The organism is Gordonia aurantiaca (assembly GCF_039939235.1).
Taxonomy (GTDB): Bacteria; Actinomycetota; Actinomycetes; order Mycobacteriales; family Mycobacteriaceae; genus Gordonia.
In genome coordinates, this window is record NZ_JBDUUF010000010.1 from 1 (window position 1) to 57,671 (window position 57,671).

Below are 57,671 nucleotides of genomic sequence, written 5' to 3' on the forward strand. Positions count from 1 at the left end.
GGAACTGGTCTATATCGGGCGTACCGATTTCCAGGTGAAGTTGCGTGGTCTGCGGATCGAGCTCGGTGAGATCGAGGCTGCGTTGTTGGACCAGCCGGAGGTGGCGCAGGCCGTCGTCGTGGTGCGCGAGGACGTGCCGGGTGCCCAGCAGCTCGTCGGTTATGTCGTCGCCACGCCGGGGGAGTCGGTGGACATCGACGCTGTCACGTCGGCGTTGGCGGCGCGGTTGCCGGAGTACATGGTGCCGTCGGTGATCCTGGCGCTCGATGCGCTGCCGCTCAACGCGTCGGGCAAGTTGGATCGCAGGGCGTTGCCGGCTCCGGAGCGGCAGGATCGTGCTGCCGGGTATCGGGCTCCGTCGACGCATGCGGAGTCGGTGTTGGCCGGTATCGTTGCCGAGTTGTTGGGTGTGGAGCGGGTCGGTGTGGACGATTCGTTCTTCGCCTTGGGCGGTGACAGCATCATGTCGATCCAGCTCGTCGCCCGCGCCAAGGCTGCCGGACTCGTCCTCACTCCGCGAATGGTGTTCGAGCACAAGACGATCGCCGCCCTGGCCCGCGTCGCCGAGGCCGGCGCGCAGATCCCGGTGCTGGAGGAACTGCCCGGCGGCGGCGTCGGCGAGGCACCGCTCACGCCGATCATGCACTGGATGATCGAGCACGGGCGCAACTACGACCGGTTCTCGCAGGCGACGGTGCTCGACCTCCCGCGCGACGTCGACCGGGCCCACCTCGTCGGCGCCGTCCAGGCGGTCCTCGACCACCACGACGCACTCCGGACCCGGCTCGTCTCCGACGCTGCCGAGGGCCCGCGCCTCGAGATCCTCGAGCCGGGCACGATCGACGCCGCCGGACTCGTCCACCGCGTCGACCACACCGGGGACTTCACCTCGACCGCACGCGCCGAACTCGACGCGGCGGCCGACCGGCTGGACCCGGCAAACGGCGTGCTGTTGCAGGCGGTCTGGATGGTGTCCGAGGACACCGAGCAGTCCGGCCGGCTGGTGCTGGTGGTCCACCACCTCGCCGTCGACGGTGTCTCGTGGCCTGTCCTCACCGGCGACCTCGTCACCGCCTGGGGACAACTCGCCAGTGGTCAGACCGTCGCCCTCGCCCCGGTCGGAACCTCCTTCCGCCGTTGGGTTCACGGGCTCGCCGACGAGGCCCGCGGCGAACATCGGACCGCGGAACTCGACACCTGGCGCGACGTTCTGCGCGACGGCGATCCGCTCCTCGGAGCGCGTCCGGTCGACCCGGCGCGCGATGTCGTGAGCACGGTGGAGAACCTCCACGTCGAGGTTCCCGCCGAGGTCACCGAGGCCGTGCTGACCAGGCTGCCCGAGGCGTTCCACGGCACCGTCGACGACGGCCTGCTCGCCGCGCTCGCGCTCGCGACCGCGGTGTGGCGCGCCGAGCGCGGCGTCGAGGCCGACAGCGTCCTGGTCACACTCGAGGGCCACGGACGCGAGGAACAGGTGCTGCCCGGCGCGGACCTGTCCCGCACCGTCGGCTGGTTCACCACGCAGTACCCGGTTCGCCTCGACGTCACGGGCACGGATCCCGCCGCCGCACTGTCCGGCGGCGGAGACCTCGCCCGCGCGGTCAAGGCCGTCAAGGAACAGCTGCGCGCCCTGCCCGACCGCGGCATCGGCTACGGACTGCTCCGGTACCTGAACCCGGACACCGCCGCCGAGCTGCGTGAGTTCGACGCCCCGCAGATCGGCTTCAACTACCTCGGCCGTCGCGGCGCACCCGAAGGGGCCGACACCGCGACGGGTACCGAGCCGGTCGATCTCGCCGGTGCACGAGATGCGGACATGGTCGTGCCCGCGGTCCTCGACATCAACGCCTCGGCCGTCGGCGCCCTCGGTTCGGCGAAGCTCATCGCGACCTTGTCCTACGCGACCGGCATCCTCGGCCGCGACGAGGTCCAGCGGTTCGCCGAGCTGTGGGTCACCGCCCTCGAGGCGCTCGCCGACCACGTTCGGCAGCCGGGGGCGGGCGGCTTCACGCCGTCCGACTTCGACCTCGTCGAGGTCGACCAGCACCAGATCGACACCTGGGAGTCGCGCTACCCGGCGATCGCCGACGTCTGGTCGCTCTCGCCGCTCCAGGAAGGCCTGCTCTACCAGGCACGACTGGCCGGCGACCTCGCCGACGAGGCCACCGGGGTGACCGACTTCTACCAGGTCCAGCTGATGCTGAGCCTGGAGGGGGCGGTGGATGCCGACCGTATGCGGGCCGCCGCGTCGGCCCTGCTCGACAGGTACCCGAACCTGCGCGTCGCCTTCGACCAGACGGGCGGTGCCGGGGTCCAGATCGTCCACGAACGCGTCGAGGTCCCGTGGCGCGTCGTCGATCTGACGCACCTCTCCGAGTCCGAGCAGCAGGCCGACCTCGAGTCGATGCTCGTCGCCGACCGCGTCGAGGGCTTCGACCTGACGACGGCGCCGCTGATCCGGTTCACGTTCGTCCGGCTCGCCGAGGACCGGTTCCGGCTCATCGTGCTCAACCACCACGTGCTGCTCGACGGCTGGTCGATGCCGTTGATGCTGCGAGAGCTGTTCACGCTCTACGCGACCCGCGGCGACACCACTCATCTGCCGCGTCCGCGTGCCTACCGCGACTACCTCGTGTGGCTGTCGCAGCAGGATTCGCAGCGGTCCCTGGACGCGTGGCGTGAGGCCTTCGAGGGCAGCGCCGAGCCGACGATCGTCGTCGGCGAAGACGGTGACGAACCCGGCGAGTCCCGGGAACTGCAGGTGCACCTCGATCCCGAGGTCACCGAGTCCCTGGTGGCACTGGGCCGTGACCACGGGTTCACCATGAACACCGTCGTCCAGGCGGCCTGGGCGCTGACGGTGGCCGCGCTCGCGGGCCGCGACGACGTCACCTTCGGCGCCACGGTCTCCGGCCGCCCGCCGCAGATCGACGGCGTCGAGGAGATGCTCGGCCTGTTCATCAACACCCTGCCCGTGCGGGTCCGGCTCGAACCGGGCGAGACGGTGACCGACCTGCTGCGCCGCATCCAGCGGGAGCAGGCCGCGCTGCTCGACCACCACTACGTCGGGCTGCCCGAGATCCGGGCCGCGGCCGGCGAGGGCACCGTCTTCGACACCCTCGCGGTGTTCGAGTCGTACCCGAGCTCGGGCGCCGAGGGCGGCACCGACATCGACGGCATGCGCGTCACCGGGTTGTCCGGCAACGACGCGGTGCACTACCCGCTCGCACTCGTCGCGGAACAGAACAGCACGCTGTCGCTGCGTCTGAAGTTCCTCGACGGCGTGGTCGGCGCCGAGCGCGCCGACGGCGTGCTGGCGACGGTCGTCCGGGTGATCGAGGGCTTCGCCCGCGCACCGCAGACCGCGGTGTCGGGCATCGATCTCCTCGATCCGCAGACCCGTCGGGAGCTCGTCCCGGCCCGCGGCGCGGCGGACCTCGGCAGCCGGACGCTGCCCGAGTTGCTCGCCGACGCGGTCGCGGTCGACCCGGACGCGCTCGCGCTGATCTCCGGCGAGGTCGGGGTGACCTATCGCGAGCTCGACGAACGGTCCAACCGCCTCGCCCGGCTGTTGCTGGCGCGCGGCGCCGGACCCGAGCAGGTCGTCGCCGTCGCGGTGCCGCGCTCGATCGAGTCGGTCACCGCGGTGTGGGCGGTCGCCAAGTCCGGTGCGACCTTCCTGCCGGTCGACCCCGGCTACCCGGTCGAGCGGATCGCGCACATGCTGACCGACTCCGGCGCTGTGCTGGGCCTGACCGTCGACGCCCACCGCTCCGAACTCGACTCCGGTCTCCGGTGGCTCGTCCTCGACGGCGCCGAACTCGAGGCGGAGTCTGCGGCCATGTCGTCGGACCCGGTCACCGACGCCGACCGTCCGCACCCGCTGCGGCCGGAGTCGGCGGCGTACATGATCTACACGTCCGGTTCGACCGGCCTGCCCAAGGGCGTCGTGGTGACCCAGCGAGACCTGCGCAACACCGCGGCCGCGACGCGGGAGCGGTTCCGCCTCGCACCAGGGGACCGGACGACCCACGTGTCGTCGCCGAGCTTCGACGCGTCGGTGCTCGAGTTCCTGATGGCCTTCGGGTCGGCCGCGACGATGGTGATCGTCCCGCCGACCGTGTTCGGCGGCGACGAGATGGCCGAGTTGCTGCGCGACCATCGCGTCACGCACACCTTCATGACGCCCGGCGCGTTGTCGTCGGTGCCGTCCGAGGGACTCGACGACCTGCGGGTCGTGGTGGTCGGCGGCGAGGCGTGCTCGGCCGACCTGGTGGCCCGGTGGGCCCCGGGACGGACGTTCGTCAACGCCTACGGCCCGACCGAGGCGACGATCTTCGTCACCGCGACCGGCGACCTGCAGCCGGGCGATCCGGTCGACATCGGCGGTCTCGTCACCGGCGTGGAGGCGCTCGTGCTCGACGCACATCTGCGCCCGGTGCCCGCCGGAGTGGCCGGCGAGTTGTACGTGGCCGGTCCGTCGCTTGCCCGCGGCTACCACCGGCGGCCGGAGCTCACCGCCGAACGGTTCGTCCCGAACCCGTACGGCGCGCCGGGCGAGCGGATGTACCGCACCGGTGACATCGCGGCGTGGCGGCGCACGGACGACGGCTGGGTGCTCGACTACCTCGGCCGGTCGGACTTCCAGGTGAAGGTCCGCGGCTTCCGCATCGAGCTCGGTGAGATCGAGTCGGCGCTGCTGGCGCATCCCGACGTCGACTTCGCGCACGTCCTCGGCACCAGCGGCCCCGGCGGGGCGACGGCACTGGCCGCGTACGTGAAGCCGGTCGACGGCGCCGATCCGGACCCGTCGGCACTCGCGGCCTTCGTGGGTGAGACGCTGCCGGCCCACATGGTCCCGGCGGCGATCGTGCCCATCGCCGAGATCCCGCTGACCGGCGCCGGCAAGATCGACCGGTCGGCGCTGCCCGAACCGGAGTTCGGCGGCCGTGCGGAGTACGTCGCGCCGTCCACTCCGCTCGAACGGGTGGTCGTCGACGTCTTCGAGGAGTTGCTCGAAACCGAGCGCGTCGGTGTCGACGACAACTTCTTCGACCTCGGCGGACAGTCGCTCATCGCCGCCCGACTGGTGTCGGTGCTGACCGAACGCACCGGACGGCGGTTGCCGCTGCAGACGCTCTTCGCCGACGCCACCCCGCGGGCGATCGCGGCCCGACTGGCGGAATCCGCCGGGGGCGAGGGCACGGCAGACGACGGTCTCGGCGTCCTCCTGCCGCTGCGGACCGAAGGAGAGCGCAAGCCGCTGTTCTGCGTGCACCCGTTCACGGGTCTCGCATGGTCGTACCGCGAACTCCTGGACCACCTGCCCGAGGATCGGCCGGTGTACGGCATCCAGTCGCCCGTGCTGTCGGGCGGCGAGCTGCCGGCCACCATCCGGGAGATCGCCGCGACCTACGTCGAGCACATCCGACAGGTGCAGGCCGACGGTCCGTACCACCTGCTCGGCTGGTCGCTCGGCGGTCTGATCGCCCACGAGATCGCGGCACAGCTGCAGCAGGCCGGACACGAGGTCGGTTCGCTGGTCCTCCTCGACAGCCACCTGCAGCTGGTCGAGGTCGGCGAGGACGAGGTCGTCGCCAACCTCGGCGAGGTTCTCGCCGGGATGGGGATCGAGGTCGACCTCGGCGACGAGGAGTTCGCGACCGACCCGGTCGCGGCGCTGGCCTCGATGCCCGGATTCCCGGCCGAGCTCACGTCGCGCCTGGAGGCGATCATCGCGAGTGCCGCTCGGTCCGGCACCCTGGTCCGGACCCACACGCCGAGTCGCTACGACGGGCGCCTCGTCTACTTCGCGGCCCGTCTCGGACGCCACGTCCGCGAGGACCCGACGGCGGACTGGCGCGAGGTTGCCGGCGACGTCGAGGTGTTCGACGTGTGGTCGTCACACGACAACATGACGACCACTCGGGCGTGGGCGCAGATCGGTCCGGTGGTGGCGAAGATGCTCACCGGAGAGAACTGACGACCGCCGGAGGACGGCGAGAGGGGTGTCCCGGCCGCGGGCGGCGGCCGGGACACCCCTTTCCACATCTCACTCCGATATCGATCGCGTCTCGACGGAATGGGGCGACAACCGTTTGTCCGGGCGGGATGTCGGATGCGTTCGGTTCTGTGGCGTCCATTCATCACACGGTTATCCGATCGCAACAGCAGCCACACCAGTAACACCCGAATCGGCTGGTAGCGTCGCAGACGGGTGGCTGAGCAGCAGCTACTCGGGCTGAACCCGATCGACTGTGAGTAGCGGCACAGGGTGTTTACACACAAAGTCCCCTCTACCACTTTCCGAAAGGCGGCAGATAAGGAATCATCTCAACCAACGTCGTCTGATCAGATGATGTTGCTCGCAAGGGGGGGAAGGGACGGGCATGGATATGGATGCTTTATTGGCAGACATCGAGTATCGAGGCCTGATGACGCCTCGTATGGTGGCGGTGCGCCTCGCCGGTCACCCGATCACGTACGGCGCGCTCGCCGAACGGGTCGCGGAGATCGGTGAACAGGTGGACGCCTCGGCGTTGCTGTACACCGCACTGATGTCGTTGTTGCCGTACGACCTGCGTACGGTGTCGCCGGCCGAGGACATGCGCGTCATCAGCGGCGCCATCGCATGGTTGGGTCGCCATGTGGAGGCCGAGGCGGGAGCGGAGCAGATCGCACCGGTCCGCCACCTCCGTCCCGCAGGCTGACCTGCGTCATTGCCGCTGGAGTCCGCTGTCGGTTGTTCGACCCATCTGCACCCATCGGTTAGCGTGCGGCGCAACGTGCGCGGTATGGTGAAGTGTGACCGTGGCCATCGCGCCGACGTGTCACGGTTCCGAGACAATGGAGAGAACAGTCGACTATGACGAACCCTTTCGATGACGAGAACGGCGAGTTCTACGTACTGGTCAACGACGAGAACCAGCACTCGCTGTGGCCGACCTTCGCCGACATCCCGGCCGGGTGGAAGCAGGTGTTCGGTCCCGGAAGTCGGCAAGAAGCGGTGGACTACGTGAACGAGAACTGGACCGATCTGCGTCCGGCCAGTCTCATCAAGGCCATGGAAGAGGATCAGGCCGCCGGCTAGATCCCACAAACCACAACAGCTCGGACCCAGTGCCCGCGCCGGTCATCGGCGCGGGCATTGTGCTGTGTACGGGATTGTGCTGTGTACGGGATTGTGCTGTGTGCGGCACTGTGCCGTGTGGGTCACTGTGCTGTGTGCGGCACACCGTGCAGTCCGGGCACCGTGGTTCGGGGCATGGTGCTGCCCGGGCGCCGTGAGTGTCGGGGTGTGGGACGACCCACCGCCCTGCTCCATCGCAGCGGCTGCTTGATCGCAGCGGCGCAGCCGGAATGCGGCTCGGTTGTCGACCGGGCCCGGGGTCGGGGGGCGACGCCGGTGTGCCCGGCCTGCGTGCCCGGTCGGACGGGGTCTCAGTGTCCGGCGAGATCGCGTTCGATCATCGGCCAGGTCTTGCGCAGGTCGTCCTGCCAGTAGCCCCACGAGTGCGTGCCGGTGGGACGCAGGATCGTCGTGTGCTCGATGCCGAGCTGGTCGAGCCGCTTGGCCATCTGTCGCGTGCAGCTGTCGACCGCGGCCTCGACGACACCGCCGACGACGGCCTGATCGCCGAGCTTGAGTGCGTCCCCGCCGATCATCTCGTCGTCGAGGCGGTCGTGGGAACCCATCCGGCCGGTGCCGGTGGTCATGTAGACCTTGGTGCTGCGCAGTTTGTGCGCGTTCAGGTAGGGGTCGTTGGAACGCCATCCCGGGCCGTCGAGCGGCCCCCACATGTTCGTCGCGTCTGCGCCGCCGCGGCCCTCGACCACGATGCGCACATAGCGCTGGCCGAGCGGGTCGCTGGTGCGCGCGCAGCCGCTGTACGCGCCGATCGCGCGGTACAGGCCGGGTTTGGCAATCGCGAGATTGAAGACCGAGGTACCCGACATCGAGATGCCCGCGGCGGCGTTGGCGCCGGTCGTGTTGAACTCCTCGTCGATGAGTGGCGGGAGCTCCTCGGTCAGGAACGTCTGCCACTTGTTGCGGCCGAGGGTGGGATCGTCGCGGAGCCAGTCCGTGTAGTACGAATGGGCGCCGTCCAGCGGGATCACGACGAACACCTTGCGGTCGTCGAAGTAGGAGTTGTACCTCGCGCGGGCCTTTGTCGTCGGTGAATCCTCGCCGGCGGCCCCGTTGAGCAGATACAGGGTCGGACTCGGCGTGGACGTGTCCCGCGGCACGCGGACGGAGACCTCGATGTCGCGGCCCATCGACGCCGAGTGCACGGTGAGGTGCACCTGGCGGGAATCGTTGACGGACACGGATTTCGACGTGATCGACGACCCTGCGCGGGGTTCTGCGGAAGCCGCGGACGGCCCTGCGAGCGCGGCGACGGTGGCGAATGCCAATGCCAGTGCGATCCGGACGGTCCTACTGCTGCAGATCGTGGTCACGCACACCGCTTCTCGTCGTCGTGGTCGTCGAAGGTGAACTCTCGCAGCAGTGTACGGCCCCGAACCAGACCGCGCAGGCGGGGCGCGACGAAGTGTGGTCCGTACGGTTGAGTGAAATTGTGACAAATATCGGTGCCTGCCGTCAGAGGGTGACGAGAACGGCCAGGAACAGCAGGATCGGGCCACCGACGAGCACGCTGCCCGCGCCGCAGACGATGCCCGTGACCGCGCGGCCGGTGCCCTTGGTGCTCGCCGGAGACCTGTTGACCTTCCGGATGCCGACGACGCCGGCGACGATCGCGATCATGCCGAGGACCGCGCCGAGGCCGAGGGCCAGGGTCAGCGGAATCGACACCAGCCCGGTGGCGAGTGCGATCGACGCCGCCGGCGCCACCGTGCGGTCCGTCCGCGGCGGGACATAGGGCGTCGGCGGGGCATGGGGCGTCGGCGCCGGGCGTCGGACCGCATGAGGGAAAGCGAGCGCGACGCCGGTGTTCCGGCCTCTCTCCGGCCGCGCGGCCGGAGAGAGGCCGTCGGTCCCGGGATTCTCGAGGTCCCAGAAATCGCCCACCGGCGGGAGTGGGGCGTGCTCCACCGGGGCGCGGCGGGATGACAAGAGCGATCCGCGTGATTCCACACGGGTCCGCGCCCTCGGGCCGGCCGGCGGAGCCGGTGTGTCGGCGGGCCGGGACGTCTCGTCGAGATCGTTCACCGCGGGCCACCGCTCGTATCGGTCGGTGACGGCCGGTGGGAACGGTTGGGTGGAATTGTCGGCGCCCACGGCTCCTCCTCGCTCGCCGGCCACTCGCGCAGGCCGATGTGCGCGAGTGTACCGACGGGCACGAGGTGCGGTGGGCGTCGCAGTTCGCCTCGGGTGCGGCTACCGGCCCTGTCCCTGGCTGGCGAGCTGGGTGACGGCGTCGCCGCTGAGCTTCCATCCGTCGGCGTCGACGTAGGTGAGGTTGATGTCGACCGGCGCGGGAGCGTGCGGACTCTTCACCTCCACCGTGGCGACGGCCTTGTCGCCGTCCTTCTTCACTTCCTTCACCGTGTAGATGTCGGGGGTGTAGCCGGCGGCCGAGGACCCCTTGGCGAACGCGATGATCGCGGCCTTGGTCGCGGGATCCGAGGTGTCGACGACGGAGTCGATCTCCTCGGCGGGGGTGGCCGGGTCGACGGCCTTGCGCAGGATCTCCTGGGCCTTGCTCGTGCTCAGCCCGGTGACCTCGTCGACGGCGTCCTCGACGGCGGTGGAGACCTCCGAGGCGGCCGACGCGACGGCCGTCGAGACCTTGCTGGTGGCCTCGTCGACGCTGTCCGAGGAGTCGGAGCAGGCGGCGGTGGCGAACAGAGCGGCTCCGGCCAGCGCGACGACGGCGGCGGACTTCCGGATCTTCAATTGACTTCCCTTCGCTCGGCTTACTACCTATGGATTGGCCCGTTTGGCAGTGAGCCGAGACTAACCTGCCCGGCGGTGTCCACGGGTCGACCCCGGGATCGGGTGTGGTGTGGCCGGTCGCGGGTTTGCCATGCCATCTGATGGGTACGGCCCATAGTCGATGCCGGGTCCCTGGTCCCGGCCATGTCCGAAACACGGTCGAAAGGTCTGGATTGGTACGTCTCAGTGTGGTGATCCCTGTGCTGAACGAGGAGGAAACGATCGGGGGATGCCTGGAGTCCCTTGCGGGGCTGGAGCGTCCGGTCGACGAATGCATCGTGGTCGACAACAACTGCACCGACCGCACCCTGGAGATCGTGCGATCGTACGCCGACCGGCTGCCGGTGAGGGTGGTGACCGAGCCGAGGCCTGGGCTCATCTGGGCGCGTGAGCGCGGCTTCGAGGAGGCGCGCGGTGACCTGCTCGGACGAATCGACGCCGACACCCGCGTGGATCCCGAGTGGTCGCGCGAGGTCATCGAATTCATGGACGCCCACCCGGAGATCGCGGGGGTGTCCGGCCCGACGTACCCGTACGACGTCCCGCTCGGGGATCGGCTCGAACGGTCGCTGCGCAAGCGGGCGGCCGACCCGCGGGCGCGACGGGGTCGCGAGCGTCCGAATCTCTACGGGGCCAACATGGCCGTCCGGAAGAGTGCCTGGCAGGCGGCGCGGGACCTGCAGGTGCGCGCCACGAACGTCCTCGAGGACGTCGACCTGTATCTCGCGCTCAAGAAGAAGGGCTTCACCGCGTGGTACCTCCCGACGATGCTCGCCGCGCAGTCGTACCGACGCGCCAAAGCGACCCCCGTGTCGAACCTCGGCTACACCATGGCCGGGCCGCGAACCTACCGGCTGCACGGCGAGTACGCGATGGTCGTGAGGCTGTGGCTGATGATCCCGATGTGGCTGGTGACCGGCTGGCTGATCTGGGCGGTCCTGCTGCCCTACGACCTCGAGACCCGCACCTGGGGCCGGCGGCACATCCGCAACGGCCTGCGGGGCCGGGTCTCCCCGGTGCACTAGCTCTCCCCGGTGCACCAGGAAGAAGGTCGTCACGCACGCCCCGGCGTGTTCCGCCGGGGACGCAGCTGCGAATGCGGCAGCGCGGGTGCGGGCAGGTGCTGGATCGTGCCCTGGTAGCCCTCCACCTGCCCGAACCTCTCGCTGTGCGCCATCCACTCCTCGCGGAACGCGACGATCTCGTCGTGGTTGCGCCCGATGAAGTTCCACCACATCACGATGTCCTCGCCGAGCGGGGCGCCGCCGAGCAGGAGGATGCGCGCCGGCCCGTCGCCGACGTTGCGGAGCGTGAGATGCGACGCCCCGAGACCGAGGTAGCCGAGTTCGGTCCGCTCCAGCGCCGGGGCGTCGGTGCCGTCGACGCCGACCGTGCCGGTGTCGACGAGGATGCCGTGCTCGAACGCGGGGTCGACGTCGATCTCCACCAAGGCGCCGGGTTCGAAGTCGAGCTGCGCGCCGAGCAGGGGAGTGAAGGTGTGCACCGGCGAACGCACGCCGAGGAGGTCCCCGAGGAATACCGTGGGCGGACCCCGCCCACGACGACGTCGTCGGGTCGGTGATGGGCGAAATCCCGTGGCGTGTCGGCGGCCTCGGCGGGCAACGCGATCCACAGCTGCACCCCGTGCAGGATGGTCGTGTCCGGTGTCGACACCTCGGTGTGGGCGATGCCGTGCCCGGCGGTCATCAGGTTGAGCTCACCCGGCCGGACCATGGCGTGGTTGCCCATCGTGTCGCGGTGCTCGACCTCTCCGGTGAACAGCCAGCTGGCGGTCTGCAATCCGGTGTGCGGGTGGGGCGGCACGTCCATGCCGCCGGTCAGCGACACGTCGTCGGGACCGTAGTGGTCGACGAAGCACCACGCGCCGATGAGCGTCCGCGACCGCTGCGGCAGGGTCCGGTGGACCGTCATCGCGCGCGGGCCCCCGAGCGGGACGTCGCGCGCGGCGAGGACCTCGAGGTGCAGCGAGCCCGTGGCGGTCGCCACCCCGGCGTAACCGTGACAGTCGAGTTCGGCCGGTTCGGTCTCCAGGTTGCTCATCCCGCCATTGTCCCCGGCGCACGGCCGGCGTGGGTGGGCGTCGGCGGACCCGGGTCCCGCGACCGCGGCTCAGACGACGACGGGGTCCTCGAACCGCATGGTGATGCGGTCCACCGAGCTGGTCATGAGTGCATGCCTGCCGAGTCGCAGGGATCGGAGCTCGGTGGCGATCGGATGATCGCCGAGGACGAGGCTCGCGCCGCCGATGCGGGTTCGGGTGCCGGTCACCGAGGTCAGGCGCCACGGCGTGAGCCGCGTGACACCGTCGAGCTGGGAGTACGCGTGGAGCACCGTGTCGGCGGTCGTGTCGGGGACCTTGAGACCGGGCTTCAGCCGCAGGTCCGCGATGAGCTGTCCGTCGGCCTCGACGCGTCCGCGCCGGCCCGGCGAGGCGTGGTCGACGTCGAAGTCGGCGAGCGTCTTCGGGAAACCCCAGATGCCGCGCCCGGCGGCGAGGGTGAAGTCGCCATCGACCGGCAGTCGGTGCACGAGTGCGCGCGCGTCGCCTCGGACGAGCGAGCGGAGCGCCGCGATCGGGGAGGCGGGTGGCTGCGCCGGGTCCTCCACCAGGAAGCAGACCCCGAACTCGTTGTACGGCCCGAGATCGCCGTCGATGTAGTCGACGAACACGATCATGCACATCGACCGGCCGGGGCGGATGCGCAGCGGACGCAGCGTTCCGGGCCGGGCGGACTCGCTGTCGATGGCGCGCTGCACAGCGGCGGTGTCGGCGGTGAACGCGGCGACGAAGCACCTGGCTTGACGGATCTCCACGGGCATGGTCACCGTGGTGCCCAGGATGTCGTGCGTCGAAGGTGCGCTCACCGGTTCTCCTCGCTTGTCGATCGGTTTGTCCCCGCATTCTTAGAACGTGTTCCAGTTTCGCATGAGGCCTGCGTGAAGAGGGCTGAATCGCCCGATGTCCCCCATCTCGGGGACCACATCTGTGACAAAAAGAGACCAGTTGTTGCAGGTATGGCATCTGACTGACTTTCTTGTCGGAATGGTCCGATAGGTTCGCCGGTACGAGGGCGGACGAAGCTGTGTAATTGCTGAGAGGCCGGAAACGGCATCTCAGCGAGAAAGGGGGGCGTCGTCGATGACCGACGCGGGGTCCGGTGGCAGACGCGTGATACGCGTGGGTATGGTCGACGACCACCGCTCGCCGATCTGGGGGATCGAGCGGGTGCTCGACACCGTCGACGACATCTCCCTGGTGTGCTCGGCGTCGACGGTCGCCGGGGTGCTCGCCGGGATGCCTCTCGACGTGGTGCTGCTGGATCTGCGTCTCGACGACGGGACCACGCCGCGGGAGAACGTGAACGCCCTCACCGACGCGGGGGTCGCCACCGTGGTGTACACCTCGGGCGAGCATCCGGCGTTGCTCCGGTCGGCGGCGCGGGCGGGCGCCCTGGGCGTCGTGCTCAAGTCGGCCGACGAGTCGGTGATCATCGACTCCATCCGGGCCGCCGCCGAGGGGCGTGCGGTCCTCACGACGGAATGGGCCGCCGCCATCGACGGCGACCCCGAGCTCGCGGCGGTCGACCTGTCGCCCCAACTCCAGAAGGTGCTGGCGCTCTACGCGTCGGGGGAGACCTCGGCACGCGTGGGCGAGGCACTCGGGGTGTCGGCGGAGACCGTCAACGAGTACTTGAAGCGCATCCGGCAGAAGTACGCCGACGCCGGCCGCCCGACCAGGACGAAGGTCGATCTCTTCAAGCGGGCGGTCGAGGACGGGTGGCTCCCGGTTCCCCAGCGGCACCGGGGCCGGCGGGCGGTGAACCGTCCGGATTGAGGGATTTCGGTCGATCCAGGGGCAGCGATTCACTGCGGAATCAGTGAAGGGGGAGGCGTGATCATGCGGGAATCAGTCGATGAACCGCTTGACGACGACAGAAGTCCCCATTTCTGGGTCTACCGGGCAGGGGACCGGAGCTCTAGTTTTGGAGCATCGGGAATGGCGCGTAGAGCATGCGGAGTCGGGGACGCGGGCGATACGCCGGACACACAAGGGGATGGACCAGTGACGGCCACTACAGGAGTTTTTCGCACCGTACCTCCGCGAGGGGGGGCGGATCCGCGTCGCGTCGGGTCGCCGGAGGCAGCCGGGGTCTCACGGCTCTCCGACTATCGGACCGTGGGCGAGCCCAAGCCGGCGAGCCTGCCGCGGCCGAGTCTCTCCGACCGCGAGGTGGAGGTGCTCCTGGCATGGCTGGCCGCCGAGTCGAAGGAGGAGGCGGCCGCACGCCTGTTCATCTCGGCCTCGACGGTGAGCACCCACCTCGCACGTATCCGCGCCAAGTACACCGCGGTCGGGCGCCCCGCACCCACCAAGACGCACCTGTTCGCACGGGCGCTCCAGGACGGCTTCACCAGCCTCGACCGCTGGTGAGCCGGCGCCCGGGCCTCCCGGGCGCCCGCTCGCGCGGGTTGTTCCTTGTGTCAGATCGCCCGTGGTCGGCCCGGCCGCGGGCGATCTCTCGTGTTCCCGGGAGCCCTCGGGCCCGATCGTCGAGCGGGTGTGGAACCTGCGCGGGGCGTGACGGAACCGCTTCCCGCGCAGAGCGCTTCGACGATGGGGGTCCGAATGGTCCTCGCCCCGGGGAGGCGGGCCCGCTCAGCCGGCGGCGGTGAGGTCGCGCTCGATCTTCGGCCAGGTCGCGTACAGGTCGTCCTGCCAGTAGCCCCATGAGTGGGTGCCGTTCGGCCGCAGGTTCACATGCACCGGCAGGCCGAGCTGGTGCATTCGATGGACCATCTGGCGGGTGCAGATGTCGATGGCGACCTCGATGGCGCCACCCACGATGGCCTGGTTGGCCAGGGCGAACCCGTCACCCTCGACGCCCCGTGCTCCGAGGTGTTCGTGGGTGCCCGGCGCGCCGGTCCCGCTGGTCATGTAAACCCTTGTGCCACGCAGTTTCTCGGCGTTGAGGTACGGGTCGTTCTGTCGCCAGCCGGGACCGTTCAGCGGTCCCCACATGTTCACCATGTTCCCGCCGCCGCGATCCTCGACGACCATCTTGATGTACTGCTGACCGGCCGGGTCGCTGGTCCGCGCGCAACCGCTGAACGCGGCGACCGACTCGTAGAGTCCGGGCGCGGCGATCGCGAGGTTGAGCACCGAGGTGCCGGCCATCGAGATCCCGGCGACCGCGTTCTTGCCGGTGGTCGGATACCGGTCGTCGATGAGCGGCGGCAACTCCCTGGTCAGAAAGGTCTGCCACTTGTTGCGGCCGAGGACCGGGTCGTCGCGCTGCCAGTCCGTGTAATAGGAGAACGCGCCGCCGATCGGGGTGACCACGTACGCGTTCTTGTCGGCGAAGTAGCGCTTGTAGGTGGTACGCGCATCCCATGTCGCCGAGTCCTCGCCGCCGCCGGCGCCGTTGAGGAGATAGAGGACCGGCGCGGGCCGCTTCCGGTCCCGCGGTGTGAGCACCGTGACCATGACGGTCCGGTTCATCGACTCCGAATGGACCATCAGAGTGTCCTGCTGCTGGCCGTCGTCGTAGACGTCGATGATGCGCGACGGGGACGCGGCGCCGGCCGGCGCCGCCGGCAGGGCGAACAGTGCGGTGAGGACCGCTCCCGCCGTGAGAACCACGATCCACCACCGACTCTTCACACCATCACCCCTCGTCAGGTCGCTGCCGTCGGCCACGATCGCAACCATGGCGACGGCCGGCGAACGTGCCATCAGTCTAGGCATCGTCGGGGACCGGCGATTCGCTACTCGATTCCGAGAACCCGGTCTCGAATGCCGGGACAGCGGCGCCGGGGACAGCGCCGCCGGGACAGCGGCGCCGTGGCCCGCGGCCGGCGGAGTGCGGCCTCCGGAGCGCGGTGGTGGCAGGCGATCAGGCCTTCCGCAGGATCGCGGCGAGCGCGGACCTCGCGCGTCGCCGCGCAACCGAGAGCACGGAGGAACCGCCGGACGTGTCGGGACGGGTGAGGTCCCCGGGGTCGTCGAAGACCTGTGCGAGCACACGCCGACGGAGTTCGGGCGGCGGCCTCAGTGCGTAGCCGGAGGAGTAGCGGGCCATGACCACGTGGACCTCGGTGATCCGCTCCTCGTAGGCCGAGCGTTCGTCGGCGGGGAGCGCCGCCAGTTCACGCTCGAAGCGGGCGGCTTCGTCCGAGGGCAGGGAGTCGAGCGCATACAGCTCGACGTGGTCGTCGAGCCAGGCGGAGATCTCGTCACCAGGGTCCGCGTCCATTGAGGTCATGGTCAGTTCAGACATCCTCCTGCGTCCTCAGGCATTGCCTCAGCCGGCGCAGACCGTCTCGGATCCGGGACTTGATGGTCGGCAGAGGGGTCTCGGTTCGCTGCGCCACCTCCGGATAGGTCAGCCCCCCGAAGTACGACATCTCGATACAACTCCGTTGCAATGCCGTGAGTTCGCCGAGGCATGTCCGTAGCGTACGCGCCTCGTCGGCGTGGACAACGACCTCGAGCGGAATGTTGCGTGGGGTTTCCACGGACACCGCGCCGTACTGGGACATCCGCGTCTGCTGGAGCTGTTCGGTGCGGACCCGGTCGACGGCGCGGCGATGGGCGATCGTCATCATCCAGGTGATGACCGATCCGCGGGACGCGTGGTATTCGGCGGCCTTCTGCCAGTACTGGAGATATGCCTCCTGGACGATCTCCTCCGCGTACTCGCGGTCGCGGACCACCCGGAAGGCCAGTCCGTAGATGCGGGAGCTGGTCAGGTCGTAGAGACGTGTGAAGGCTGCCCGGTCCCCGTGGGAGGCCGAGTGGATCAGGTCGCGCAACAGCTGGGATTCGTGTCCCCGTCCGTGCGGAGGGCGGGCGGAGAGATACTCATCGGGGGTCGCGCCGCCAGCGTCCGACGTCACCGCTCCACGGTAACCAAAACCGGTGGTGCATCTCCGGGGATCGCCGCAATCAGCGATTTGCCGAACGGCGGTAGAGGAAAAGGGACGCGGGCACACACACGGCGAGGATCACCAGGGACGACCCCACCGAATAGGCGACCGCGTGGTCGGCGACCCATCCGGTTGCGGCCGGGAAGTCGGGTGGCGCCTCGTTGTCGAAGAGCTGCCGACAGGCGGTGGCGACCGCGGTCACCGGGTTCCACTCGGCGATGGCCCGCAGGGGTCCCGGGAGGCTCTGGGCCGAGATGAACGCGCTCGACAGGAAGGTGATCGGAAACATCCACAGGAAGCCGATGCTTTGTGCCGCTTCGACATTCGGCGCTCCCAAGCCGGTCACCGCGCCCACCCAGGCCATGGCGAGTGCGAACAGGCCGATGATGCCGAATGCGATCGCTGCGTCGCCCGCGGTGCCCTGGACCCGCCATCCGATGGCGAGTCCGCAGAGCACCATCACGCCGAGTCCGACGACGCACAGCACCATGTCCGAGGTCACTCGCCCGCTGATGACGCCGAGCCGTGACATCGGAAGAGAGCGAAGGCGGTCCACGATCCCGTCGGATGTGTCGTTCGCCAGGCCGACGGTGGTGAAGGCCGCGTTGAACACGACGGTCTGGGTGAAGATGCCCGCCATGAGGAACTCGCGGTAGGAGCCGCCGCCGAACGTCGCGCCGAAGACATAGGCGAACAGGAACACGAACATGAGTGGTTGTATTGTGGCGCTGATCAGCAGAGTTGGTATTCGCTTCACCGTCAGCAGGTTCCGCTCGACCAGTACCGCGGTGTCAGTGAACATGGACATTCTCCGATCGATCCGAGTGCTGGGAGTGCGCGAGCTCCGCCGTGTCGGGGACCGTGATGTCATCCGAACGATCGAATTTGTTGTCCGCCTTGGGTTTTATGTGCCCTTCGGCGTCTGTTGTGTCTGATTCGTCTGGAATATAAGCGGATTCGTGGTCGAGATCGCTCGCCGCTTCCTCGGTCCGTTCGGTGAGTGCGAGGAACACGTCGTCGAGCGTGGGTGTGCTCACCGAGGCGTCGAGGACGTCGATGCCGGCGGAGGACAGGTCCTTGACCGCGGCCACCGCACTGCGGGTGCCACCGTCGACGGCGACCGACCATCGCGGCCCGTGCTCGCCGGGGCCGACCGGCTCGTCGTCGAGGCGTTCGGGGTGTCCGATCCCGATCTCGGACAGCACCGCCGCGACGTGGTTGTCCGTGACGGGACGGCCGTCGTCGGCGGGCGCGATCTCCAGGGTGAGGATCGACCCGCCGGTGGCCGCCTTCAACTCCGACGCGCTGCCCTGGGCGCGGATGGTGCCGTGGTCGATGACGGTGATCTGGTCGGCGAGGGCGTCGGCCTCCTCGAGGTATTGGGTGGTGAGGAGTACGGTGGCGCCGTTGTGGACCTGCTGGGTGATGACGTCCCACATCATGCGGCGTCCGCGGGGGTCGAGACCGGTGGTGGGTTCGTCGAGGATGACGAGGGACGGTTGGTTTATGAGGGCTCCGGCGAGGTCGAGGCGCCGTCGCATGCCGCCGGAGTAGGTGCGCATCGGGCGGTCGGCGGCATCGTCGAGATTGAGTTCGGTGATGAGCCGACGGGCTCGCGTGCCGGCCTCCGATCGGGTCTGTCCGTAGAGCTGGCCGACCATGCGGAGGTTCTCGTAACCGGTGAGGTTGCCGTCGACGGCGGCGTACTGCCCCGACACCCCGATGATCTCCCGGACCGCCGCGGGTTCGGCGAGCGCGTCGACCCCGTCCACCAGGACGGTCCCCTCGTCGGGCCGCAGCAGCGTCGCCACGGCCCGCACCGCCGTGGTCTTGCCTGCGCCATTGGGACCCAACAGTGCGTGGACGGTCCCGGAGGGAACCGTCAGGTCCAGGCCGCCCAGCGCGTGGACGCGCGGGCCACGGCCGAACAATCCGGTCCGGAACGTCTTGCGCAGGCCGCGCAGTTCGAGGGCGTCGGGTGTCGTCGTGTCAGCCATGCCGTGCCGCCCCACGGGTGACCTCGCTGTCCCGTCCGCCGACATGGACGTCTCCCGACGAGCCCTCCATCTGCCGGATGAGGCCGGCGGGCCGCATGTCGTGCCAGTTGTTCTCGACGAAGTCGAGGCAGTCGTCGTGCCCGGCCGGACCGAACACGGTCCGCCAGCCGTCGGGGACGGGTGCGAAGTCGGGCCACAGCGAGTGTTGGTTCTCGTGATTGACGAGCACCCGGAAGACCCCGTCGGTGTCGTCGAACGGATTGGACATCACAACTCCTCTCGGGTGGTGGACACCGGCGTTCCCGGCGGTACACCGATGGCACGTATCCAGGTGGACACGTTCTCCGGCAGCAGCATTCGTGCATGGCTGCTCGCGGCCTCGACCTCGTGGAGGTGGCCGGTGATGGTGGATCGCCAGCCGTCGACCGCGCGCGGGCCGGGCCGGGGATCGAGGGCCGCGGTCACGAAGACCACGTCCCCGCCGTAGGGGCGGGGCCGCCATCGGCGCGCGACGGACGTGGCGCTGCGGTACACCTCGCCGACGACACCGAGGGTCTGCTCGTCCAGGTTCCCCAGCGCGCCTCCGGCGGCGTCGAGGATGCGCTTGACGGCGGCGGGGTCGAGGCGGGCGGGGTCGAGATCGGCGGGCTCGGCGGTCCCGTGGTCGGCCGGGTCGAGGCCGAACTCGCGCATCAGCTCCGTGACGGAGGCGTCGGCGTCGAGGTCGGGGCGTGCGGACAGCACGTAGGTGTCGAGCAGGACGAGCTGCGCCACCTCCTCCCCGGCGTCGGTCAGCCGGACGGCCATCTCCTGAGCGACGAGTCCGCCGATCGACCACCCGATAAGGTGGTACGGACCGGTGGGCTGCACGGTCCGGATCGCCGCGATGTAGCGGGCGGCGAGCTCGTCGATCGTGCGCACGCATCCGCCGCCCGACAGGGCCGGGTGCTGGAGCCCGTACAGCGGACGCCCAGCGGGCAGGTGCGGCAGCATCGAGGCGAACGCCCACGAGAGACCGATCGCCGGGTGGACGGCGAACAGGGGCGCGGGCTCCGCGTCTCCGGTCGACCGGCGCAGCGGCAGAAGGGGTTCCAATCCCGTCGGTACAGGAGGCGTCGCCATGCGATGTTCGCCCGCGAGCCCGAGTGCGGCGGCCAGCTCGGCGGGGCTCGGCGCACCGAAGAGCGTCTGTGCGGTGACCTGTCTGCCGGTGAGCTCGCCGAGGCGCGCCGTGACCGTGGTGGCCAGCAGCGAGTTCCCGCCCAGGTCGAAGAAACCGTCGTCGGCGCCGATGGTGCCGACCTCGACCTCGAGGACCTCGGCGAAGATCCGCGCGACCTGCGATTCGCCGCCGGGTGCCGGCGCGCGGCGCGGGACGGGGTCCGGCGCGGGCAACGCCCGCCGGTCGAGTTTGCCGCTCGGCGTCAGCGGTATGACGTCCAGCACCGTCACCGTGGCCGGCACCATGTGCCGCGGCAGGCGGCGACCGAGGCGGCGTCGGAGATCGAGCGGCTCGGGCGGGTGGCCGTTCGCGGGGGTGACGTAACTGCGCAGTGTCGCAGCGCCGCCCGTGCCGTCGACGAGGGTGACGGCGAAGTCGACATCGGGTTCCGCGGCGAGTGCGTCGTCGATCTCGCCGAGTTCGACGCGGAAGCCGCGGATCTGGACCTGCGTGTCCCCGCGCCCGACGTAGACGAGCCGGCCGTCCTCCGTCCACCGGACGAGGTCGCCGGTGCGGTACATGCGGCGCCCGGCGTGGCGTGGCCCGGTCACCATGGGCGCCGGCACGAACCGCGTCGCGGTGAGGCCGGGTCGCCGGTGATAGCCGCGGGTCACCTGGTCGCCGAGGAGATAGAGCTCGCCGACGACGCCGGTCGGGACGGGGTGGAGGCGGTCGTCGAGGACGAGGGCGCCCACACCGTTGTTGGGTGTGCCGATCGTCATCGTGCTCGCCGGGGTGAGGGGGGCGCTGCCGGTGACGATCACCGTGGTCTCGGTGGGGCCGTAGACGTTGATCAGCGTCCGCCCGGGCGCCCAGCGTCGTACCAGGTCGGCGCCGAAGTCCTCGCCGCCCACGGCGAGCATCCGCAGCGACCCGACCGCCGCAGGGTCCATGCTCGCCACCGCGGCCGGCGTGATGAAGGCATGCGTGACCCGCGCCGCAGTGATGGCGTCGCTCAGCGCGGAGCCGCCGTACACCAGCGGGTCGGCGATCACCAGGGTCGACGAACCGGCCAGCGCCAGAAGGAATTCCAGCACCGATGCGTCGAAACTCGGGGAGGCGAAGTGCAGCACGCGTGATGACGGCTCCGGACTCATCCGCTCGGCCAGTTCGTCGTGCACCGCGCGCATCCCGGAGTGCGGCACCAGAACGCCCTTCGGCCGGCCGGTCGACCCGGAGGTGTAGATGATGTAGGCGAGCTGGTCGGGTCGGATCGGCCGGCCGCGTTCGGGGTCTCCGATGGGCGCGGGTGAGGAGTGATGCAGACGCGTGGCCGTCGACGGGTCGTCGAGGACGAGCGCCGGCACCGGTTCCCCGGTCCCGGTCGTGCTGAGCGACGCACGCGCCGACGTGGTCGTCACGACGAGCCGTGCCCCGCTGTCGGCGAGCATGTGCGCGATGCGTTCGGACGGATAGTGGGGATCGACGGGTACATACGCCGCACCGGTCTTCACGATCGCCCAGATGACCACGACGGCGTCGACGGACCGTTCCACCGCCATCGCCACCACATCTTCGGCGTACGCGCCCACGCCACGCCCGAGCAGGACGCGCGCCAACCGGTTGGAGCGGGCGTCGAGTTCTCGGTAGGTGAGGGCCTCCTGCTCGTCTCCGGTCCCGCACATGACGGCGAGTCCGTCGGGATTGCGCCGTACCGCCTCGGCGAAGAGTCGGTCCAGTGTGGAGGGCGGGGCGCAGGGGCGGCCGGAGGCGGGTGAGCGGTCGGCCACCTCCAGCGGGTCGGTGACCCGGATGTCGCCGACGGCGCGCCCGGGATCGCCGAGCATGCCGCGGATGACCCGCAGCAGTCGCGTCCCCAGCAGTTCGGCGTCGTCGTGCCGGTAACGCGCGGTGTCATAGGTGAGCTGGATCGCCGCCTGGCCGTCGTGCATCCCGGTGACGGTGAACTGCAGGTCGAACTTCGCCGCCGGAGCGTCGAATTCGACGATGGACGCGTTCACCCCGTCGCCCATGTCGACGGTCATCGCGGGTGCGCCGCCCGGGTCGGCGGAGAACTCGCCGGTCGCGTGGTCGTGCACCGACAGCGCCACCTGGAACAGCGGGTGGCGCCCGTCGACGCGCGGCGGGTTCAGCGCGGCGACGAGGTCGTCGAAGGGCAGGCCCCGGTGGTCGAGTGCGTCGACGTCGGCGTCACGGACGCGCCGTACCAGGTCCGCGACCGTGTCGGAGGGGCACAGGACCGTCCGCAACGGCAGGACGTTGACGAACATCCCGACCACGCCGCGGTAGTCACGGCCGGTGTCGGCACCCCGGTTGTCCACCGGGGTGCCGACGACGAGGTCGCGTCCGACGCCGAGTCGGTGCAGCAGGACGGCGAGCGCCGTGTGCAGCACCGAGAACGGCGTCGTGGACTGTTCCCGGGCGAAGGCGACGAGTCCGGCTCGGGTGTGGGCGGGGATCTCGAACGTCACCGACCGGGCGCCGCTCGACGCGTGCGGGTGCGGCGCCGAGGGGGCGATGGTGGTCTCCGCCGGCGCGTCGGAGAGCGTGTCCGCCCAGAAGCGGAGTTCGTAGTCGCGGGCCGGGGCGCCGGCGGTTTCGACGGCGTGATCGCGGTGGTCGAGGTCGGCGGGTCCCCAGGCGGTGGTGCGTCCCCGTCGGCGCTGCCCGTAGGCGCGGGTGAGGTCGGCGACCAGGATCGGCAGCGACGCACCGTCGGCGGCGAGGTGATGGATCACCAGGACGAGGAACGGTTCGGTCCGCGTGTCAGAGGAGTCGGCGACGAGCGTCGCGCAGATCGGCGCGGCGCGGGTGATGTCGATGGGTTGCGTTGCGAGACGGCTGATCTCGGCGGCAATGTCCGGTGTGCTCCGCACGGCGAGGTCGCCCACGACCGCCTCCGGATCGTCGAGGACCCGTCCCGTCGGCCCCTCGTCACCGGGCTCGAACACCGTACGCAGGCTGGTGTGTCGTGCCACCACGTCGACGAGCGCGCCACGCAGCGAGGCGATGTCGAGGTCACCGCGGAACCGCAGGACGAACGGCATCAGGTACTCGGTGGAGTCCGGATCGGCCACCGAGATCGACCAGAGTCGGCGTTGCGCCGGTGCGAGCGGAAACCGTTCCGGACGCCGCACGGCCGCCGGGACGGTCGTCGCCGGTTCGTCGGCGAGCGTCAGCAACGACGCGAGCGCTTCGGGGCTCGGGCGGTCGAAGAGGTCGCGGACCCGGAGCCGTTCGCCGGCGTGTATGCGGTTGATCCGGCTGATGAGGGTCGTCGCCTGCAGCGACGTGCCGCCGAGGAGGAAGAAGTCGTCGTCGACACCGATCTCGTCGGGTCGTCGGTCGAGGACCTCGGCGACGAGGTGCACCAGCGCGGACTCGGCCGGGGTGCGCGGCGCCCGGGCCGTGCGGGGTCGTCGGACGGCGGCCGGGTCGGGGAGCCGGGACCGGTCGAGTTTTCCGTTGCTGGTCAACGGGATCGAGTCGAGTACGACGACGGCCGACGGCACCATGTGACGGGGGAGCCGGCGCCGCACGTTCTCGAGCACCGCGTCGGCGTCCGGCCGGGGGTCGCCGGCGGGGGACGTGGAGCCGGGCGCGGGCTCGGCGAGTGTGACGTAGCCGACCAGGGTTGCCGACGCGCCTTCGCCGCGCACGACGGCGGTCGCGAAGTCGACGCCGTCGACGGCCGCGAGCGCCGAGCCGACCTCGTCGAGTTCGATCCGGAAACCGCGGACCTTCACCTGGTTGTCGGAGCGTCCGTGGTAGATCAGCGCGCCGTCGTCCGTGCGGTGCGCGATGTCGCCGGTCCGGTACATCACGGCGCCGTCGGCGTCCGGGCGTGCGACGAACCGGGTGGCGCTGAGGCCGGGACGGCCGAGGTATCCGCGCGCGACCCCGGGTCCGGCGAGGTACAGCTCGCCCGGGACGTGGTCGGGGACCGGTCGCAGCCGGTGGTCGAGGACCAGCGCGGTGCAGTCGTGGATCGCCGAGCCGATGGTGATCGGTGCCCCCGGTCGGAGCGGCTCCGACATGAGCGCGACGATCGTGGTCTCGGTCGGGCCGTAGCTGTTGATGTACTTCCGGCCGGGCGCCCACCGCGCGATGAGTTCCGGGGTCGATGCCTCTCCCCCGACCCCGAGCGTGCACAGGTGGGGCAGCGGATGGGCTCGTGCCGACGCGAGCGCCGCCGGGGTGACGAACGCGTGGGTGACGGTGCGCGCGTGCATGAACTCGACGAGTTCGTCGCCGCCGTAGATGGTGGGCGGGACGATCACCATCGTGGCCCCGCCGGTGAACGCGAGCAGGAACTCCAGCATCGCGGCATCGAAGGCGGGAGACGCGAAGTGCAGTGTCCGGTCGTCCGCGGCGACGTCGTAGCGTTCCCGCTGGGCCTCGGCGAAGGCGGCGAGCCCGCGATGGGTGACGCTGACGCCCTTGGGTCTCCCGGTGGAGCCCGAGGTGTAGACGATGTACGCGAGCGAGTCGGTGTGGCGGGGTGCCGGCGTGGTGTCGCGCGGGCCGGAGGCGGTGGCGTCCAGCGACGCCGGCGACACCCATCGGATGTCGTCCGGGACGTGCGAGAGCAGGTCGGCGTTCGTGATACCCAGCGCGGCGCCGGAGTCGGCGATCATGTGGGTCACGCGGTCGGCGGGGTAGCGCGCGTCCACGGGCAGGATCGCGCCGCCGGCCTTGGCCACCGCTCACGTCGCGATCACCGAGTCGAGGCTGCGGTCGAGGGCGACGGCGACCACGTCGTCGGTGCCGATGCCCAGGTCCCGCAGCGCGCCGCACCAGCGGTCGGAGGTCTGGTCCAGTTCGGCGTACGTCAGCCGGCGGTCGCCGTCCTCGACGGCGATCCGGTGCGCGTGCCGGCGAGCCGTGGCGGTGACGATGTCGGCGAGATGACGGGGACGGACCGGGGAGGCCGCCGACTCCGGGACCCTCGCCGCGCACGCGAGCGGAAGATCGTCCAACGCCGTCTCGGGTTGGTCGGCGACGGTGCGCGCGAGAGAGGTGAACATCTGCGCCAACGCCGTGATGCGTTCCCGGGTGTGCACGTCGGTCGCGTAGGTGAACCGGGCGTGCCCGTCGCGGATACGGAGCTCGAGGTCGAAACGTGCGGAGCCGGTGTCGATCTCGGTTGCGGAGACCTCGAGGCCCGGCGTGCCCGCGCCCAGATCGGCAAAGACGGGGCCGGGTGTCTCCGCCGTGTCCTTCAGCCTGGTGTCGAAGACGAGGGCGATCTGGAACAGCGGATGCCGCTCGGTGCGGGGCGGATTGAGCATCGACACGATCTGTTCGAAGGGCATGTCCGCGCGGGCCAGCGCCTCGAGGTCACGGTGGCGCACGGAGTCGAGCAGCGAGGCGAATCCCGCGCTGCCGTCGACGGGGGTGCGCAGGACCACCGAGTTGACGAACATGCCGACCACGTCGGCCAGGCGGGGGTCGTTGCGGCCGGCGACCGGAGTGCCGATCACGATGTCCGATGCGGCTCCCGCAACGTGCGTGTCGGGGACGGCATGGAGCCGGTGGAGCAGCGCCGCGAAGAGGGCGTGGACCGCCATGAACTCGGTGACGTGGCCGTCGGTGAGCTCCGTCAACCGACGTCGGGTGGGGGTGTCGAAGGCGACCTCGACGACCTCGGCGCGGCGCTCGACGCCCGGCTCGGCGTCGGGGATGAGCAGCGGACGGGTGTCGACGCCGTCGAGCTCGGAGCGCCACCATCCGGCGAGATCGTCGCTGCGGTCGAGGATCTCACGTTGCCACCGCAGGTAGTCGAGATAGTCCACGGCGGACGTGGTCTCGGTCCCGGGGTACGAACCGGTCCGACGGACCTCGGCGTAGGCGTGGGCGATGTCGCGATGCAACGGCGCCATCGACCACCCGTCGGCGGCGATGTGGTGGATGACGACCGCCAGCACGTGGTGGGCGGGGTCACCGTCGATGCGGTACAGGGCGGTCCGGAGCGGGAGGTCGGTGGTGAGGTCGAAGGGGCGTCGTGCCAGCTCCCTCGCGCTGGTCCGCCAGTCCTCCGCGGAGGTCTCGGCGACGCCGAGTTCGACGACCACCTCGTCGGCCGCCCGGACGTCGAGAACCGGGTGCCCGTCGTGGTCGGGATACACCGTGCGCAGCATGACGTGCCGGTCGACGGTGTGGCGGATCGACGCCTCCAGCGCGTCGAGGTCGAGGTCGCCGCGCAGGTCCAGGGCGAATGCGATCGCGTAATCTGCGGTGGCCGAGTCGATTTCGCTCTCCTGCTCAGGGGAGGTCCCGGATTTCCGGTCGTCGCCGAGGGCGAGCTGGTTGAGGAACCACAACTGTTGTTGCGCCGGCCCCGGCTCGGCGGGCGCGGCGGGATCGTGCGTCAACCGCGGACCGTCGGTCACCGGTGTCGTCGCGTCGCGGCCGTCGGCGAGACGGGCGATCCCGGCCACGGTGGAGTGGTCGAAGACCTCCCGGACCGCGACCCGGTGTCCGGTGAGATGTACGAGTGCGCCGACGATCTGGGTCGCGAGCAGCGAGTTGCCGCCCAGGTCGAAGAAGTCGTGGTAGCGGCCGACGGTCCCGGACTGCAGGTCGAGCCGGTCGGTGATGAGGTCGGCCACCGCCCGTTCCGTCGGGGTGACCGGCGCGACGTACCCGACCCCGCCGCCGACCGGGACCGTGTCCGGGTCGGGGAGCGCCCGCAGGTCGACCTTGCCGATCGGGGTGGTCGGGATCTCGTCGAGCTCGATGACCATCGACGGGATCATGTAGCGCGGCAACCGGTCCGCGAGACGTTCACGGATGTCGGCGGTGGTGTGTGGGGCGTCGGGTGCCAGGGTCACGTAGGAGATGAGATGCGCGCGATGCCCCTCGCCGTGCGCGATGGTGACGGAGGCGCGGATCGAGTCGTCGGCGACGAGTGCCGCGTCGATCTCGCCGAGCTCGATGCGGTGGCCGCGGATCTTGGTCTGGTGGTCGGTCCGTCCGCAGAACTCGAGTTCGTGGTCGGAGGTCCAGCGCACCAGATCGCCGGTGCGGTACATCCGTTCACCGGGATCGCCGTACGGGTTGGCGACGAAGCGCTTCGACGTCAGCGGCCGCACCTCGTGGTAGCCGCGGGCGAGATGGTCTCCGGCGACGTAGAGTTCGCCGATGGCGCCGGGCGCGACCGGCTGGAGCCGCTCGTCGAGCACGAGGACGGACACGCCACGGATGGGGCGGCCGATGGTCAGGATCGTGTAGCCGGGATCGATCGGTGCCGACACTGCGGCGACGACCGTGGTCTCGGTGGGGCCGTAGGCGTTGAACAGCCGTGGTCCACGTGACCACGCCCGCACCACCTCCGGATTCGGATGCTCGCCGCCGATGACGAGCGCCTCGAGGTCGGGTACGTCATCCGGGCACATGGTGGTCAGCACCGACGGGGTGAGGAAAGCATGGGTGACATGGCCGTTCCGCATGATCTCGGCGAGCTCGGCGCCACCGACGACCCCCGGCGGGACGATGTGCATGGTCGATCCGGCGGCCACCGCCATCAGGATCTCGAGGACCGTCGCGTCGAAGCTGGGTGAGGCCATGTGCATGGTCTGGCTGTCCGGGGTGATCCGGTACTGCGTCACCTGCTGCGCCGCGAAATCGGCGAGGCCCCGATGGCTGACCACCACGCCCTTCGGGACGCCCGTGGTCCCGGAGGTGTAGATGAGATATGCGGGCTGGTCGATGTCGATCGCGGCCCGGCGCTGCGCATCCTCGATCGGCGCCGCGGACCTCGACATGACGTCCGCGTTCGTCTCGGCGCTGTCGAGGACCAGCGCAGGCGGTAGGAGCCCGACGTCGGTACCGGACTCCTGACGCAGCGCGGGCCGTGGATCCGACGCCCGATCGGTGATCAGCAGCAGTGCGGCGGAGTCGGTGAGCATGTGTGCGATCCGCGAGATGGGATGAGCCGGATCCACGGGCACCCAGGCAGCGCCGGTGCGGGCCACCGCCCACATGGTGACCATCCAGTCGACACCGCGGGGAAGCGAGACGGCCACATGGGTTTCCGGACCTGCGCCGCGCTCGATCAAGACGCGTGCGAGACGGTTCGACGCGGCGTCGAGTTCGAGGTAGGTCAGCGACCGGTCCCCGTCGGTGACCGCGATGCGATGCGGCGACGAGTCGGCCGCCGCGGACAGCAGGGCGGTGAGATGCTCGACCGGCCGGTGTCCTTCGCCGACCGCAGGTACGAGATCGAGACGCTCGTGCAGGTCGAGGACGGGGAGGTCGCCGACCGCGGTGCCGGGCCGGGTCGCGGCCGCCTCCAGGATGCGATCGAGGCGGGACGCCAGCGCGGCGACCGTGCTCCGGTCGAACAGTTCGGTGGCATAACCGATCTCGAGACCGAGTCCGGCCGCCTGCCCGTCGGGGTCGTACAGCTCGGTGAAGGTGAATTGGAGATCGAACGCGGTGTGGCCGGTGTCTATCCGCGATGCGGTGGCGGCGAGTCCGGCGAAGTCGAGGCGGATCGCGGAGCGGTCCTCGAGCGCGAGGGACACCTGGAAGAAGGGGTGGACCAACGACGACCGGTCCGGGTTGAGTTCGGTGACCAGACGGTCGAACGGCAGGTCCGCGTTGTCGAAGGCGCTCAGGTCGGTGTCCCGGACCCGGTCGAGGAGTTCGGCGAAACCGGCGTTCTTGTCGACCGTCGTCCGCAACGCGAGCGTGTTGACGAACATGCCCACCAGGCCGTCGAGGTCGGCGTCGCCGCGCCCGGCCACCGGGGTGCCGATGACGATGTCGGAGCTCTGCGACAGCGAACGAAGGAGTGCGGCGAGTGCGGCGTGCAACACCATGAACACGGTGGCCTCGCCGGTGGCGGCGAGGTCGCGGACCGCGCGATGGGTCTCGGCGGGCAGGATGGCGGTCACCGATGCGCCCGCGGACGCGACCTCGTGGCGTCCCGTGCGGGGGCGGTCGAGGGGTAGTTCGGTCTCGGCCGGCACGTCGGCGAGTGTCTCGCGCCAGAACTCGAGCTCCGATGCGGCGTCCGGACTCTCGGACAGCCACGCGTGCCGCTCGGCGCTCACCTGCGAATAGTGGACGGGCAACGGCGGCCACGCCGGTTCGGCGCCCGCGCGGCGAGCCCGGTACGCGGTGGCGAGGTCGCTCGCGAGAGGAGCGAGCGACCACCCGTCGGCGGCGATGTGGTGTACCACGACGTTCAGCCGGTGATCGTCGTCGGCGGTGCGGACCAGACGGGCGCGGATCGGCAGGTCGGTGCCGAGATCGAAGGGGCGGGCGGCGAATTCGCGGTCCGACTCGGCGAGCCCGGCCGCCGGGACGATCGGGACGTCGAGGGTCGCCGACTCGGCCGGCAGCGGCGAGACGCACGCGACGCCGTGGTGGTCGACGACGATGCTGTGCAACGGCTCGTGGCGTGCGACGACGTCGTCGAGTGCCCCGAGCAGTGCTTCGGTGTCGAGCGTGCCGACCAGGCGGACGGTGAACGGCATGTTGTAGGTGGCCGCGGCGTCCGGGTCGAGTTGCGTCGCGAGCCAGAGGCGATGCTGGGCGGGGGAGAGGGGGACCGGCACACCGGGGTCCTCGGCGCCCGGCGGCTGCGTGGTCGGACGCGTCGTCGTGCCCGCGGCCGGGTCGGTGAGCTCGACGCCGAGATCACCGAGGGCGTCGACGATCCCGCCGATGTCTTCGGCGTCGAAGATGGTGCGGATACCGATCCGTCTGCCGGTCGCCTTCGACAGCCGGGAGGCGACCCGGGTCGCCGACAGCGATGTGCCGCCGATGTCGAAGAAGCGGTCGCGCAGGGAGACGGGGGTCCGCGATCGCGCGTCCGATCCCAGGACCTCGGCGACGGTGCCGGCGACGAACCGGGCCAGCGGTGTCTCGGGCGCGACGAACTCGCGGTCGGTGCGCAGTTCGGGGGTGGGGAGCGCGCGTCGGTCGAGTTTGCCGTTGGCGGTCGTGGGCAATGTGTCGAGCACCGTGATCACGGTGGGGATCATGTGTTCGGGCAGCATGGTCTTGAGATCCGCACGCAGGTCGCGGTCACGCAGGCCGTCGCCGCCGGTGACGTAGCCGGCCAGAGCGGGACCGTCGGCCACGAGGTCGTCACGGACCACGACCGCGGCGGCGTCCACGCCGCCGAGGCGGCTCATGACGGCCTCGATCTCGCCGAGTTCGACGCGCCGGCCCCGGACCTTGACCTGCGAGTCGGTGCGGCCGAGGTATTCGAGTTCGCCCAGGTCGGTCATCCGCACCAGGTCCCCGGTGCGGTACAGGCGTCGGCCGTCGGGTGCGGCGACGAATCGCGAGGCGGTGAGGTCGGGGCGCGCGCGGTAGCCGCGGGCGAGTTGTACCCCGCCCAGGTAGAGTTCGCCGACCGCACCCACGGGTTGCGGACGCAACCGGTGGTCGAGCACGTGCACGGTGGTGTTCCACACGGGCCGGCCGATCGGCACCACCGGAACGTCGCCGCGACAGTCGTCGTGGTGGGTGACGTCGATCGCGGCCTCGGTGGGGCCGTAGAGGTTGTGGACGGCCGCCGGGGTGAGGTCCGCGGTCGCGGCGACGGTGGACGGGGTGAGTGCCTCGCCGCTGGTGAAGATCCGGCGCAGGGACGCCAGGCTCGCGGTGGTGGTCGCCGGGTCCGCGGCCGTCGCCGTCTGCGTTCCTCGCAGCTCGGGCAGTGCGTTCTCGTGATCGTCGATGGTCAGCGCCGCGGCGAACTCGGCCAGCATGGACGGGACGAAATGGACTGTGGTGACCTGGTATTCGTCGACGACGTCGCGCAGGTACCAGGGGTCGCGGTGGCCGTCCGGCGTGGGGACCACGAGCGATGCGCCGGTGAGGAACGGCCAGAAGAACTCCCACACCGAGACGTCGAAGGTGGCGGGGGTCTTCTGCAGCACCCGGTCCGACACGGAGAGCCGATAACGGTCCTGCATCCACGACAGCCGGTTGACGACGGCACGATGGGAAACGGCCACGCCCTTGGGTTTCCCGGTGGACCCGGAGGTGAAGAGCACGTAGGCGGTGTGATCGGGTCGTAGATCGGGGCGGATGAGCTGATGACCTGGGTCGGCGCGCAACTCGGCGAAGCCGCTCTCCGTGATGATCAGGTCCGGGGTGGCCACGTCGAGGATGTGCGCGAGACGGTCGGGTGGTTCCTCCGGATCGATGGGCACGAACGCCGCCCCCGCCCGGACGACCGCGTGCAGGGCCTCCACCTGATCGACGCTGCGCGGGAGAGCCACCGCGACAACGCTTTCCGGGCCGATACCGCGCCGCTGCAGTGCGCCGGCCAGGGATCGTGTCGTGGCGTCGAACTCCGCATATGTGAGTGCGGCTCCGTCGCGACGGGCATCGACGAGGGCGGTCGCGTCGCGGTGTGCACGGGCGGCCGCGTCGAGCAGATCGACGAGGGTCGGCTCGCCGAGATCGACCTGATGGCCCGCGGACATCTCGGCGAGTCGTGCGGACTCCGTGCCGGACAGCACGCTCAGCCGGGACACCGGGGTATCGGGCGAGACGGTGACGAGTGCCGAGAGGAAGTCGACGAGGCGGCGGTGGTGTGCGGCGATCTCGTCGTCGGGATAGATCGTCGGGTTGGCCTCGAGGTCGACGCTCATGCCGCCGCCGAAACTGTCGTAGACGTTGATCGAGATGTCCTCGATGGGACCGGTCGACAACGCATGGAGCTCGCCGCGGACGGGACCGAAGTCGACGTGTTCGAAGAAGAGCATCACGTTGACCAGGGGCCCGAAGAAGCCACGGCGCCGGCCCGACCCGCCCAGGATGTCGGAGACGATGTCCTCGTGCCGGAATCTCTGGTGACGCACCGCGCCCTTGAGTTCCGTGGTGACCGCCTCGAGCAGATCCGACACGGTCGCGTCGTCGTCGATCCCCACGCGCAGGGGCACGACGTTGGACATCATGCCGGCCGAGGTGCGCAGGATGTCGCGGTCGCGCGCGGCGACCGGAAGGCTGAGGATCGCCTCGTCGCGGTCGGTGAAGCGGGCCACGTAGGCGGCGGCCGCTGCGGTGATGACGGCCGCCGGACGCACCCGGTGGGCGCGGGCGAGCGCCCGGATACCGGAGACCAGCTCATCGTCGAGCACCCGGGAGTGGACTTTCGACAGCGGCGCCGCGGGCCCGGAGCGCCGGGTCAGGGTGGCCATCTCCGGGAGGTCGGCCAGACGTTGCGCCCAGTACTCACGGTCGGCGGCGAACCTCTCCGACGCCCGGTACTCGCGGTCCATCTCCGCGATCAGCGCCATCGACGCGGTCTCGGCGACGGGTGGCGCGGTGCCGTTGACGAGCGCGGTGTAGTGCTGCGACACGCGCAGCATCAGGTACATCGCCCCATACCCGTCATAACCGATGTGATGGCCGCGGCAGTACCAGATCGAGTGTCCCGGGCCGAGTTTGAGAAGATGGGTGTCGAGGAGCGGATCCTCGAACAGGTCGGGACTCTTGGACCGGTGCCCGTCGATCCAGGCGAGCGCCTCGGCACGGGGGTCCTCGGTGCCGGAGAAGTCCTGTCGTCCCACGACCACACGACGTGACCAGTCGATGGTCAGGACGGGTTCACCGTCGTCGGCCGGGATCAGCCGCAGCAGAGAGGCTTCCGTCTCCAACTCGGTGAGAGTTGCTGCACGCTGCATGATGTCGGGATCGATGTCGACCGGTTCGCCGGTCTCGTCCGATCCATAAGTGCCGCTACGGAATTCGATGTAGGCGTCGATGGTCAGCGGGACGTCGGGCTCGAGCTGCTGTGCGTAGAAGATGCCGCGCTGCGCGGCGGTCATCGGAATCGTCGGCTTCGGGCCGGAAGTGGAGCCGGTGCGGCTGAGCTGCCGGATCGCGTCGTCTGTGGTCACGCAGGCCTCCCTGTCGACGAGCGCCCCGGCAGGCGGATGGTCGAACTCGGCGGGCCAGGATCGCGCGTTTCGGACACGGGACTGCTCGGCCCCGACAGGTGAGTGAACGGACCTGCCCGTCCTGGGCGGCAGATTTCCCCCGGGTACTCACCACACCTGTCGGATGTCGCCCCCTGGAACGCCACACGAGCCGTGTGGCCGCCGGGAGCGCTGCACTCGATCGATCTCTTCTCGACCGGTCGGGTGCGGCTGGTCTCGTCCCGTGTGTGCTTCGAGTGGGACGACCGCCCGGATGGGTCTCGCGTGAGAAATTTCTCGAGACATCTCCCCCGAACGGTGAGCGGGGAGTGTTGCGGCGATGGGCTTCGGGTCCGGATTTGGCCCCGACCTGGGCGTTCCCCTACACTTGTGGGGTTGCCTGCGGCACTGCTGTGTCGCAAGCCGGCACGCGAACCCACTGGGGCGGACCGTCCAGGTGTCACAGCCTGGCGGAAAACACCAGGCAGGCGTGTGTTCGGTGGGCAACAGACCGTGTGCGTCGGGTCGGAAATCCGCCGTACATAAGTTCCAGGTCAAGGAGACTACGAGTGATTCAGCAGGAATCTCGCCTGCGAGTCGCCGACAACACCGGAGCCAAGGAAATCTTGTGCATCCGCGTGCTCGGCGGTTCCTCGCGGCGCTACGCCGGCATTGGCGACGTCATCGTCGCCACTGTCAAGGACGCCATCCCCGGCGGCAACGTCAAGAAGGGCGAGGTCGTCAAGGCGGTCGTCGTGCGCACCACCAAGGAGCGCCGTCGTCCGGACGGAAGCTACATCCGTTTCGACGAGAACGCCGCCGTCATCCTCAAGGGTGAGAGCGACCCCCGCGGCACCCGCATCTTCGGCCCGGTCGGCCGTGAGCTGCGCGAGAAGAAGTTCATGAAGATCGTGTCGCTGGCTCCGGAGGTGATCTGACATGAAGGTGCACAAGGGTGACACCGTGATCGTCATCTCGGGCAAGGACAAGGGCGCCAAGGGCAAGGTCATCCAGGCCTTCCCGAAGACCCAGAAGGTCCTCGTCGAGGGCGTCAACCGAATCAAGAAGCACACCGCCGCGTCGGCCAACGAGCGCGGTGCCTCCTCCGGCGGCATCGTGATCCAGGAAGCGCCGATCCACGTGTCGAACGTGATGGTCGTCGATTCCGACGGAAACCCGACCCGCATCGGCTACCGCGTCGACCCGGAGACCGGCAAGAAGGTCCGGATCTCGCGCAAGAGCGGGAAGGACATCTGACATGACTTCTACCGAGACCAAGGTCCAGCCGCGTCTGAAGACTCGCTACCGCGAGGAGATCAAGGACCAGCTGAACAAGGAATTCAACTACTCGAACGTGATGCTGATCCCCGGCGTCGTGAAGGTCGTCGTGAACATGGGCGTCGGCGACGCCGCCCGTGACGCGAAGCTGATCAACGGCGCCGTCGAGGACCTGGCCAAGATCACCGGCCAGCGCCCCGAGATCCGTCGCGCTCGCAAGTCCATCGCGCAGTTCAAGCTGCGTGAGGGCATGCCGATCGGCGCCCGCGCCACCCTCCGTGGCGACCGCATGTGGGAGTTCCTGGACCGACTCGTGTCCATCGCCCTCCCGCGTATCCGCGACTTCCGCGGTCTGAGCGACCAGCAGTTCGACGGCAACGGCAACTACACGTTCGGCCTGAACGAGCAGTCGATGTTCCACGAGATCAACATCGACAACATCGACCGCCCGCGCGGTATGGACATCACCGTCGTGACGTCGGCCCGCACGGACGAGGAAGGCCGTGCGCTGCTCCGCGCCCTCGGCTTCCCGTTCAAGGACAACAACGTTAAGGACAACTGACATGGCAAAGAAGGCTCTGGTCAACAAGGCCGCCAAGAAGCCCAAGTTCGCCGTGCGGGCCTACACCCGGTGCAACAAGTGCGGTCGTCCGCACTCGGTGTTCCGCAAGTTCGGCCTGTGCCGCATCTGCCTGCGCGAGATGGCTCACGCGGGCGAGCTGCCGGGCGTCCAGAAGTCCAGCTGGTGACTTCGCGCTCGTGAATCCATAGCGCGAGGTCACGGCTGACGCGACGTCGGGCTATAGACCTCGAACGGCCCCGCCTCCTGTCGGAGGTGGGGTCGTTTCGTCGTTTCCGGGGCGTCGGAACAGGTCGGGCGCGTCAGAACAAGAAGTTGAGGATCGGCCTCAGAACGGAGGTCACGGGCTCGGCCGCGGGGGGAAACACGACCCCGACAGCACTTCCGAAGATGTCGGTGACCTCGTCGATCACTTCTTCCCGGTTGCCCTCCTGGATCGCGGACAGCAACTGTATGGCGTTGATTCCGACGCCGACGAGATGAACGAACCGACCCACGTAGGGCAGACGACCGGCAATGGTCTCGAATGCCTCCCAGCTCTGTTCGTCTATTCCGCCCCAGGGGCCGCCCCCTCCGCCGTTTCCCGAACCGGGGTCGTCGTCGCCGGGTTGTCCGTCGCCGGGTTGTTCGTCGCCGGGTTGTTCGTCGCCGGGTTGTTCGTCGCCGGGTTGTTCGTCGCCGGGTTGTCCGTCTCCGGGTCCCTGGTCTCCGGGGTCTTCGTCGCCGGGCTGTTCGTCGCCCGGGCCTTCGTCACCGGTGCCGTCCGATGGTTCGATGGGAACGAAGGTTCCCTCGTAGAAGTAGAGTTCCACGGCCTCTTGACCATCCGGCACCGTGATCGACTCCCCGGGACGTAGCAGGACAGCCCGATGGGCGGTGGGATAGATGGGCATCAGCGTCACGGGATCATAGGTCGGCAGGTCGTAGAGAACGACCACCGTCTCGAGGGGTGCGGAACAGCACGCGCCGGTCGTGTCGCCCGGGAGAACCCCCCATCTCTCGACGGCGGTCAGGATGGTCCCTGCCGGGTATGAACAGCATTCCTGGGAGTAGTAGCCCGCTGCCGACAAGTACGGCGTGTACGGCGCCGGGACGGAGACGACCTCGGTCTGCGGTCCTTGCTGCAGATCGAGGACGCCGAGAGCCGGGGTCGCACCCGCCGGCGCGAGACCGGTCGAACGGATGTCCGTCGGTGGGGCGGGCTCTCTCCGTCCCTCGGCCGAAACTGCGGAGCCGAACCGACGGACCCACCACAGAAGCGTCCACGGGGCGGGGTGGACGACGTTCGTGGCTCCTCCACTGAGCAGTGGCAGCCCCAGGAAGGCCAGAAATCCGGAGACGGCATGTGCACGGATCGGGCCTGCTGATGCGGTCGCCGAGGTGGTCGCATCGGGTGGAGCTGTGAAGTTCGGTGCAGATCTGCTGTCGGCGCCCGTCGAGAGGTCTGGCGACGGGGAGACGGCCGGTGCCGCGACCTCATGCAATTCGGTCAGCAGGGTCTCGGGCGTCGAGGTGCGCCGATTCTCTTCGTGATCGCTGTCGGTCTCCTGCTGCTCGATATCTGGCGTCGCGGCACCACGATCGACCGCGCTCGGGGCAGGGGCGCCCGGAGGATCGACGGCGGGATGGCCGGCCGGCGGCAAGGGCGCTGGGGCAGCGGGTGCGGACAGCTCGGGGGCCTGGGGGTTCTCTGGGTACCCCGGCTCGCCGTCCGGGGGGTCGGGCGCTCCCGTGGCGTCGGGCGAGGTGGCGTCCGGCGAGATGGTCGGGGGCTCGATCGTGTCGATACCCACGGCGCCCGCGTCGTCGGATGCGTCGTGGCCGGTGTCGGTGCTGCTTTCGTCCGGGGCGTCGTTGTCGCCGGGGTCCGAACGCTGCTCTCCCATCCCGCTGTCGTTGTCCGTCTGGACATCGTGCGTCTCGGTTGCGGAGGAGTTCTCGCTCGTGGAGGACGAGTCGGGAGTCCCCGACGGTTCTGCCACAGCCGGGTCGCCGCTACCGGCGTAGAGGACGAGGCCGACCGCCGCTGCGGCCGCCACGGTGCGAATGCGTGTAGGCGAGATGTGCATCTTGTCCCCCTCGACAGCCGATGTGGCCGGATGGCTCGTTGACATCGGGAGTCCGATCTCGGGGGGAGTCAACCGGTTTCGAGGAACCGTACGCCGGACACATCGGCGGTGATCGTCGTTCCCGCCGAAGTCACCCGATCGGACTATCGCGGTCGAGTCGTGGCCGGGTTTCCCGGATTCTGTGTCATTTCGATTCGAGACCACGAAAGATGCTGCGCTGCAACCTGGTCAGACCGCGCTCCTCGACCGTGCTCGACGATCGACAGCGGTGCCGCATGGGCAGCTCTCGACCGGGTGTCACCGCTCGACGGCCCACTTCTCGATCATTTCGGGGATGCGTGCGAACGACTCGTTGAGTCGGCGCTGGTAGATGCGCAGTGCGGCCAGGTCGGCCATCGTGCCGAAATCACCGCCGAACCCCCGTGATTCGAAGAGGAAGGTCATGCATACGCCGGCGGCGGTCCCCTCCAGGGAGAGATGCGCGCGGAACCCGAAGGCGGCCTCGATGGTCTGGAACCCGGCGTCCTTGTAGATGTCGACTCGGGTGAACTCGCCTGTCCACTCGAGGATTCGGCCGAGGATCGCGGTCCTGCCCCGCCAGATCGCCCCGATCCTCGGCGGTCCGTCGGAGAGCGGCGTGATCTCGACATCGCCGGGCAGATGGGCGGCGAGGTTTCCGGGAGCGGTGCGTACGCCCATACGGTCTCGACGGGTTGCCCGACGGTCGCGGATGCGCTGGCTTCGAGCATGAATGCACCTGAGCGGGTGTCGAAGGCGTGCGAACTCCCCGCGCCGCGGTTGCGGTGCGGGCAGGTGTGGCGTGCGGTCACGGTGTTGCACCGACGACGATACGCCCGACGATCGGCGATGACCACGGGACAAAACGGTCAGTTGCTTTGCCTGACAAAGGAACTCGTGATAGAGGTCATGCCTGCCCCGCGGCCGCGGCGGTCGAACGTGTCGGGGTGTGCTTCAATCCAGCGACTGAAGCGCAGGGGAGTGGCTGACCGGCACGGTCACCGACAGGACCGTCGACGCGCCGTTCGCGTCGGAGACGAGCACGGTGAAGTTGTGCGTCGTCGGCCCGTCGGGGCCCGCGGCGACGGCACGTTCCTCGGGGGTCGGGGTGAAGACGAACGTCCCGGTGACCGGATCGAGTTGGACCTGGGCGTCGGTGGTGAGAAATCCCAGCGCGCTCTCGTCGGGTGCCCCGTCGTCGAGGGTGCCCGTCACGGTGCCCGTCGTGGGGTCGACGCCGACGACGTGCGGGATGACGTCGAAGACCTTGGTCGGGGACGCGTGTCCGGATCGGTGTCGACGGGCGCCGAGGACCCGAATCGTGGCGGAACCGTCGTCGTGGGTGACGACGGCCAGGTTGTCCTCCGCGGAGATGGCCGGCCCGCGCAGCGAGTGCCCGGGGAATTCGGCGGCCACCGCGGCCCGGCCGTCGGGGCCGAACGAGACGACGGTGCTGTTCGGCCGGCGCGTCGACCGGTCGAACCGGGTCAGCGTCACGAACGAGGTCCCGTCGTCGGCGATCGTCGGCTCGCCTGCGGGTTCGCCGGCCACCGCGGGCGAGGCGACCACGGTGGCGTCCGGCCGGATGACGGCGAACGAGGTGAGCGCGTCGCCGGTGGTCTCGTCGGTGGTCAACACGGGCATCGCGATGTCACCGAACCGGTTGAACTGCACCGAGATCGGGGTTCCGTCGAAGCCGGTCGCGATCGCCGTGCGACCGTCGGCGCGGACGACGGTGACGGTGGACGTGTCGCGGCCGTCGGCGGTCATCGTGGTGGCGACGACGAACACGTCGCCGAGCCGGTTGGTGTGTACCTCGGCGAGACCGACGGTCGAGGTGACCGGACGCGCGGTTCCGTCCGGGCCGATGGTGACGACGATGGTCTCGTCGGTCAGCGGGTCGGTCAGCGCGGCGAAGAGTGCGTCGCCGGGGCCGATCGCGGACGAACCGGTGACCATCCCGGGGAAGTCCACCACCGAGCGACGGCCGTCCGCGGCGAGGGTGGTGATGTGCGCGGCGCCCGCGGACTCCGACAGGACGTGGTCCACGTGCTCGCCGGACACCACCGAGGTCACGCGGCCGGGCAGTGCGTCGTGGGTGACGGTCGTGCCGTCGGCGCGATGGGCCGTGAGGGCACTGTGGGGCCGGGGGGCGTCGTCGACGTGGGTGACGAAGTAGGTCGCGACCTCGCGGTGGTCCCACAGGATGCCGCCCTCCGGGACCTCGGGGTCCGCCGTCGGGACCAGGTCGCCGGAGGGGAGCCTGTGCAGGATCGTCGGCCTGGTTCCCACGACCGCGACGCGAACATCGCCGGTGCCCGTCACGAGGAGATGGCCGTCCCCGCCGGGGACCGGGGACGAGACGGTCTCACCGGTTGGTGCGACCGAGGTCAGATGGGTCGTGCCAAGGCCGGTCGGATCCTCGTCGAACGTCAGGAGGTATCCGGTTCCGTCGGGGCCGAACTGCAATCCGCCCCGAGGACGCCCCGGGAGCCGCGCCGTGGTGCGCGCGGAGCCGGACGCGTCGACCGAGGTGATGCGCACCGTGGACCTCAGGTCCTCGCCGACGATCTCGTCGAGTTGCGTCACCTGGTGGGCGCGTCCGTCGGGTCCGAGGACCACACCGTGGACACCCTGCGCCGGTTCGCCGGGGATCGGGACGATGGTCGCCGACGTGGCGTCGGGTGCCACGACCGTGAGGAAGGTGCGGTCGCCGTCGTGGGTGGTCACGAACCAGGTCCCGGCGGGGCCGGCGACGATGTCGTCGATCTGCCGTCCGGGGACGGTGACCTGTCCGGCCGAGTACGGGCTGTCGACCGCGAGCCCGAGGCGGACCGACGTGCCGTACGGTCCACCGGCCCGGAGGAAAAGCGGGTCGAACCGGGCCGATTCGGAGGCGTCGTCGGCGGACGCGGCCACGCGCGCCCGAAGGCATGGGGAGTAGGTGTAGCCGCCGGTGAGCGGGTCGACCGTGCAGATCCCGCCGAGTTCGGTGCGATAGGTGGTGTCGCCGACCGCGGTCAGGCCGACAGGCGTCGCAGGCAGCGGATTGCCGTCGGGATCCCGGAACGTGACCGCGCCGCTGAGGACACCGGCCGGGAGCGCGGCGAACGACGGCACGGGTTCCGGCGATGGGGTGCGGTCCTCACTCGCGCTGATCGTGCCCGTGTCGCCTGTGGCGCGCGGATCGTCGAGGAGGAGTCCGTGGGTGGGCGCGGAGGGAGGCGCGGCGATGCTCACGGGCGCGACGGTGCCGAAGCGGCGGACCCACCAGACCAGGGTCCACGGTGCGGGGCTGACCGCCCCGGTGGTCCCGCTGCCGAGGACGTTGAAGCCGAGGAACGCCAGCAGGCCGATGGCGCCGGTGCGCTTGGGATGTGGTCCCAGGGCGACGACGGTTGGCGTCGATGTGTTCGCGCTGATTCTCGGGGTGACATTCGGCGGGCTGTCCGGCATGAGGGCGGCCATCACCGCGGCATCCGGGTGACCGGGCTCCGACCCGGGGACCGACGCCGTGTCCGGGCTCCCGGCGGCGTCGCCGGGGGACTCGTGCGCCTCGACATCGTGGGTCGCGTCCTCGGTCGGTCGGCGTGCGGGCTTGTCCTCCGTGGGGGTGTTCGGTGCGGGCCGGGTCTCGGTGTCACCGGGCTGGGGATCGGTGGCCACCTCGGCGGCGGCGGGCGATTCGCCGACGGCCGGTTCCGACGCCGAGGGTGCGCTGGTGTCACCGGGAGAGCTGTCGGGCGCGCCGGAGCTCGTCGACCCGAAGTCGGTGGAAGCGGGGGACTGGTCGGTGTCGCCCGGCTGCGGGCCGATCTCGTAGGTGTCGTCGCCCCGGGTGTTGCCGCCCGGCGTCGGATCGGTCTCGGCGTGGGTGCCCCCGCTGTCGTTGCCCCCGGAGTCGGTGTCCCCGGAGTCGGTGCCCCCGGAGTCGGTGTCCCCGGAGGCTCCTTCGCCGTCGTCGCTCGCAACACCCGCGGAACCTTCGTGGTCGGGACGGGTGTCCCGCGGGGTGTCGGCGGACTGCCCGCCGGAGGAATTGGAGGCATCCGAGTTGGACGGGCCGCCGGAGTCGCCGGGGTCGGCCGAGACCGGGGTGTTGGCGCCGCAGAAGACGACCAGCCCGACGCCCACCACTGCGGCGAGAGCGCGCAGGCGGTGTGATCGCTTGTGGGTTGTTGTCATTCTTCGCTGGCCTTCGGTCACCGAACGTCACGAGTCGACGAGTCCGGGCGCAGGGCTCGCCTGAGGGGGTCGACGTCGTCGACTCCTCGGACGAAATGGTGCGTGCTCGCCGTGCTCCCACGCAGAACCCGCACTCGCCGGCTTCGGGGCTGGGACCGAGTGCATCGCTTTTCCGTCGAGAACCTCCTGTGACTCAAGAGGCACCGCTTTCACGGCGACGGACTCGCCTGAACTGACGGTAGCGGCTGATCGTGTCAATGGCGATTGGATCGGCGAATGAATTTTCTCGACTGCTTCGTACTCGTGACGAGGCGGCGTGGTGAACAAAGATCGCGCAACATATACGATTCTGTTTTCTGTTGTCGCGCAACATATCAGGTAGTCGGGAAGACGCTTCTGCGATATGTGTATCGCCTACCGCGGCGTGACGGGAAAGCGGCCCGATGTCACAAATCGTCCGTCCGGACTACAGTCCCTTTTGTCCGTATTGCTCCGATGTTGTCAGCGGGTCGCCGCCCAGTCCTCAACGAGCCGCGGCAGCTTCCGGGCACTGGCCGACAGGGCGCGCTGGAAGGCGCGGATCGCGATCGCGTCGGCCACCCGTCCGATGGGGCCGCCGACGCCGTCGTTGTGGATGCGATAGGTCAGGCGGACGCCGTCGGTGTGCTCGGCGAAGGTGGCCCGGATGCGGAACCCGAACGGCGAGTCGGTGGAGCTGAACTCGGTGGCCGAGCCGGCGTCGACGCGGGTGAACCGGCCGACCCAGTCCATCGTGCGGCCGAGCGCCTTGATCTCGCCGCGCCAGACGGTCCCGACCGTGACCGGCCCGTCGGACACCGGCGAGATCGCGACGACTCCGGGCGTGAGTGCCGCGACGTGCTCCGGCACCAGGCAGTACTCCCACACGGTCTCGGCGGGCTGTTTGATGATGACGGTGGCGGAGGCTTCGGGCATCGTCGAACTCCTGCGGGTTGACGTCAGGTCCCGACGGTAACCCGCCCACCGGGATTTCGTAGCGAAAGTTGGGGTATAGCGCCGATTTTCGCTACGGAACGCGCGCCGTCACCGCCCGAGGAACCCGCCCAGCATCCCGCCGACGCCGGCGTCGCCACCGCCGCCGGTGCCTCCGATGAACCCGCCCGGCGGCAACTCCGACGGCTGCACGACGACGAAACCCTGCCCGGAGAAGGCGAGGGTGAAGCGCTCGCCGGTGCTGCGGCCGATGAGGGTGCCCAGGTTGAACGAGTCGTTCGTCTTGATCGAGGTGCGCAGGCTCGACGACCACGCGACGGCGGCCTGTGGGTCGGCATGGGTGGCGGAGTCGACGTTGAGGACCACCGGTGTGCCGTCGGTGGTGATCGCGATACGGCCACGGCCGGTGAACACGCAGTTGAACATGCCCGCGTTGCCCATCGCGCCGGCCCCCTGGACGCGTTTGATGTCGTAGCTCAGGGTCGGGTCGAAGGCGAGGACGTTCGCGCCGTTGATCGTGAGACCGTCGCTGCCGTCGAGGTCGATCAGGTGGACCTCCGACGCGGCGTTGGCGAGGAACAGGTCACCGCGGCCGCTGACCTTCATCAGCGGGACGCCTTCACCGGTCATCGCCTGCCGCATCATCCGGCCGAAGCCGCCCGAGCCGAGCGCCTCGAAGCGAAGGTCGCCCTGATAGGCCACCATCGACCCGGCGCGGGCCATGACCTCGCCGTTGAGTCCGACGCGGCACATCTTGCTGCCCTGCTTCTGGATGCCCACACCGTTGACCTCGGCATGGTCGGGGGCGAAGAGATCGGAGTGCATGAGGGCTCCCGCGGGTTGGGTCGTGACCGGAGGTCGGGGTGGCGTGACGGGCGGTTGGGGTGTGGCCGGCCGGGGTGGCGAAACCGGTGGCGGTGTGGCCGGCTGGGTCGGCGACATCGGTGGAGGCGTCCCCGGTGGTGTCGGTGTGACCGCAGGCGTGTGTGACAGTGGCGCAGGGACGTTCGTGGGCGGCCAGGGCTGCGGGTCGGTGACCCGCGGGGGGTGGCCGGGTGCAGGCGCCGGAGTCGGGTAGTCCTCGACCTCGATCCCGAACGCGGTGACCAGACCGGTGAGCCCGGAGTCGTAGCCCTGCCCGACGGCGCGCACCTTCCAGATGTCGTTGCGGCGGTAGATCTCCATGCAGACCACCGCGGCCTCGCTGGTGAGGTTCGTCGGCGTGAAGGTCAGCTCCTCGCCGCCCCCGTCGAGGGTCGCGGTGATGGAGCCCGCGGTGGCGAACGTCGTCGGGCCGGTGCCGTCGAGGCTCGCCGCGACGACGACCGTGCTGATCTCGCGGGGCAGCGCCGCGGTGTCGATGGTGACGATGTCGACGGTGCCCTGCGACCGGTAGGCGACACCGGGACCGGTGGGCTGGTTGTAGAAGATCAGGTCGGCGTCGGAGCGGACGCGACCGGTGTCGGTGAGCAGGATCGCCGAGGTGTTGACCGGCGACGCCGAGCGCACCGAAACCGTCACGGCCGACGACGGCAGCGGGCGGTTCTCTCCGGCGGACAGGGAAATCACGGGTCCATTCTGCCAAGTGTCGTGCGGAGGTGCGTCGGCGCGCACCTGCGGCAAGCGGGGTCGGCGGCTCGTGACCCGATTCCGGAGGTGCGGCGACCCGCCGACGCCTCCGCGGGTCCTCGGCCGGACGTCCGGCCCGGGAGCGGCAAGCGGGCTACAGGACCGTCCGAGGAGATCTACTGTGCGTGAAATCGCCTGATATGACGGCGATCTGTCGCGTGAGGCGATGTGGTGGGACCGTCGCGACGCACGGGCCGTGGGGTCTCCGGAGATGACGGTCGGCACCTCGCTCTCGAGACCGAGCGGCAGGCAGTCGACGTGTCGCATCACCGATGTTCGACAGGTGGTCGTCGTGCACGCGACCGGACCGCGACGGACCTGCCGTGCCGGTCCCGACGACGGGTCACGAATCCCGTAACGGCCGTCGGGTACAACCGAGGACTGGTTGCTGATCGCGTGAGCGACCAGCTGGCGATGCGCCGATCATCACCAGATCACCCACCTACGCCAAGAAGTTCACACGCGGCGGATCCGGTGCCACGAAGGCGACGAACCGAGTCCCCGGCGACGACGGTCGGGGATTCTCGTCAGACGCGGGCCGCACACGATTGTTGACAACTGCACAGTGTGAAAGACGGGTTCGCGCATATCGATTCCGTCCCCCGTTCGCTGCCACTCCGGTGATCGGGGGGGAGGAAGAGATGTGCGGGAACCCGTCATGTCGGCCACGTCGGTCATCCGGTGGTCGAGCGGCCGAAAAATCAGTGGCGCTCGAAGTCATGGACGGCGCACCATGTTCGACGACATGAGGAACCGCGGACGGATGTCGGTGAAGACATCCACGGAGCGCGGGTATCTGTTCTGGCACAACGTATTTCATGACGACCTGGGTGGCCATGAGTGAGGAGGCCATGATGACCGCGGTGACACTGGCGATCCTGGGTGGCCTCGCACTGCTCACGATCGTGGTCCGGACATTCGTGGTGGTGGCCCGCGATGGTGGGCGACGGGTCGGATACCGGGCGGCGTACGACACTCGACGTCCCGAACTCTGAGCCGGCGGGCGTCGCGGCAGGGCGTGACTTGCACGCCGGCTGACGGCGACCGGTCGACGGCGCCGGACGCCGCCGGGCGACGAAGGTGGCGCATGCGTCGTCGGCGGTGGCGGGCGTCGGCACGGTCATCATGAGTGGCGCTCGCACGTCCGCGGTGGCGGGTGCTGATGAGGTCGGCCGTGGTCGGGGGCCATGGCGGTGCGCTGTGACCGTGCGCTGTGACCGTGCGCTTGCCGGCGCGGTGGGCGATGGCGGGCAGTGATCCGGACGGCCGTGAGGGGCACGGACCCCGGCTGACGGTCGGTCCTGACGCGTCCGCCGTGACGGTCGCTGACGCGGCCGGCGGAGGCAAGCACTGCCATGTCCGACCGCCGCGAGGCACGACGCGACGAGGTGACCGGCCGGGCGCGCTGCCGGTGGGGTGACGAGTGCGGGCCCGGCCAGCTCACGTGCCCTGGATCCGGGATCGTCGGTCCCGGTGTCGACGGGTCGACGTTTCGGTCACCGGAGCGCGAGCCGACCGTATCGGATTGTCAGACCCGCGTGGTGTCATGGCCGCACCCTTCGAACAAAGGAGCGATCAATGTCAGACCACGCTGCCGCGATCCGAGGTCTGCCCCGGTGGCATCCCAACCCCGTCATCCGCTCGACCATCGAGACAATCCGCCGTTGCGGCTGGCAGGTGACCTCCGTCGGCGAAGGGACAGTCGACTCGTCGGCCGGCGCCGAGGCCGGTTCCGCCGAATGTGGCCACTCCTATACGGCGGGGCTGTCGCTGCACTCCATCCCGGAACTCGCGATCTACGGACTCGACGCCACCCTCGCCCGGCGGGTACTGGATGAACTGGGGGAACTCCTGCATCGGGAGGACTGGCGCGGCCTCGTCGCCGGCGGCGTGCCGGTCCGCCTCCGGTCGATCCCGGTGCCGGTGCGGCTCATCGAGCAGGTGGACAAGGACGAACTGGTCCTCGCCAACCTGCTGTTCCCGGACTACCCGACCCTCCAGGTGGTCTGGCCCGACGACCACGGCCGCTACCCGTGGGATGCCGACTACGTCCTGCTCCCGATGCACCAGCCGGTCAAGGGCTTCCCGGACCTCGCGGCGCATGCGGGGCGTCAGGCGCACGTCGTGACCGTCGAGTCGGGGCCGGAACGCTGCCGACCGCGGCGAGGACGGCGGATCACCGGTCACTGATCTGTTGGTCGATGTCGCACGCGACTTCGATTCGGCTCGGCGACCTCGCCCGATGACGCCGAGCCGGAACCGTGCCGCGTGCGACCTCATTTCGATTGCGGGGTCGGGGAGTTCGGCGTCGGCGGCCCGTCGGGCCCCGTCGCTGTCGCTCCTCGTGTGGCGGGGGAGTGCAGGCCCGTCTCTGTCCCTCGCAAAGGCCGCGTCGATGGAGTGCGCGGTTGCGCATCCCGCCTGTCGGGCGTGTCCCAGTCGCTCCCTCGAGGAGGGCCTTTGTCGTCGCTGATCTGAGGTCGCCGAGGTCCACCGACCACCCGGAACCGAGATGGTCAACCGATCCAGTCGCCGAATCCCCGGTCGCGCGGCCCCGGGTTTGGTTAGCGTGCGGGCATGCCCAAGACGATCGTCGCCCTGACACGGTTACCGGATGCCGGCGACGTTCTCGACGCGTTGTCGAGCGCGAAGTTCCTCGACGTGTGCCGACGCTCCGGGGCGGAGCGTGTGCAGGTCAACATCTCCGACGACCCGGTCGCCGGCGCGATGCGCATCAGCGAGCTCGACCCGCCGATCGAAGCGGTCGTGACCCTGCACAGCGATGACGACGACCCCGCGTCGAACATCCGCCCCGTCCTCGACGCGGTCGAAGCGATTGCCGGCGTGGTGGGCGCCTGGGCGGTCACCGAGCGCACTCCGCTCGACCCGAACGTTCCCGCCGACGGCAGCCGCGCCGACGCCCTGTCGAACATCGCCTTCCTCCGGCGTCCGGCGGAACTGGACAGAGAGGAATGGCTGCGCATCTGGCTCGATGAGCACACCACCGTGGCCATCGAGACCCAGGCGACCTTCGGCTACCACCAGAACATCGTCGAGCGGGCGCTCACACCGGGCACCCCGCAGGTGGATGCGATCGTGGAGGAGCTGTTTCCGGTGGCGGCCGTCGACGACATCCATGCCTTCTACGGCAGTGGGGGAGACCAGGCCGAACTCGAACGCCGGATGACCCGGATGCTCGCGAGCGTGGGACGCTTCGGCGCCGATCGCAACCTCGACGTCGTGCCCACCTCGCGGTACGACTTCGCGCTTCGCTGAGGGCTTCGCGCTTCGCTGAGGGCTCCGTGAAGCGCCCCGGCGATCGGCCGAGCGGGGGCGATTTGGGTCTGAGCAGCAGATTCCCTACACTAGAGCGGTTGCCTGTGCACCTCAGGTGCCTGGGACACAACTGAATAGTCTCCGGTGCCGGCGAAAAGCCAAGGGCATCGGCGGCGAGAACCTTCAGAAACTATCCACTTCGTGGAAGGCCCACCGCAGGTCAGAGGAATTTTCCCGCTGATCGGCGCTGCATGGGAACCGCCATGAGAAAGGTTGACGGTCAACCATGACCATGACTGACCCGATCGCAGACTTCTTGACGCGTCTGCGCAACGCCAATTCGGCGTACCACGACGAGGTCACACTCCCGTCGTCGAAGATCAAGGTGAACATCGCCGAGATCCTCAAGCGCGAGGGCTACATCACCGACTACCGCGTCGAGGACGCGGAGGTCGGCAAGAACCTCGTCGTCACCCTGAAGTACGGCCCCAGCCGTGAGCGCTCCATCGCCGGACTGCGCCGCGTGTCGAAGCCGGGTCTCCGGGTTTATGCAAAGTCCACCAACCTGCCCAAGGTGCTGGGCGGCCTCGGCGTGGCCATCATCTCCACGTCTTCGGGTCTGCTCACCGACCGCCAGGCAGCCAACCAGGGCGTGGGCGGCGAAGTCCTCGCCTACGTCTGGTAGGGGAGGGAATACGACATGTCGCGTATCGGTAAGAACCCCATCGAGATCCCGGCCGGCGTCGACGTCACCGTCGACGGCCAGCACGTCACCGTCAAGGGCCCCAAGGGTGAGCTGTCGCTCACCGTTTCCGAGCCCATCAAGGTGGCCAAGGAAGACAACTCCATCGTCGTCACACGCCCCGACGACGAGCGCCGCAGCCGCGCGCTGCACGGCCTGAGCCGCTCGCTGATCAACAACCTGGTCATCGGCGTCACGCAGGGCTACACCACGAAGATGGAGATCTTCGGTGTCGGCTACCGCGTCCAGGCAAAGGGCAAGGACCTCGAGTTCTCCCTCGGTTACAGCCATCCCGTGCCGATCGAGGCCCCCGAAGGCATCACCTTCGCCGTGGAGTCCCCGACCAAGTTCTCGGTCTCGGGTATCGACAAGCAGAAAGTCGGCCAGATCTCGGCGAACATCCGCCGCCTGCGTCGTCCGGACCCCTACAAGGGCAAGGGCATTCGCTACGAGGGTGAGCAGATCCGTCGCAAGGTCGGAAAGACGGGTAAGTAAGCCATGAGTGACACAGCTACCAAGACCAGCCGCAAGCCCCTCGGCAAGGACGTGTCGACGCGTCGCCGCAAGGCGACCGCCAACCGTCACTTCCGTCTCCGCAAGAAGGTCAGCGGAACCCCGGCTCGTCCGCGTCTCGCGGTCAAGCGCAGCTCGCGCCACATCCACGTCCAGCTCATCGACGACCTGGCCGGCCACACCCTGGCCGCCGCCTCGTCGATCGAGGCAGACGTGCGTGCCGCAGGTGGGGACAAGACCGCCCAGGCCCGCAAGGTCGGTGAACTGATCGCCAAGCGTGCGCAGGCCGCCGGCATCGAGGCCGTCGTGTTCGACCGTGGTGGCAAGGACTACCACGGCCGTATCGCCGCGCTCGCCGACGCCGCCCGCGAGGGAGGCCTGAAGTTCTGATGACCATCTTCACCAGCTACACCCAAACGACCGGAGGGAACCTCTGATGCCCGGACGTCAGCGTGACGGCGGAAACGGACCCGCCGGCGACAACAACCAGAACAACGCAGGTGGCGGCAACGAGCGCCGCGGCGGCCGTGACCGTCGCGACCGCGGTGGCCGCGACCAGGACCGCAACCAGCTCGAGCGCGTCGTGACGATCAACCGCGTCTCGAAGGTGGTCAAGGGTGGACGTCGTTTCTCGTTCACCGCTCTCGTGGTGGTCGGTGACGGCCAGGGCATGGTCGGCGTCGGCTACGGCAAGGCCAAGGAAGTCCCGGCTGCGATCCAGAAGGGCGTCGAAGAGGCTCGCAAGAACTTCTTCCGCGTGCCGCTGATCGGCGGCACCATCACCCACCCGGTTCAGGGTGAGGCCGCTGCCGGTGTGGTCATGCTCCGCCCGGCCAGCCCCGGTACCGGTGTGATCGCCGGTGGCGCGGTGCGTGCCGTGCTCGAGTGCGCGGGCGTCCGTGACGTCCTCGCCAAGAGCCTGGGCTCCGACAACGCCATCAATGTCGTACACGCAACCGTGACGGCACTCAAGATGTTGCAGCGTCCGGAAGAGGTCGCGGCCCGGCGCGGTCTGCCCCTCGAGGACGTTGCCCCGGCCGGTATGCTGCGCGCTCGCGCGGGACAGGGGGTCTGATCATGGCTCAGCTGAAGATCACTCAGGTCAAGGGCACCATCGGTACCAAGAAGAACCAGCGTGACAGCCTGCGGACCCTCGGTCTGAAGGGCATCCGCAAGTCGGTCACGCGCGAGGACACGCCGGTCAACCGCGGCCTGATCAACGCGGTCCGCCACCTCGTGACAGTCGAAGAGGTTTAAGCAATGACCATCAAACTCCACCACCTTCGCCCCGCTCCGGGCGCGAAGACCGACAAGACCCGCGTGGGTCGCGGTGAGGGGTCCAAGGGCAAGACCGCCGGTCGCGGTACCAAGGGCACCAAGGCACGCAAGAACGTGCCCGCCGGCTTCGAGGGCGGCCAGATGCCGATTCACATGCGGCTGCCGAAGCTCAAGGGCTTCACCAACCGCAACCGGGTCGAGTACCAGGTCGTCAACGTCGGCGACATCGAGCGTCTCTTCCCGCAGGGCGGCACCATCGGCGTCGAGGAGCTCGTCGCCGCGGGCGCTGTCCGCAAGAACAAGCTGGTGAAGGTGCTCGGCGACGGCGAGCTGACCGTGAAGGTCGACGTCACCGCCAACAAGTTCACCGCTTCCGCCAAGGAGAAGATCGCCGCTGCCGGAGGCAGCGTCACCGAACTCTGACGATGTGAAACCGCCGGTCGGGCGGCAGCAACTGCTGCCGCCCGACCGGGGCGTTTCGGCGTCGCTGTGGGGCGCCACTGTAGAGTTTCAGACGTTGTCTGCCGCACCCGCACGGGATCGCCGCATACCGAACACTGTCGATTGCCGAGCACACGGGGAAAAGGGTCAGGACCGACCCGGAACGTACGCCTCGCGTGGTCGTTACTAGGAGGAGTTAGTGCTTTCCCCCCTCTTCGCGGCCATACGGACGCCTGACCTGAGGAAGAAGATCCTCTTCGTCATCGGCATCATCGTCCTGTATCGCCTGGGCGCGACGGTTCCGTCGCCGGGTGTCGACTATCAGGCCGTTCGACAGTGTCTCGACGAGGTCTCGGCCGGCGAGTCGAGCTCCGTCTACTCGCTGATCAACCTGTTCTCCGGCGGCGCGCTCCTGCAGCTGTCGGTGTTCGCGATCGGCATCATGCCGTACATCACGGCCTCCATCATCGTCCAGCTGCTCACCGTGGTGATCCCGCGGTTCGAGCAGCTGCGCAAGGAAGGCCAGGCCGGCCAGGCCAAGATGACGCAGTACACGCGTTACCTGGCCGTCGCCCTGGCACTCCTGCAGTCCACCGGCATCGTCGCGCTCGCCGACCGCGGGCAGCTCCTCCCGCAGTCGTGCTCGACGAGTGATCAGGTCATCCACGACACCAGCATCTTCGGTCTGGCGATCATCGTGCTCGTCATGACCGCAGGCGCCTCGCTCGTCATGTGGTTCGGCGAGCTGATCACCGAGCGCGGCATCGGCAACGGCATGTCGCTGCTGATCTTCGCCGGTATCGCCGCCCGCATCCCGGCCGAGGGTCGCACCATCCTCAACACCCGCGGTGGTCTCGTCTTCGCCCTCGTCTGCGTCGCAGCGCTGCTCATCGTCGCCGGCGTGGTCTTCATCGAGCAGGGCCAGCGCCGCATCCCGGTCCAGTACGCCAAGCGGATGGTGGGCCGCAAGATGTACGGCGGCTCCTCGACCTACCTGCCGCTGAAGGTCAACCAGGCCGGCGTCATCCCGGTGATCTTCGCGTCGTCGCTGCTGTACCTGCCCCAGCTGATCGTCGAGCTCACGCGCAACCCCGACGGCACGCAGTCGACCTGGCAGGACTACGTCACGAAGTACCTGACCGATCCCAGCAACGGGGTCTACATCGCGGTGTACTTCCTGATGATCATCTTCTTCACGTACTTCTACGTGGCGGTCACCTTCAATCCGGAGGAACGCGCCGACGAGATGAAGAAGTATGGTGGCTTCATCCCGGGCATCCGACCGGGCGCCCCGACCGCGGAATACCTCGGGTACGTGCTGAGCCGCATCACCCTGCCCGGCTCGATCTACCTCGGTATCATCGCGGTGCTGCCGAACCTCTTCCTCGAGATCGGTAACAGCAGCAACATCCAGAACCTGCCATTTGGGGGCACGGCCGTGCTGATCATGGTCGGTGTGGGTCTGGACACGATGAAACAGATCAACAGTCAGTTGATGCAACGCAAGTACGAAGGATTCCTGAAGTGAGACTGGTTATTCTCGGCCCCCCCGGAGCAGGCAAAGGCACCCAGGCGGAGCTGCTCAGCGAAGCGCTCGGCATCCCGCACATCTCCACCGGCGACCTGTTCCGTGCCAACATCTCGCAGGGCACCCCGATCGGAATCGAGGCCAAGAAGTACCTCGACGCCGGCAACCTCGTCCCGTCGGAGATCACCGTCGACATGGTGCGCGCACGTGTCGGTGAGCCCGACGCCGCCAAGGGCTTCATCCTCGACGGTTTCCCGCGTTCGACCGAGCAGGCCGACGCGCTGAACGAGATCCTCGCGAACCTCGACGCCTCGCTCGACGCGGTGCTGTCGTTCGTCGTCGATACCGAGGTCGTGGTCGAGCGCATGCTCGCCCGCGGTCGCGCCGACGACACCGAAGAGGTCATCCGCAACCGCATGGACGTCTACAACAAGGAGACCGCACCTCTCCTCGAGTACTACGGCGACCAGGTCAAGACCATCGACGCGGTCGGCGACATCCAGGATGTCCACCAGCGCGTGCTGAGCGCCATCGGCGCCGGCGTCGCCTGATCCCGACGACGACAGCGTCCGCCGATGGGTTTTCGCAAGCGCAAGCGCGTCCCGTTCCGCTCCGCGGGTGAACTGGACGCCATGGCCGCGGCGGGCGCGGTCGTCGGCAAGGCCCTCGTGGCCGTGCGCGACGCGTCGAAGCCGGGTGTGAGCACACTCGAACTCGACGAGATCGCCGAGACCGTGATCCGGGAGGCCGGGGCCGTGCCCTCGTTCAAGGGCTACCACGGCTTTCCCGGGTCGATCTGTAGCTCCGTGAACGATGTCGTCGTCCACGGAATCCCTTCCGCCGACGTCGTTCTCGCCGAGGGGGACCTCGTGTCGATCGATTGCGGCGCCATCCTCGACGGTTGGCACGGCGACTCGGCCTGGACCTTCGGCGTCGGGGAGCTCTCCCGGGCCGACGCCGAACTCTCCGAGGCGACGCGCCTGTCGATGGAGGCCGGCATCGCCGCCATGGTCGAGGGCAACCGTCTCACGGACATCTCCCACGCGATCGAGCTCGGCACCCGTGCGGCGGAGAAGGAGTTCGGCCGCCGCTTCGGCATCGTCGACGGCTATGGCGGGCACGGCATCGGTCGCGAGATGCACCTGGATCCTTTCCTGCCCAACGAGGGCGAACCCGGCAAGGGGCCCTGGCTGGTGATCGGATCGGTCCTGGCGATCGAACCGATGCTGACGCTGGGCACCGAGGACACCACGGTCCTCGACGACGACTGGACCGTCGTCACCGACGACGGCTCGCGCGCCGCCCACTGGGAACACACCGTCGCGGTCACCGAGGACGGACCGCGCATCCTGACACCGCGCCCCTAATGACCCCGTCGGTAATGACGCCGCCCCGCGCGGCGTCATGACCGGTTGGTCAGCGCTCGATTCCGTACCGTCGCCTCCGATTGCCGTCCACGCGAGGTGTCTCGTCACCCCCGTCGGCCGCCGCGCAGGTAGACGGTGGTGGTGCTGGTGAAGAACTCCCGCGCGGCGGTGCCCTGTTCCTTCGGGCCGAGCCCCGACTTCTTCGCCCCACCGAAGGGCACATGCGGGTCCGCACCCGCGGACTCCGAGTTGACGTGCAGGATCCCGACCTTCAGCTGCTCCATGGCGTCGAGGGCGTAGGACACGTCCTGCGTGAAAATCGATGCGCTGAGCCCGAATTCGCTGTCGTTCGCGAAGTCGACGGCCTCGCCGGTGTTGCGTGCGCGCCGGACTGCGAGCACCGGGCCGAAGAACTCCTCGCGCCACGCCGGATCGGCCCCGGCGGCCGGTTCGTCGGGGAGTTCGAGGACGGTCGGTGCGATGAAACAGGTCGGGTCGACGGTCGGCGGGAGGTCGAGGTCGGTGCCATAGGCCAATCGCGCGCCCCGGTCCACCGATGCCCCGATGCCGGCCCGGATGCGCGCGGCCTGCTGCGGCCCGACGACCGGACCCATGTGCACGTTCTCGTCGGTGGGATCGCCGACGATCCAGGCGTCCAGGCGGGCGATCAACCGTTCCATGAAGGCGTCGGCGACCTCGTCGACGACGATCAATCGCGATGTGGCGGTGCACTTCTGGCCGGTCGACCGGAACGCGCCGAACAGAACCTGTTCGCTCGCCAGATCGAGGTCGGCGTCGGCGAGGACCACCGCGGCGTTCTTGCCGCCCATCTCCGCCTGGACCGGTACGCCGCGAAGCGCGGCCGTGGAGGCGACTTCGCGTCCGACGGCGGTGGACCCGGTGAAGGTGATCGCGTCGATGCCGGGATGGTCGACGATCGCGCCACCGAGCTCGCCGGTGCCCTGTAGCAGATTGAGCACCCCGTCGGGCAGGCCGGCCTCGACCAGCGCCTCGGCCAGTCTCGTCGCGAGGAGCGGGACGGTGTTGGCGGGCTTCCACACGACGGTGTTGCCGTACACGAGCGCCGGAGCGATCTTCCACGCTGGGATCGCGATGGGGAAGTTGAACGGGGTGATGACCCCGACGACCCCGACGGGCTTGCGGGTCACGAGGATTCGTTCGCCGGGGCGGGGAGAATGGAAGAGCTCGCCGGCCGAGCGGTCGCCCTCGCTGCCGTAGTAGCGCAGGATCTGTGCCGCGCGCAGCACCTCGCCGCGGCCCTCGGCGAGGGTCTTGCCCTCTTCTCGGGACAGCTCCCGTCCGAGGGTGTCGGCATCGGCCTCGAGGTGGCCCGCGGCGCGGACCAGCACGGCGCCGCGCTCGTGGACCGGGGTGTGCGACCAGGATGGCGCGGCCCTTCGCGCCGCCTCCACTGCGCGGGACACATCCTCGAGCGAAGCCCGGGGTCCCTGCGCCACAACCTCATCCGGTCGGGCGGGATTCGTGGAGACCAGTTCGCCCCCGGACTCTTCCCACCGGCCGTCGATCAGGCTCCGCAGCAGGGCGGGCGTGGTCGTCATCGTGGGGGACATCGGCGTCCTTTCGTCCGGGGATGCGAGAACGTTTGCGAGAACGTTTGCGATCAGGCTATGGCGGGTGTCGGACACCGTCAAACCGGGGACTATCCGACGTCGATACGCAGCGCGAACGGGTCGCCGGTCGTAATGTTGGTCAATGCACTTCGACGTGTCGTGGTCCGCTGCTGCCCGGCGGTTGCCGTTCACCGCCGCGCTCTTCATCGCCCTGTTGGTCGTCGGGATCGTGACCGGTTCGCTGTGGAGCCGTGCGAACGACAAGTCCTGGTATCGCGAGGTCGCCTTCGGGCTGCCCGCACTCCGCGAGGGCAGGTGGTGGACGCCGATCAGTTCGGCGTTCGTCGAACCCGGTCCGTGGCTCTACGCCATCTCGCTGATCGTCGTGCTGGCCGGAATGGGCTGGGCGGAATGGCAACTAGGCACCGTGAGGGTGGTGCTGGTCGGCGTCGGTGGTCATCTGACCGCCTGTCTGCTCACCGCGGGGTTCATCTGGCTCGCCTCGACCGAGGTCACGTCCTGGCGGTGGGCGGAGGAGCTCTCCGACTCCCGCGCGACCGGCGTCGGCGCGCTGGTGGTGTCTGCCGTGGCCGTGGCGTCGGCGACGGTCCGTTCCCCGTGGCGCCTGCGGGTCCGGGTGTTGCTCGGCGCGATCGTCGCCATCGGGTTCCTCTTCCAGGGGACCCTCGCGTCGGTGGAATACGTTCTGGCTGCGGCGATCATGCTCGTCGTCGGGGAACGGTTCTTCGCGACCAACGAGCGCGGCTACACCCCGCGGACCCGTCGTGAGGTCCGCATGCTCGGATGCGCCGCGCTGTTGGTGATTGCGGCGGCGAACCTGATGGTCTTCCTCTTCCCGAGTAGCGGCCCGCTGGGACCGACCGACTCCGGCGACGACTCGCTGTCGGCGATGCTCGTCGGTCTGGTGATCAACGTGGCGATAGCCGATCAGTTGCGCCGTGGGAAGCGGTGGGCCTGGTGGGTGGCGGTGGTGTTCGCCGCGCTCAACGTGATCGCCACGGTCGTCGCGGTCGTGCTCGTCGCGTTCACCGATGTGTCCACCGAGGGTGCCGTCACCCTGGGTACGTCCCTGCTGTGGGCGGTGTTGCTGGCCATCCTCGTCCCGGGACGGTTCGCCTTCGCGGTTCCGTGGCGGGTCGGCAGGGTCGGTGCCCTCGGGGCCGATCCGGACGCCGACCCCGTGGACCGGGTCAAGCAGCTGCTGCGAGCCCATGGCGGCGGCACGATGTCGTGGATGACGACCTGGCCGGGCAACTCGTATCACTTCACCGACCAGGGCACGTCGGTGGTGACGTATCAGCATCACGTCGGCACCCACGTGGCCCTCGCGGACCCGGTCTGCGCGCCCGAACGGCGGGCTGCCGCCATCGGCGCGTTCATCGATCTCGCCGAATCGGCCGGCGCCACACCATGTCTGTTCTCGGTCGGTCCGGAAACCTCGCAGATCGCCGTCGAACGAGGCTGGCGCAGCGTGCAGATCGCCGAGGACACCATCGTCGACCTGCCGGGGCTGGAGTTCAAGGGCAAGCCGTGGCAGCACGTGCGGTCGGCGCTGAACAAGGCGGCCAAGCAGGACATCTCGATGCGGATGGTGACCCTCGCCGACGAGTCGTTCGCGGTGAAGACACAGGTGCGCGCGATCTCCGAGGAGTGGGTGGGGGACAAGGGGCTTCCCGAGATGGGTTTCACGCTCGGCAGCGTCGAGGAGGCGATGGACCCGCCGGTGAAGGTGGCGCTCGCCGTCGACCCGGAGGGCAACGTGCACGGCGTGCTGTCGTGGTTGCCGGTGTACGCACCCGGCGGTGAGGTCGCGGGTTGGACCCTCGACATCATGCGGCGCCGTACCGATGGCTTCGGGCCGGTCGTCGAGTACCTGATCGCGTCGTCCGCGGTCGCGTTCAAAGACGAGGGGGCGCAGTTCATCTCGCTGTCCGGGGCGCCGTTGGCGCGGACCGGTGACTTCGATCCGGAACCCCTGGACAAGCTGCTCGACGCGCTCGGTGCGGCCCTCGAGCCGTACTACGGGTTCCGATCGCTGCACACGTTCAAGAAGAAGTTCAACCCCCGCTACGAGCCCGTGTACCTGGCATTCCGTGACGAGTCGGACCTGCCGCGCATCGGGCTGGCGATCTCGCGGGCATACCTTCCCGACGCCACCGCTGGACAGTTGCTGAAACTGGCTGCCTCCGGAGGGGAATGACGGCGGGGCCACCGTGTGGCGTCAGGCCGTGGTCACCCGCATGTTGATCCGGTCCGGCCGCGTGTAGACGACCATCGACTCGCCGCGGGAGAACCCGATGAGGGTGATCCCGAGATCCTCGGCGAGGTCGGCGGCCAGCGACGACGGCGCGGAGACGGCGCTGAGCATCGGGATGCCGGCCATCGCGGCCTTCTGCACCAACTCGAAGCCGGCCCGGCCGGACACCTGGAGGATGGTGCCGCGCAGGGGCAGTCGGTCGGCGAGCACCGCCCAGCCGACGACCTTGTCGACGGCGTTGTGGCGCCCGATGTCCTCCCGGACGACGAGTGGGGTGCCGTCGGCGTCGAACAGGGCCGCGGCGTGCAGGCCGCCGGTCTTGTCGAAGACGTTCTGCTCGGCGCGCAACCGGTCGGGAAGGGCGAGCAGGGTGTCGACGTCGACCATCAGCGGATCGGTGTCGGGTTCGTAGGTCGACGCGGTGTGGACCGAATCGATGCTGTCCTTGCCGCAGACCCCGCAGGCACTGGTGGTCGCGTTGTGGCGGACCAGGTTCGGCTGCGGCGGCGCGACGTCCGCGGCCAACGAGACATCGACGACGTTGTAGGTGTTGGCGCCGGTCGAGTCGGTACCCGCGCAGTAGCGCGCGTTCACGTAGTCGGCACCGTGGTTGATGACGCCCTCGGAGACGAGGTAGCCGGCGACGAGCTCGAAGTCGTTGCCCGGCGTGCGCATGGTGACCGCGAGGGGCTCCCCGCCGACGCGGATCTCGAGTGGCTCCTCGACGGCCAGCGTGTCGGCGCGCTGCGTCGTCTCCGCATCGCGGCGGATGCGGGTGACGCGGCGTCGAGCGGTTATTCGTCCCACGGGTACGACCCTAGTCGTCTGCCCGGCCCGGATCGTGATGACAAAGACCTCAAACGTCGAGGATCAAGGTCACCGGACCGTCGTTGGTGAGATCGACGTGCATGTGCGCCCCGAAGCGTCCGGTCGCCACGGTTGCGCCGACCTTGCGCAGTTCCTCGACGACCGCGTCGACGAGCGGCTCGGCCACCGGTCCGGGCGCCGC

At 69.3% G+C, this 57,671-nt stretch carries 41 protein-coding genes and 2 pseudogenes (1 of these 43 running past the window's edge); 23 read left to right on the forward strand and 20 right to left on the reverse strand.

The annotated features are described in order from the left end of the window. Nucleotides 1-34: 34 nt before the first annotated feature. The 3 genes from ABFT43_RS17960 (at nucleotide 35) to ABFT43_RS17970 (ending at nucleotide 7,090) form a co-directional block, all read left to right on the forward strand. Nucleotides 35-5,983, forward strand: a complete 5,949-nt coding sequence (locus tag ABFT43_RS17960) for an amino acid adenylation domain-containing protein (RefSeq protein WP_347961672.1) — start codon at nucleotides 35-37, stop codon at nucleotides 5,981-5,983. Nucleotides 5,984-6,434: 451 nt separating this feature from the next. Then, nucleotides 6,435-6,710, forward strand: coding sequence for a hypothetical protein (locus ABFT43_RS17965; protein ID WP_168704877.1), 276 nt, complete (start codon nucleotides 6,435-6,437; stop codon nucleotides 6,708-6,710). A gap of 155 nt (nucleotides 6,711-6,865) precedes the next feature. Then, nucleotides 6,866-7,090, forward strand: a complete 225-nt coding sequence (locus ABFT43_RS17970) for an MbtH family protein (protein WP_168702488.1) — start codon at nucleotides 6,866-6,868, stop codon at nucleotides 7,088-7,090. Between the two features lie 350 nt (nucleotides 7,091-7,440). Here ABFT43_RS17970 and ABFT43_RS17975 read toward each other — a convergent pair whose 3' ends face one another. The 3 genes from ABFT43_RS17975 to ABFT43_RS17985 form a co-directional block, all read right to left on the reverse strand. Continuing rightward, complete coding sequence (locus ABFT43_RS17975) at nucleotides 7,441-8,328, reverse strand: alpha/beta hydrolase (protein ID WP_457590178.1); 888 nt, start codon at nucleotides 8,326-8,328, stop codon at nucleotides 7,441-7,443. Nucleotides 8,329-8,602: 274 nt separating this feature from the next. Then, on the reverse strand, nucleotides 8,603-9,241 hold the full coding sequence (locus ABFT43_RS17980; RefSeq protein WP_347961673.1) for a DUF4190 domain-containing protein: 639 nt from the start codon (nucleotides 9,239-9,241) through the stop codon (nucleotides 8,603-8,605). A gap of 99 nt (nucleotides 9,242-9,340) precedes the next feature. Next, nucleotides 9,341-9,859 carry a DUF4878 domain-containing protein gene (locus tag ABFT43_RS17985; RefSeq protein ID WP_347961674.1) on the reverse strand — a complete coding sequence of 173 codons (519 nt, stop codon included), beginning with the start codon at nucleotides 9,857-9,859 and terminating at the stop codon, nucleotides 9,341-9,343. 140 nt (nucleotides 9,860-9,999) lie between these two features. On the opposite strand from ABFT43_RS17985, the gene ABFT43_RS17990 reads away from it, so the two are divergent. Next, nucleotides 10,000-10,923, forward strand: coding sequence for a glycosyltransferase (locus ABFT43_RS17990; protein WP_347961675.1), 924 nt, complete (start codon nucleotides 10,000-10,002; stop codon nucleotides 10,921-10,923). A gap of 29 nt (nucleotides 10,924-10,952) precedes the next feature. On the opposite strand, the pseudogene ABFT43_RS17995 reads toward ABFT43_RS17990, so the two are convergent. Both ABFT43_RS17995 and ABFT43_RS18000 read right to left on the reverse strand, forming a co-directional pair. Beyond that, nucleotides 10,953-11,959, reverse strand: a pseudogene (locus ABFT43_RS17995) (pirin family protein). Between the two features lie 69 nt (nucleotides 11,960-12,028). Then, on the reverse strand, nucleotides 12,029-12,784 hold the full coding sequence (locus tag ABFT43_RS18000) for an acetoacetate decarboxylase family protein (protein ID WP_347961676.1): 756 nt from the start codon (nucleotides 12,782-12,784) through the stop codon (nucleotides 12,029-12,031). A 274-nt stretch (nucleotides 12,785-13,058) separates the two neighbouring features. Here ABFT43_RS18000 and ABFT43_RS18005 point away from each other — a divergent pair, with 274 nt between their 5' ends. Further along, the gene (locus ABFT43_RS18005) at nucleotides 13,059-13,754 is read left to right on the forward strand and encodes a DNA-binding response regulator (protein WP_168702508.1); all 696 of its coding nucleotides are present in this window, start codon (nucleotides 13,059-13,061) and stop codon (nucleotides 13,752-13,754) included. Between the two features lie 228 nt (nucleotides 13,755-13,982). Then, complete coding sequence (locus tag ABFT43_RS18010) at nucleotides 13,983-14,351, forward strand: LuxR C-terminal-related transcriptional regulator (RefSeq protein WP_168702509.1); 369 nt, start codon at nucleotides 13,983-13,985, stop codon at nucleotides 14,349-14,351. 225 nt (nucleotides 14,352-14,576) lie between these two features. Here the strand turns inward: ABFT43_RS18010 and ABFT43_RS18015 are convergent, their stop codons facing one another. From ABFT43_RS18015 to ABFT43_RS18045, 7 genes and pseudogenes are all read right to left on the reverse strand, one after another. Continuing rightward, nucleotides 14,577-15,629 (reverse strand): alpha/beta hydrolase, encoded by a 1,053-nt coding sequence (locus ABFT43_RS18015; protein ID WP_347961807.1) that lies wholly within the window; start codon nucleotides 15,627-15,629, stop codon nucleotides 14,577-14,579. A 184-nt stretch (nucleotides 15,630-15,813) separates the two neighbouring features. Next, the gene (locus tag ABFT43_RS18020) at nucleotides 15,814-16,173 is read right to left on the reverse strand and encodes an RskA family anti-sigma factor (RefSeq protein WP_347961677.1); all 360 of its coding nucleotides are present in this window, start codon (nucleotides 16,171-16,173) and stop codon (nucleotides 15,814-15,816) included. A gap of 16 nt (nucleotides 16,174-16,189) precedes the next feature. Then, nucleotides 16,190-16,816, reverse strand: coding sequence for an ECF RNA polymerase sigma factor SigK (gene sigK / locus ABFT43_RS18025; RefSeq protein WP_347961678.1), 627 nt, complete (start codon nucleotides 16,814-16,816; stop codon nucleotides 16,190-16,192). Nucleotides 16,817-16,865: 49 nt separating this feature from the next. Further along, complete coding sequence (locus ABFT43_RS18030) at nucleotides 16,866-17,648, reverse strand: ABC transporter permease (protein ID WP_347961679.1); 783 nt, start codon at nucleotides 17,646-17,648, stop codon at nucleotides 16,866-16,868. Beyond that, nucleotides 17,638-18,843 (reverse strand): ABC transporter ATP-binding protein, encoded by a 1,206-nt coding sequence (locus tag ABFT43_RS18035; protein ID WP_347961680.1) that lies wholly within the window; start codon nucleotides 18,841-18,843, stop codon nucleotides 17,638-17,640. Before ABFT43_RS18035 ends, ABFT43_RS18030 begins: the two co-directional genes overlap by 11 nt. Beyond that, the gene (locus ABFT43_RS18040) at nucleotides 18,836-19,111 is read right to left on the reverse strand and encodes an MbtH family protein (protein WP_347961681.1); all 276 of its coding nucleotides are present in this window, start codon (nucleotides 19,109-19,111) and stop codon (nucleotides 18,836-18,838) included. Before ABFT43_RS18040 ends, ABFT43_RS18035 begins: the two co-directional genes overlap by 8 nt. After that, a pseudogene (locus ABFT43_RS18045) lies at nucleotides 19,111-32,898 on the reverse strand (amino acid adenylation domain-containing protein). Before ABFT43_RS18045 ends, ABFT43_RS18040 begins: the two are co-directional and overlap by 1 nt. 587 nt (nucleotides 32,899-33,485) lie before the next feature. Between ABFT43_RS18045 and rplN the strand changes: the two are divergent. From rplN to ABFT43_RS18065, 4 genes are read left to right on the forward strand one after another with little or no spacing between them, the layout of a single operon-like run. Then, nucleotides 33,486-33,854: a 50S ribosomal protein L14 gene (gene rplN, locus ABFT43_RS18050; protein WP_006901933.1), complete on the forward strand. Its 369-nt coding sequence runs from the start codon at nucleotides 33,486-33,488 to the stop codon at nucleotides 33,852-33,854. 1 nt (nucleotide 33,855) lies between these two features. After that, a complete protein-coding gene (gene rplX / locus ABFT43_RS18055) occupies nucleotides 33,856-34,173 on the forward strand; it encodes a 50S ribosomal protein L24 (RefSeq protein WP_347961682.1) in 318 nt (105 codons plus the stop codon). A gap of 1 nt (nucleotide 34,174) precedes the next feature. Next, nucleotides 34,175-34,756 carry a 50S ribosomal protein L5 gene (rplE, locus tag ABFT43_RS18060; RefSeq protein ID WP_347961683.1) on the forward strand — a complete coding sequence of 194 codons (582 nt, stop codon included), beginning with the start codon at nucleotides 34,175-34,177 and terminating at the stop codon, nucleotides 34,754-34,756. A gap of 1 nt (nucleotide 34,757) precedes the next feature. Then, nucleotides 34,758-34,943 carry a type Z 30S ribosomal protein S14 gene (locus ABFT43_RS18065; RefSeq protein ID WP_006901929.1) on the forward strand — a complete coding sequence of 62 codons (186 nt, stop codon included), beginning with the start codon at nucleotides 34,758-34,760 and terminating at the stop codon, nucleotides 34,941-34,943. A gap of 133 nt (nucleotides 34,944-35,076) precedes the next feature. On the opposite strand, the gene ABFT43_RS18070 is transcribed toward ABFT43_RS18065, so the two are convergent. The 5 genes from ABFT43_RS18070 to ABFT43_RS18090 form a co-directional block, all read right to left on the reverse strand. Beyond that, entirely contained in the window at nucleotides 35,077-36,843 is a 1,767-nt protein-coding gene (locus ABFT43_RS18070) for a hypothetical protein (RefSeq protein ID WP_347961684.1), read from the reverse strand. Between the two features lie 297 nt (nucleotides 36,844-37,140). Continuing rightward, nucleotides 37,141-37,542: an SRPBCC family protein gene (locus ABFT43_RS18075; protein WP_347961685.1), complete on the reverse strand. Its 402-nt coding sequence runs from the start codon at nucleotides 37,540-37,542 to the stop codon at nucleotides 37,141-37,143. Nucleotides 37,543-37,815: 273 nt separating this feature from the next. Next, nucleotides 37,816-41,046: an RHS repeat domain-containing protein gene (locus ABFT43_RS18080; RefSeq protein ID WP_347961686.1), complete on the reverse strand. Its 3,231-nt coding sequence runs from the start codon at nucleotides 41,044-41,046 to the stop codon at nucleotides 37,816-37,818. Between the two features lie 501 nt (nucleotides 41,047-41,547). Further along, complete coding sequence (locus ABFT43_RS18085) at nucleotides 41,548-42,000, reverse strand: SRPBCC family protein (protein ID WP_347961687.1); 453 nt, start codon at nucleotides 41,998-42,000, stop codon at nucleotides 41,548-41,550. Nucleotides 42,001-42,108: 108 nt separating this feature from the next. Continuing rightward, on the reverse strand, nucleotides 42,109-43,587 hold the full coding sequence (locus tag ABFT43_RS18090; RefSeq protein WP_347961688.1) for an AIM24 family protein: 1,479 nt from the start codon (nucleotides 43,585-43,587) through the stop codon (nucleotides 42,109-42,111). 878 nt (nucleotides 43,588-44,465) lie between these two features. On the opposite strand from ABFT43_RS18090, the gene ABFT43_RS18095 reads away from it, so the two are divergent. From ABFT43_RS18095 to map, 12 genes are all read left to right on the forward strand, one after another. Further along, nucleotides 44,466-44,642 (forward strand): hypothetical protein, encoded by a 177-nt coding sequence (locus tag ABFT43_RS18095; protein WP_347961689.1) that lies wholly within the window; start codon nucleotides 44,466-44,468, stop codon nucleotides 44,640-44,642. A gap of 583 nt (nucleotides 44,643-45,225) precedes the next feature. Then, nucleotides 45,226-45,837 (forward strand): DUF4262 domain-containing protein, encoded by a 612-nt coding sequence (locus tag ABFT43_RS18100; RefSeq protein ID WP_347961690.1) that lies wholly within the window; start codon nucleotides 45,226-45,228, stop codon nucleotides 45,835-45,837. Between the two features lie 387 nt (nucleotides 45,838-46,224). Beyond that, entirely contained in the window at nucleotides 46,225-46,923 is a 699-nt protein-coding gene (locus ABFT43_RS18105; protein WP_347961691.1) for a hypothetical protein, read from the forward strand. A gap of 286 nt (nucleotides 46,924-47,209) precedes the next feature. After that, nucleotides 47,210-47,608, forward strand: coding sequence for a 30S ribosomal protein S8 (gene rpsH, locus ABFT43_RS18110; protein ID WP_006899635.1), 399 nt, complete (start codon nucleotides 47,210-47,212; stop codon nucleotides 47,606-47,608). 15 nt (nucleotides 47,609-47,623) lie between these two features. Beyond that, nucleotides 47,624-48,160: a 50S ribosomal protein L6 gene (gene rplF / locus ABFT43_RS18115; RefSeq protein ID WP_347961692.1), complete on the forward strand. Its 537-nt coding sequence runs from the start codon at nucleotides 47,624-47,626 to the stop codon at nucleotides 48,158-48,160. 3 nt (nucleotides 48,161-48,163) lie between these two features. Then, entirely contained in the window at nucleotides 48,164-48,568 is a 405-nt protein-coding gene (gene rplR, locus ABFT43_RS18120; protein ID WP_347961693.1) for a 50S ribosomal protein L18, read from the forward strand. Between the two features lie 46 nt (nucleotides 48,569-48,614). Continuing rightward, nucleotides 48,615-49,253: a 30S ribosomal protein S5 gene (gene rpsE, locus ABFT43_RS18125; protein WP_347961694.1), complete on the forward strand. Its 639-nt coding sequence runs from the start codon at nucleotides 48,615-48,617 to the stop codon at nucleotides 49,251-49,253. Between the two features lie 2 nt (nucleotides 49,254-49,255). Then, nucleotides 49,256-49,435, forward strand: coding sequence for a 50S ribosomal protein L30 (gene rpmD / locus ABFT43_RS18130; protein ID WP_347961695.1), 180 nt, complete (start codon nucleotides 49,256-49,258; stop codon nucleotides 49,433-49,435). A 3-nt stretch (nucleotides 49,436-49,438) separates the two neighbouring features. Continuing rightward, nucleotides 49,439-49,879: a 50S ribosomal protein L15 gene (gene rplO / locus ABFT43_RS18135; protein WP_347961696.1), complete on the forward strand. Its 441-nt coding sequence runs from the start codon at nucleotides 49,439-49,441 to the stop codon at nucleotides 49,877-49,879. 217 nt (nucleotides 49,880-50,096) lie between these two features. After that, complete coding sequence (gene secY, locus ABFT43_RS18140; protein ID WP_347961697.1) at nucleotides 50,097-51,425, forward strand: preprotein translocase subunit SecY; 1,329 nt, start codon at nucleotides 50,097-50,099, stop codon at nucleotides 51,423-51,425. Further along, nucleotides 51,422-51,976: an adenylate kinase gene (locus ABFT43_RS18145; RefSeq protein ID WP_347961698.1), complete on the forward strand. Its 555-nt coding sequence runs from the start codon at nucleotides 51,422-51,424 to the stop codon at nucleotides 51,974-51,976. The genes secY and ABFT43_RS18145 overlap by 4 nt, the downstream gene beginning before the upstream one ends. A 24-nt stretch (nucleotides 51,977-52,000) precedes the next feature. Then, nucleotides 52,001-52,792, forward strand: a complete 792-nt coding sequence (gene map / locus ABFT43_RS18150) for a type I methionyl aminopeptidase (RefSeq protein WP_347961699.1) — start codon at nucleotides 52,001-52,003, stop codon at nucleotides 52,790-52,792. Between the two features lie 104 nt (nucleotides 52,793-52,896). Here the strand turns inward: map and ABFT43_RS18155 are convergent, their stop codons facing one another. Further along, a complete protein-coding gene (locus tag ABFT43_RS18155) occupies nucleotides 52,897-54,384 on the reverse strand; it encodes an aldehyde dehydrogenase family protein (RefSeq protein WP_457590179.1) in 1,488 nt (495 codons plus the stop codon). A gap of 142 nt (nucleotides 54,385-54,526) precedes the next feature. Between ABFT43_RS18155 and ABFT43_RS18160 the strand changes: the two genes are divergently transcribed. Further along, on the forward strand, nucleotides 54,527-56,605 hold the full coding sequence (locus ABFT43_RS18160; RefSeq protein ID WP_347961700.1) for a bifunctional lysylphosphatidylglycerol flippase/synthetase MprF: 2,079 nt from the start codon (nucleotides 54,527-54,529) through the stop codon (nucleotides 56,603-56,605). A 21-nt stretch (nucleotides 56,606-56,626) separates the two neighbouring features. On the opposite strand, the gene fdhD is transcribed toward ABFT43_RS18160, so the two are convergent. After that, nucleotides 56,627-57,469 carry a formate dehydrogenase accessory sulfurtransferase FdhD gene (gene fdhD, locus ABFT43_RS18165; RefSeq protein ID WP_347961701.1) on the reverse strand — a complete coding sequence of 281 codons (843 nt, stop codon included), beginning with the start codon at nucleotides 57,467-57,469 and terminating at the stop codon, nucleotides 56,627-56,629. Between the two features lie 49 nt (nucleotides 57,470-57,518). Continuing rightward, nucleotides 57,519-57,671: the end of a D-aminoacyl-tRNA deacylase gene (gene dtd, locus ABFT43_RS18170; protein ID WP_347961702.1), read on the reverse strand. 297 nt of this gene lie beyond the right edge of the window; only the last 153 of its 450 coding nucleotides appear in the window; the start codon falls outside the window, past its right edge — the gene reads right to left on this strand; it ends in the stop codon at nucleotides 57,519-57,521.

Excerpts from the sequence above, each read along its gene's own strand:
- ABFT43_RS18105 (WP_347961691.1), top strand. The coding sequence starts at position 46,225 with ATGCCCAAGACGATCGTCGCCCTGACACGGTTACCGGATGCCGGCGAC.
- rplO (WP_347961696.1), top strand. The coding sequence starts at position 49,439 with ATGACCATCAAACTCCACCACCTTCGCCCCGCTCCGGGCGCGAAGACC.
- ABFT43_RS18020 (WP_347961677.1), bottom strand. The coding sequence starts at position 16,173 with ATGGACGCGGACCCTGGTGACGAGATCTCCGCCTGGCTCGACGACCAC.
- ABFT43_RS18095 (WP_347961689.1), top strand. The coding sequence starts at position 44,466 with ATGACGACCTGGGTGGCCATGAGTGAGGAGGCCATGATGACCGCGGTG.
- rpsE (WP_347961694.1), top strand. The coding sequence starts at position 48,615 with ATGCCCGGACGTCAGCGTGACGGCGGAAACGGACCCGCCGGCGACAAC.
- map (WP_347961699.1), top strand. The coding sequence starts at position 52,001 with ATGGGTTTTCGCAAGCGCAAGCGCGTCCCGTTCCGCTCCGCGGGTGAA.
- ABFT43_RS18075 (WP_347961685.1), bottom strand. The coding sequence starts at position 37,542 with ATGGGCGTACGCACCGCTCCCGGAAACCTCGCCGCCCATCTGCCCGGC.
- ABFT43_RS17990 (WP_347961675.1), top strand. The coding sequence starts at position 10,000 with ATGGGTACGGCCCATAGTCGATGCCGGGTCCCTGGTCCCGGCCATGTC.
- ABFT43_RS18015 (WP_347961807.1), bottom strand. The coding sequence starts at position 15,629 with ATGGTTGCGATCGTGGCCGACGGCAGCGACCTGACGAGGGGTGATGGT.
- ABFT43_RS17965 (WP_168704877.1), top strand. The coding sequence starts at position 6,435 with ATGACGCCTCGTATGGTGGCGGTGCGCCTCGCCGGTCACCCGATCACG.
- ABFT43_RS18100 (WP_347961690.1), top strand. The coding sequence starts at position 45,226 with ATGTCAGACCACGCTGCCGCGATCCGAGGTCTGCCCCGGTGGCATCCC.
- ABFT43_RS18030 (WP_347961679.1), bottom strand. The coding sequence starts at position 17,648 with ATGTTCACTGACACCGCGGTACTGGTCGAGCGGAACCTGCTGACGGTG.
- ABFT43_RS18065 (WP_006901929.1), top strand. The coding sequence starts at position 34,758 with ATGGCAAAGAAGGCTCTGGTCAACAAGGCCGCCAAGAAGCCCAAGTTC.
- ABFT43_RS18040 (WP_347961681.1), bottom strand. The coding sequence starts at position 19,111 with ATGTCCAATCCGTTCGACGACACCGACGGGGTCTTCCGGGTGCTCGTC.
- rpsH (WP_006899635.1), top strand. The coding sequence starts at position 47,210 with ATGACCATGACTGACCCGATCGCAGACTTCTTGACGCGTCTGCGCAAC.
- ABFT43_RS18085 (WP_347961687.1), bottom strand. The coding sequence starts at position 42,000 with ATGCCCGAAGCCTCCGCCACCGTCATCATCAAACAGCCCGCCGAGACC.
- rpmD (WP_347961695.1), top strand. The coding sequence starts at position 49,256 with ATGGCTCAGCTGAAGATCACTCAGGTCAAGGGCACCATCGGTACCAAG.
- rplF (WP_347961692.1), top strand. The coding sequence starts at position 47,624 with ATGTCGCGTATCGGTAAGAACCCCATCGAGATCCCGGCCGGCGTCGAC.
- ABFT43_RS17970 (WP_168702488.1), top strand. The coding sequence starts at position 6,866 with ATGACGAACCCTTTCGATGACGAGAACGGCGAGTTCTACGTACTGGTC.
- rplX (WP_347961682.1), top strand. The coding sequence starts at position 33,856 with ATGAAGGTGCACAAGGGTGACACCGTGATCGTCATCTCGGGCAAGGAC.
- ABFT43_RS18080 (WP_347961686.1), bottom strand. The coding sequence starts at position 41,046 with ATGACAACAACCCACAAGCGATCACACCGCCTGCGCGCTCTCGCCGCA.
- rplE (WP_347961683.1), top strand. The coding sequence starts at position 34,175 with ATGACTTCTACCGAGACCAAGGTCCAGCCGCGTCTGAAGACTCGCTAC.
- ABFT43_RS18160 (WP_347961700.1), top strand. The coding sequence starts at position 54,527 with ATGCACTTCGACGTGTCGTGGTCCGCTGCTGCCCGGCGGTTGCCGTTC.
- ABFT43_RS18005 (WP_168702508.1), top strand. The coding sequence starts at position 13,059 with ATGACCGACGCGGGGTCCGGTGGCAGACGCGTGATACGCGTGGGTATG.
- rplR (WP_347961693.1), top strand. The coding sequence starts at position 48,164 with ATGAGTGACACAGCTACCAAGACCAGCCGCAAGCCCCTCGGCAAGGAC.
- ABFT43_RS18035 (WP_347961680.1), bottom strand. The coding sequence starts at position 18,843 with ATGGCTGACACGACGACACCCGACGCCCTCGAACTGCGCGGCCTGCGC.
- ABFT43_RS18155 (WP_457590179.1), bottom strand. The coding sequence starts at position 54,384 with ATGTCCCCCACGATGACGACCACGCCCGCCCTGCTGCGGAGCCTGATC.
- ABFT43_RS18070 (WP_347961684.1), bottom strand. The coding sequence starts at position 36,843 with ATGCACATCTCGCCTACACGCATTCGCACCGTGGCGGCCGCAGCGGCG.